This window comes from Novosphingobium resinovorum (assembly GCF_027922145.1).
GTDB lineage: Bacteria > Pseudomonadota > Alphaproteobacteria > Sphingomonadales > Sphingomonadaceae > Novosphingobium > Novosphingobium resinovorum.
Window position 1 is genome coordinate 459,726 of record NZ_BSFC01000021.1, and the last position, 57,671, is coordinate 517,396.

Sequence of the window (57,671 nt, forward strand, 5' to 3'; positions counted from 1 at the left end):
GGCCGCGCTGACCGGCGGCAAAGTCGATGCCATCGTGCTGATTCAGGCCGAACCCTACGTGCTGGAGGAAAAGGGCCTCGCCCGCGTCCTGTGGTCCACCAAGGATGCACCGGAAAGCTGGAAGATGGTCGCCGGAACGTTCGCGCGAAAGGACTTCATCGACGCGCACCCCGACATCGTCCAGATCGTCGTCAATGCCTTCGTGCGGCAGGCACGCTGGTCGAGCGAGGAGAAGCACCGCGATACCGTGCTGTCGTGGGGAACGCTGGGCGGCACACCGCTCAAAGCGGTCATCCGGGACGCCGAAAACAACCAGCTTCCGTGGCGCCAGCGCTATTCCCCGCTGCCGGGCCGCGAAATACAGGATCACTTCGACTTCGTGGCTGACTACGCCGCGCAGACCGGGCTGACGCGCAGCAAGGTGGACGTCTCGCACCTGATCGACCGTAGCTATGTCGACAAGGCGATCCGCGACCTGAAGCTCGAAGGCTGGTGGACCGAGCCGCGCTGAGGCCCCGTTCGTCATTGCGAGCGAAGCGAAGCAATCCAAGGCAGCATTAAACCGCCCTGGATTGCTTCGCTCGCAATGACGAGGGTGACACACAACAAGGCCCGGCGAAAATCGCCGGGCTCTTTTTCGCCTACTCCGCCGCCTCCAGCCGCTGCACCGCCCGGTGCCCCAGCAACGGCAGCACTTCCTCGCCCACCCGGTAAGCCTCTTCCAGATGCGGCGTGGCGGCGAGGATGAAGGAATCCGCGCCCAGCCCGATCAGTTCGTCCAGCCGCGCCGCGACGTTCTCGTAACTGCCGACGATGCCCAGCGCCGGACCGGGGCGCAGCAGGCTGAACCCGCCCCAGACATTGGGCGAGACGATAAGGTCGCGCCAGTCCCGCGCGTCGGCCACGCCCAGCCCGGCCAGGCGCTGCACGCCCACCGAGTCCCCGCGCCGCTCGCCGAACTCGTTACGGCTGGCGGCCTTTACATTGGCGAAGCCCAGTTCGATCTCGCGCCAGGCTTCCTCTTCGGTGGGCCGGGCGACGACTTCGACGCGGATCGCGCACTTGATGGCGCGGCCGAGTTCGGCGGTGCGCGCCTTCACCTGATCGAACTTCTGCGCCAGTTGCCCGAACGGCTCCAGCCACGAGAGGTAATAATCGGCGTGGCGCGCGGCCGACTGCAACGCCGCCTCGGACGAACCGGAGAAGTAGATCGTCGGCAGATCCTCCTGCGCCAGCGCCGGCGGCAGGGCGCCGTTGTCGACCTCGTAGAAGCGGCCCTTGTGCGTATAGGGGCCGTCCTTCCACACGCCCTTCATCACGTCGAGGAACTCGGTGGTGCGGCCGTAGCGATCGTCGTGGTCGAAGGGGTCGCCCCACCAGCGCTGCGCCGGACCGCCGCCACCGGTGATGATGTTGTAGACCACCCGCCCATTGGTCGCCCGTTGCAGGCTGGCGGACATGCGCGCGGCGCGCACGGGGCTGAGGAATCCCGGCTGGAACGCGATCATGAAGCGGAAGGCCTTGGTCGCCCGCGCAAGCGCGGCTGAGATCACCCAGGGGTCGTCGGTCATCGGGAACGAGGGCAGCAGCCCGCCGACGAAACCGGAAATCTCCGCCGCGCGCGCGATCTCGGCCATGTGGTCGAGGTAGCTGGTCCCGTCGGGCCCGCCGTCCACCAGCCCCGGCGTCTGGTTGCCGGGGGCCAGCGGCGACCAGTCTCCCCGGTTGAAGCTGCGCTCGCGGATCGAGCTGCTGCATCCATGCGTGGGGATGCGCCAGTAGAAATCGATGCTCATGTCGTTGCCCTTTCCTTCAGGCGGCGATCGCCGCTGCCCGCACGCGGCCGATGACCTGCTCGCCCGCGACGTGGACTTCGTGAATCTGGTTGGTGGCCGACAGCACGGCGATATCGAGGCCCGCCCGTTCGAGGTCCGCGAGCGTCGCGGCGACCTCATCGTACGTGCCGACCAGCGTATCGGCCGAGGGCGCCGTCCGCCCGCGCTCCACCGCGACGTCGGCCGCTTCAGCGCGGGCGAGCAGCGGTATCCGCGCGGCGATGCGCAAGTTCGGGTAGGCATCACGCGCGCCCGACACGAAATCGCCAAGTGCCTCGATCGACAGGCGTGTATCGAGCAGCAGCACTTCGGCATGGGCGAGCAGGTCCGCATCGGGCGCCTGCGATGCGCGCAGCCATACCGGTGGGCGCCGCCGCCCTCGTACGAGATCGCCGAAACCACCCTTCTCGACGACGAAGTGGCGGCCCTCCTGATCGAACGGGCCGTCGCCCCAGACGCCGTCCAGCAGCGTCAACAGTTCGCCGGCGCGCGCGGGCACTTCGGCCTCGTCGATGGCGTCCCCGGCTTCCGGCCCCTGGCGCGGGTCGATCAGCCAGCCCTGCCGGTCGCCCGAGAAGCGCTGCACGCTCGCCGCCATCTTGGCGTGGTAGACACCCGAGGCAGACCCCGGCGCGACGGCAGTGACCAGTTGCACCCGCCGCGTCTCCCGCAGCAGGTTGCCGGTGACGATCCACGGCTCTTCGCCCTCGGGCTCGTCGGGGATGACGATACCGTCGAAGCCGGTCAGCTCCGCCGCGCGCGCAACCTGCGTGAGATAGTCGTAGTGATTGATCTGGAGGCGGCGGCTGCCGGCATCACGGGCCGGAACCCAGGGCCGGTCACCATCGCCCCATTCGGCGCGGCGGCGGTCGGCCGCCGCAGTGCTCGACAAGTGCCAGTAGAAACGCAGTGCCATCGGTGGCTCCCTTCGATCGAGATATTGCGGTTTCTCCGAAGCATGGACCGTGCCATGCTCGGCAAACCACGGCGCTTCCCGCGCCTCGGTTCCTGCGTGCCGCCCTGCTGCGCAATTCTGCGCAGCGCAGCGTCGCGATCTGGACACGCGAGCGGCCGGAACCGCTCAATCGCGCCATGGCCCGGCGCTGGCACGGCCTTTGCTTTCAGGCCGGCGAACGAACGGAGATGCGGTGCGGTGAGCGTGACGGGGACTGGGGAACTCAATCGGATCTGGCTGGTGCGCTCGCCGGTGCCCGCCGCATCGAGCATCGCCTGGTCGCTGGGCTGGCTCGACGCCGATTTCGGACGGGACGGCATCGCCGTGAACTGGCTGCGCGAGGACCGTCTGCGCGTGGTCGAGCATGACCATCACGACATGACGCGGGCGCTGTTTCGCGAGGGCGGCAACATCCCCGCCCTCGCGGCGCGGGCGCTGGGCGCGGAAACGCGGGTGATCGGCCTGACCTGGATCGACGAGCGACAGGCGATCATGGTGCGCCCCGGCGAACAGGTGCTCGATCCCGCGCACCTCAAGGGGCTGCGTTTCGCCCTGCCGGGCTACGTCTCGACGCGGGGCGCCTCGGTCGTGCGCGGCATGTCGCTGCACGGGATCAAGAACGCGCTGCGGCTGGCCGGGCTCGAACTGGAGGACGTGACGCTGGTGGACGTGCCGACGCCGCAAGTGGACTTCTCCGAACCGCAGATGATGCAGCGCATGTGGTCGGGCCTTCAGGCGCTGGCCGAAGGGCGGGTGGACGCGGTCTACGTCAAGGGCGCCGCCGCCGCCGAAGCCGCGATGGCGCTAGGGCTCGAAGTGGGCATCGACCTCGACGCCTATCCCAGCCGCATGACGCGGGTGAACAACGGCACCCCGCGTCCGATCGTCACCCATCGCCACATGATCGAGGCGCATTTCGACCTCGTGGTGCGCTTCCTTCACCAGACGCTGCGCGCCGCCGACTGGGCCGCCGGGCATCCGGTGGAACTGAAGCACATCCTGGAGCGCGAGACTTTCGCGGGGCCGGTCGGCGTCGAGGCCGCCTATCGCGACGGCTTCCACCGCGCGCTGCACCCCGACCTTTCCGCCGAGCGGATCGACATGCTGCGCGTGCAGGAGCGCTTCCTGCGACTGCACGGCTTCCTCGAAAATTCGGTGGACGTCGATGCCTGGGTGGACGCCCGCCCGCTCGCCGCCGCACTGGCGCTGAGGGCGCTCGACCGCGCCGCCTGAAGGTAACGCTTGCCAGTCGGTCGTATTCTCTACTATTTCTATAGACAATGAGTCGATGGCACAGTGCGCGGCGAGGAGGCACGAACCATGGCGTTAGCGAAACACCGGTCGGAAGCTCCGGCAGGGCGAGGCAGCGGCAGGACGATCCTGTCGCTCGACTCCGCGAATCCTGCGATCCCGGCGATCCGCGCGCGGGCTTTCGTGTTTTCCGATCCTCGCTCGCGGGCGATGGTGCCGCTGATCGAGCGCACCGCGCCCAGCGAGGCCACCGTGCTCGTCACCGGGGAAACCGGCACCGGCAAGGAACTGGTCGCCCGCTACGTTCATGCGCTGAGCGATCGCCGCAGCGGCCCTTTCATCGCCGTCAATTGCGGCGCCTTCTCCGAAAGCCTGATCGAATCGGAACTGTTCGGGCATGAACGCGGCGCCTTCACCGGCGCCATGGACGCCCGCCCCGGCTGGTTCGAGGCGGCGAACGGCGGCACCCTGTTCCTCGACGAAGTAGGCGACCTGCCGCAGTCGCTGCAGGTCAAGCTGCTGCGCATCCTGCAGGAGCGCGAGGTGGTCCGGCTCGGCTCGCGCAAACCCGTCGCGCTCGACGTGCGGCTGATCGCGGCGACCAACCTGGACCTCGCCCGCGCCGTCTCCGAAGGGCGTTTCCGCGAAGACCTGTTCTATCGTCTCAACGTCGTCGCCCTGCCGATCCTGCCCTTGCGTGAACGGCGGGCGGACATCCTGCCACTGGCCCGGCACTTCCTCGAACTGTACGGGACAAAGATCGGCGCGGGGCGACTGGAACTGACCGCCGGGGCAGAGGAAGCACTGTTCTCCCATCCCTGGCCCGGTAACATCCGCGAGCTGGAAAACGCGATCCTGCGCGCGACCCTGACCTGCATCGACGGCCAGATCACCGCCGATGACCTCGCGCTCCATGCCCTCGATGCCCGGCCGCAGACGATCCGCGTCGCCCCTGAGGAACCGTCCGCAGAATTGCCTGCGGCGGCGGCCGACCAGGCCATCATGGAAGATCGCCTTACCCCGCTGGTCGCGCGCTTTCTCGAGGAGAAGCAGGGCGCCCTGCTCGACCGCACGATCGAGAGCGTCGTGCGCACCGCCTTCTCGCGGTACGAGGGCAACCAGATCCGCACCGCCGCCGCGCTGGGCGTGACCCGCAGCGTGCTGCGCACGCACCTGAAGAACTTCGGCCTCATCTGAAACGTGCGCCCAATGGCGCATTCCCGCATCGAAATTCGCGCAGCCGGTGCGTCGATCTGAACATCGGCTGCCGTCCGGCCGTATCAAACCCCTGACAGAACGGCATTTTGCGTCCTTGGCACGCCGTTTGCTCTGCCTGTCCGCGAACACATCGTTTCCGGTTCGCAGACAAGGACAATGCACGCCATGGCATCCAGGGGCCCCAAGACCTTCACTTCCCCGCGCGGCACCGGCAGCGCCGGTGCATCGGCCCTTGCCCTCTCGCTGGCCCTGTCGCTTTCCGGCGCGGCCCATGCCGAGGAAGCGGACGCGGGCGGATCCGGCAGCGACGTCATCCTCGTCACCGCGCAGAAGCGCAGCCAGAGCGTGCAGGACGTGCCCGCATCGGTGGTGGCACTGGGCGGCGATGCCCTGCGCGACCGGCTCATCACCCGCGCCAGCGACATCTCGCGCTTCGTGCCCAGCTTCAGTGCGGACACCTCGGTCGGCAACCTGACGCCGCGCTGGTATCTGCGCGGCATCGGCAATTCGGTGCCCGGAAACGGCCAGACCAGCCCGGTCGGTATCTATCAGGACGAAGTCTACGTCGGCATTCCCGTCGCGCAGGCCTTCCCGATCTTCGACCTCGAGCGCGTAGAGGTGCTGAGCGGCCCGCAAGGCACGCTATGGGGCAAGAACACCACGGCGGGCGCGGTCAACTTCATCTCGCGCAAGCCCGCCTTCGATGCCAGCGGCTATGCCCGCGCCGAATATGGCAGCTATGGCTCCACGCTGCTCGAAGGGGCATGGGGCGGCCCGCTCAGCGACAAGGTGGCGGTGCGTTTCGCCGGTCACTTCCGCGATGACGACGGCTTCGCGAAGAACCGGCACGACGGCACCCCGATGGGCAAGAACCGCGAGGCCGCGGCCCGTTTCTCCGTGCTCGTCAAGCCGACCGATACGTTCGAGGCCCTGCTGCGCGTGCAGTACCGCGACTACAAGAACGTCGGCGACATCATCTACCAGGGCCTCGGCACCACCGACCCTGCCGGTTTCCCGATCGCGCAGGGCTACAGGAACAACTCCTCGTTCGGGAACAGCGGGCAGGATCTGCGCCAGCGCGGCACCCAGCTCAACCTCGACTGGGACGTGGGCGATCTGCACCTGACCTCGATCACCGGCTACAACGAGTTCAAGCACCGCTCCGAACTCGGCACGCAGGTGCCGCACGAAGGCACACACACCTACAGCAGCCTGAACGCGAAGATCTTCAATCAGGAACTGCGCCTTGCTTCACCGGACGAGGGCCGCCTGAAGTGGATCGTCGGCGCGCACTACTATTACGAGAAGCTGGATTCCGAGGCGGTCACCGCAGTGCTTCCCAACACCGTTGGCCTCGCCCCAGCCTGGACGAACACGCAGTTCACCCAGAGCAATAACAGCTACGGCCTCTTCGCCAATGTCACGTACGAGCCGCTCGACAATCTCGAGATCATCCTGGGCGGGCGTTACACTTGGGAAGACAAGGCGATCGACCTCGACACCATCGGCACCGCGACCGGCGGCGCCGGCACGCTGACCTTCCTCGACACCGTGGCGTTCTGGTCGCGCAATTCGGTGACCGGCACCCGCATCGCCACCCGCGCGGTGCAGGACGAAAAGCGCAACTGGCGCGCGTTCACGTATGATGCCACCGCGAAGTACAACTTCACGCCGGGCCTCAACGTCTATGCCCGCTACGCCAAGGGCTTCCGCTCGGGCGGGTTCAACCCGGGCGCGACGCTGCAGACGCAGGTGGCGACGGTGAACCCCGAATACGTCAAGAGCTATGAGGTCGGCCTGAAGTCCGAATGGCTGGGCGGTCGCCTGACCGCCAATCTCGCGGCGTTCTACAACGACTACAGCAACATCCAGGTCACGGTGATCCAGTTGCCGCTCAGCCAGCTGTCGAACGCGGGCAAGGGCTGGTCGAAGGGCGCCGAAGCGGTCCTGACCGCGCGGCCGTTCGATGCGCTGCGCCTGTCTGGCACGCTCGGCCTGCTCGACACCAAGTACACCGAGTTCCCGAACTGCAAGGCGGGCGTCGATTGCTCGGGCAACCAGTTCGTCCGCGCGCCGCACGTGACCGCCAGCGTCAGCGGCGAATACACCTTCGATGTAGGCGGCGGCCATAGGATCGTCGCGGAGACCAACTGGTCCTATCGCTCGCACCTCTACTTCAACGCCGGCACGCAGGCCGCGCCGCTGGAGCAGGATCCCAAGTGGCTGGGAAATGCCTCGCTGGCCTGGCAGCTGCCGAGCGACATCAGGGTCTCCGTCTTCGCGCGCAACGTGACCAACAGCCACGCAGCCTCGACGATCATCCCTTCGGCGAACTTTGGCTACATCAAATACATCATCGAGCCCCGCGTGTGGGGCGGCGCCGTTTCGGTGACCTTCTGATCCCGCGCTCCCATAAAAAGGAAACCGACATGGCCACGCAGACTGCTACGCATGCATCCACCGCGCCCGATGAAATCTGGTTCACCCGCTGCCCGGTGCCGACAGCGACCGGGCTCGCCTACAAGCTGGGCTGGCTGACCGAGGAATTCGCAAGCGAAGGCATCCCGGTGCGCACGCTTCAGGAATCGACGCCCGAGATCGCGCTGCGGCACTACGACCACCGCCTGCCCACGCTGATCCGCGAGGGCGGCAACATCCTCGCTTTCGCCGCACGCGCACAGGGCGAGCCGACCAAGCTCGTCGGCCTGACCTGGATCGAGGAAAGCCAGGTCATCCTCGTCCGCCCCGATTCCGGCATCACCCAGCCCGCGCACCTCAAGGGCAAGCGCCTTGCCCTGCCCAGCTGGACCGACCACGAGATTCCCAGCCACTTGCGCGGCACCAGCATCGGGCGAGGCATGTCGCTGCTCGGCTACAAGGGCGCGCTGCACGCGGGCGGCCTGACTTTCGACGACGTCGATCTCATCGAAGTGGACGGCACCATCCGCAACATCGGCGGCGCCGGACGCGACAGTCAGCCGGGGCGCGGCACCATTAACCGGCTCTGGGCCATCGATGCGCTGGCGAACGGCGATGTGGACGCAGTCTACGTCAAGGGCGCCTCGGCTCTCGACGGCGCGCGCGAGGCTGGCGTCGTCGTCGGCATCGACCTCGATGCACTGCCGAACAAGGCCTCGCGCGTGAACAACGGCACGCCGCGTCCGATCACGGTCCACCAGAGCCTGATCGACGATCACTTCGACCATCTCGTCCGCTTCCTCGAAGTGACCCTGCGCGCCGCCGACTGGGCCGCGCAGAATATCGCGAAAGTGCACGAGATCCTGCAGTTCGAAACGCGCGGCAGCGTGGAAGCGGTGACGCAGGCTTATGGCGCGGACTTCCACAAGACGCTGCATCCCACGCTGGATGCCGAGCGCCTTGCCCTGTTCGACCAGCAGAAGAAGGCGCTGGGCCTGTTCGGCTTCCTGGAGCGCGATTTCCCGCTGGCCGACTGGGTCGATCCGCGCCCGCTCGCGGCCGCTTACGACCGGTTGGGCCGCGGCTGACCGGCTCGTCCTTGCAATTCCCGCCACCTTTTCGAGGTGGCGGGAAACCAGCCGTTACTTGCGCCCCCGCGGCAGGCTGCTGCGCGCGTAATCCAGCGGCGGCTTGCGATTGCCAACCAGCGGTTCGTACTTGAACCCCGCGCCCTGGCTGCGCTGCAGTTCGGCTTTGGCGTCCCGCAGCTTGTCGGGCTGGAGGAACAGTTGCGCGCCGGACAGCGCCAGCGTCTTGGCTGCCACTTCCGCGCCCTCGACACCGATCGAGGTGCCGCTGGCGGCCGCCGCCTGCCAGCTGTGCGGCGCGGTGCCGGGCACCCAGGTCGCGGTGCCGAGGCTGGCGGTCGGCACGACCCAGCTGATGTCGCCGACGTCCGACGACGCCGAACCCTTGCGCCCGAAATCATAGGTACCGATCGCCGAAGGCCCGCCCTTGGCAGCACCCTTGGGCAGCGTCCTGGCGATCTCGTCGGCGAAGCGCTGCTGCTCGGGCGTGTAGCTGTAACCGCCGACCTTGCGCAGGCTGGCGTCCACCACCCGGCCAAGCGTGTCGTTCGGCAGCGTGCCGAAGCTGCCGCCGATGATCTCGTATTCGAACTTGGTGTCGGTCGCGAGCGCGGCGCCCTCGCCCGCCTTGACCACACGGTCGAACACGTCGCGCACGACTTCGGGATCGTAGTGGCGCACGTAGTAGAAGCTCTCCGCATGCGCGGGCACGATGTTGGGCTGGTCGCCGCCGTCGGTGATCGTGTAATGCACCCGCGCATCGGAAGGGATATGCTCGCGCAAGTAGTTCACCGCGACGTTCTGGATCTCCACGCCATCGAGCGCCGACCGCCCCCGTTCGGGCGCCGCTGCCGCGTGCGAGGCGATGCCGGTAAAGCGGAACTTGGCCGTCACCATCGACAAAAGTTGCCCCTGGGAAGCGCCGTTGGAACTGCTCGGGTGCCAGCTCAGCACCGCGTCCACGTCCTTGAAGAACCCGTCGCGCACGAGATAGGCCTTGGCGAAGCCGCCCTCCTCGGCCGGCGTGCCGTAAAGGCGCACGGTACCCGGCGTGCCGCTCGCCTTGAGCCACTTGGCCAGCGCGATCGCCGCCTCCACCGAGGCGGTGCCGAGCAGGTTGTGGCCGCAGGCATGGCCCGCCAGCCCGCCGCGCGATTGTTCGACCGGCTGGTCCACCTGCGAGAGACCGGGCAGCGCGTCGTATTCCGAAAGGAGCGCGAGGACCGGCCCGGAATTGCCGTAAGTCGCGGTAAAGGCGGTAGGAATGCCATCCGTCCCAGCCTCGACACGGAAGCCTGCGGCCTTGAGCTGCTGCTGAAGCAGCGCCGAACTCTGGTCCTCGTGGAAGCCGACTTCGGCCCACTCCCAGATCTTGCGGGCGTTGGCGGTCAGCTGGGGTTTACGCGCGTCGATCCCCGCGAGGATCACGGCGCTGTCCTTGTCCGACAGGGTCTCGGCCCGCGCCGAGGGGGCCAGGGCGAGTGCCAGAACGCCCAGGGCGGCGTGGATCAGGTGGTCATGCTTCATGGGGAGGCCTTTCATGTCGATCAGAACGAGCCGGTCAGGTTGATGCCGTAAGTGCGCGGCGGCAGCGTGGTGACGGTCTCGGTGGTGCCGCCCAGCGTGTTGCCGGCGGACTGGCGCGCGACGGTGTTCGTCAGGTTGTTGACGTAGAAGTAGATGCCGTAGCGATCGTTCTTCACGCCGATCCGCGCATTGGCGAGCGTGTAGTCGCCCACCTTGCGATAGCCCAACGCATTGGGCCGGAAGTCCGCGCGCGATCCGCCGACGTAGCCGAGATCGCCGCGCAACAGCGCGCTCCACCCGCCCGAACCGAGCGCCCATTCGTACTGCCCCGCAATGCCGATGGTCTGCGGCGCGATGAACGGGATCTTGTCGCCCTTGCGCGCCGTCGTGGCGAGCGGGGTCACCCCGTCCGGCACCTGATCCTGGGTCAGCTTTGCATCGGTGAAGGCGGCGTTGACGGTGAAGGTCAGGCCGCGCGCCGGGTTGAGCGTGGCTTCGGCCTCCACACCCTTGATGCGCGCCGCGCCCGCATTGCCGAGATAGACGAAGCTGCCGCTGTTGATGCTGACCTGCATGTCGGACCAGTCGGTGATGTAGCCGCCCAGATTGAGGATCAACGCATCGCCGCCGAACGAGGTCTTGATGCCGCCTTCGTAAGTCGTCAGCTTGTCCGGGCTATAGGCGAGCGCCTGCGCCAGTCCGAGCACCTGATTGACGCCGCCCGGACGGTAGCCGGTCGCCACCTGCCCGTAGACGAGCACGTTGTCGGCCGCCTTCCAACTGACATTGGCCTTGTAGAGCCAGCCGGTGTTCTTCGTCTTGTACAGCGCCCAGGGCGTGACGCGCGTGCGCAGGATGTCGAGACCGATGGTGGTGTCGCCGCCCACGGTCTTGTCGTAGCTGTAGTAGCGCAGGCCACCGGTGACCGTCAGCCCCTCAACCGGGGTGACGGCGATCTCGCCGAAGGCTGCCTTCTGCTTGAGGTAATCGACCACGTGGCGCTGCAGCAGCGGCGTCGCGCCGACGACCTGCGACCCGTCGGAGGCATTGGTGCGGCGCGCTTCCGAAAGCACCTTGGCATCGCGGTCCTCGTAGAAACCGCCGACGGTCCACTGGAACCACGACGAATTGTTCGACTGCAGACGCAGTTCGCTGGTCCAGTCCGTCACCGACTGCGGCTGGTAGTAGATCACCGGCGTAAGGCTATCGACATAGCTGTTGTAGGCCGCGAACCCCGCGGGCGTGGCGCAAGTCGCTGCGGTGAAGTGCGTCGCGCAGCCGGAGGCGGTGCGGAAGCTGTTGAACAGCGGGGTCGGATCGCGCGTCACCAGCGTGTCGCGGTCCTGATAGCTGGTCGTCGCGACAAGGTCGGCAAAGCCCAGTTCGGCGTGGGCGGACAGGCTGTAGAGCCGCTGCTTGTCCTCGTAGGGCACCTGCGAGGCGTTGACGGCATTGTATTTGCCCGCGCTCGGCGACCAGGTGCTGGCTCCGCCCTCGGTGTAGAGGAAGTGCGCCGCACCATCGATGGTGAGCCACGACGCCGGGATAAAGCGCACCAGGATGCGCCCTCCGTCGCTGCGTTCGGAATTGATGCCGGTCAGCCCCAGCCCCGGATTGTCCACCCAGCCGTCGTTCTGCCGCCGGAAGTAGACGCCGCGCACGGCCAGCACGTCCTTCACGATCGGCACGTTCACGGCGGCGTTGATCTGGTAGCCCTCGCCGCCGCCCTCGGTGGTGGTGGCTCCGACGTCGATCCGGCCACCGAACTCAAAATCGGGCTTGCGGGTGACGAGGCGGATCGTGCCGCCGACCGCGCCCGCACCGTAGAGGGTGCCCTGCGGCCCGCGCAGCACCTCGACGCGCTCGAGGTCGAACAGCTTGAAGTCGGACTGGCTGCCGCCCGGATCGCTGGTGGTTCCCGGCGGCCCGGCTACCGGCGTCTCGTCATAATAGATGCCGACTTGCGCATCCCCGGCACTGCGGATGCCGCGAAGGGTAATGCGCCGCTGGCCCGGCCCGGCATCGGTGATCGTCAGGCTGGGCACCGCGCGCGCGAGGTCGTTGGCGGAATCGAGGCTCGCCGCACGCAGCGTATCGTCCGAGATCGAGGTGATGCTGGCCGGTGCATCCTGCAACCGGACTTCGCGCTTGAGCGAAGTGACGACGATCTCGGACCCGGAAGCCGTATCGGCAGCGGCATCGTCCGCCGCAAGAGCAGGCGCCGCGAAACCGGGAACGAGAAAGCTGCCCAGCGTGACAGCGGCTACGGCACTCAGAAACTTGGTCATTGATCCCCCTGCAGGTTGCTCGGGGAAATCCATTAACAAGAACCGTGCCAGTACGATTTCTTCTTGGATTTCCGTGATTTGCGGAGAAATTTTGCTTATACTCAACCATGGAACCTGCGCAAAAATCGATAGGCTGCTGCCATTGCAGCATCGGGGAAAGCACCCCCTTCATGTTGTGCCGAGGACACCGTATTCACCGCGAAGACGATCTTCACTGCCGAGCATGTTTTCTTGGACGCCGCCGCCGCGGCACACCTTGACCCCGTTTATCTACAATTTTAGTTGAGATTATCCGCGAGAGGCATCCTGCTCGCGAAAGCGTTCTTCATCCGGAGAGCGTGGCAGTTACCGGGCAAGTATCCTCATGACCACAGAGCCGACCTCTTCCACGAACCTCGCTGCAGTCGGCAATGCCGCCGACTTCTGGGATGTGGCCGGCGTGGTGCAGGAACTCGCGCAGATCCGGCACAACTGGCGGCAGACGAATACGCACCATGCCGAATACGGCGTGGAGAGCTTCCCCTCCCGGGTCCGCATGGCCAAAGTGATGGACGAATTGTGCGGCGCGCTGTTCCCCTTGCGCCTTGGCCCGGACTTCGTGCGCCTGCACAACGAGGACGTCTTCGTCACGCAGACGCTCCAGATCGCGCTGAGCCGCCTTCACGCGCAGCTGCGGCTGGAACTGACCTATACTCTCGAACCGAGTGACGGACAGGCCATCGACGACGGCGCCACCCGCATCGTCCTTGCGCTCTCGCACCAGTTGCCGGAAATCCGCCGGCTGCTGGATATCGACATCGAAGCTGCATTCAGCGGCGACCCGTCCGCGCGCAGCCTGGATGAAGTGCTGATCTGCTATCCCGGGCTGCTGGCCATTATCCATCACCGGCTGGCCCATACGCTGCATCTGGAAGGCGCCCCGCTGATCGCGCGTATCATCTCGGAAATCTCGCATAGCCGCACCGGGATCGACATCCACCCCGGTGCACAGGTCGGCCGAGGCTTCTTCATAGACCACGGCACCGGCGTCGTGATCGGCGAAACCGCGATCATCGGCGACAACGTGCGGCTCTACCAAGGCGTCACGCTCGGAGCGAAGAACTTTCCGGTGGGGGATACGGGAATGCTCATCAAGGCCATCCCGCGCCATCCGATCATCGAGAACGACGTGGTGATCTATGCAGGAGCCACGATCCTGGGCCGGGTCACGGTCGGCACGGGATCGGAAATCGGCGGCAACGTCTGGCTGACCCACGACGTGCCACCGTTCAGCCGCGTGTTCCAGGCACGCGAACAGAACCTGGTCATCAGCCCCCAGAACAATTGAACGGGAGGAAGCGCAATCGGCATTCTATGTTTGAATGCCAACATGGTCGTGGCTCGGCTCAATCACCATCCAGCCAGAGATTATTCATCAGCGAACGCCACGTTTCAGGACGGCGATTGGAGCTTTCGAGTGGCTGAAATGGGCGCGTAGCGGTTGCCGAAAGGTTCTGTCTCCCCGCTGTCACCGGGAGACAGCCAGCTTCAGGTTTCCGTGCCTTTGCCAATCTCGTCGCCAATTAACGATTGATGCCGGTTGTGGCATCGGATCGCAATCATTGACCTAAACCACTGTTTCCGCGCATCTCCAGCAGGAACACTGTGCTGACGGGGGACGTGGACTTGGATCGGTGGCAAGCCATGAGGATTTTCGTCCGGGTGGCAGAGACCGCAAGCTTCGCCGAGACGGCAAGGCAAATGCACATCAGTCCACCGGCCGTCACGCGCGCGATATCCTGTCTGGAAGACGAGATCGGCGTGCGGCTCCTTGCTCGCACCACCCGGTCGGTGAAGATGACCGAGGCCGGGCAGCGCTATTTCGACGACTGCAGGCGCATCCTGGCCGATATCGCGGAGGCCGAGGCTTCGGCGGCGGGATCGCACGGCAACCCCGCAGGCACGCTCGTCGTCACCGCGCCGGTCATGTTCGGGCAGATGCACGTGCTTCCCATCCTGCTGGAATATCTCGATCTCTACCCGCGCGTGACCGGTCGAAGCCTGTTCCTCGACCGCAGCGTGAACATCATCGAGGAAGGGATCGATGTCGCGATCAGGATCGGCAACCTGCCGCCGTCGGGCCTGACCGCCACGCGCGTGGGCTGGGTGCGCCGGATGATCTGCGGCGCGCCTTCCTATTTTGCCGAGCATGGCGTTCCCCGGTCCCCTGCCGATCTTGCGGAGCACCGCGTCATCATGCCGACCGGCGCCTGGGTTTCGCCCGAGTGGCATTTCGGCCCGGATTCGCGCAGCAGCGTCACCGTTCACCCGCGCCTGCTGTGCAACACCAACCAGGCCGCCATAGCCGCAGCCGAACAGGGCTGGGGCATCACCCGCGTGCTGTCCTACCAGATCGATCCGGCACTGGCGCAGGGCCGCCTCCAGTCCGTGCTCGACGATCATGCGGAAAGCCCGATGCCGATACACGTGGTCCATGGCGAGGGCCGACGGGCGACCGCCAAAGTACGCGCGTTCGTCGATCTCGCCGTTGAAACGCTGCGAAACAATCCCCTTCTTCAATAGCGACCATCGCGCGATAATTCCAATTATCGGAACAATGACTTTCAAAATTGCCGAATTATCGCTTCGATCGGTAAGAATTATATCTCCCTCCAGAAGCTGACGCAGATCGCTCAGCGGTTTCGACGAGGGTGGAAAAAATGACCAAGCAACTGATCCTGTCCCTGATGCTCGCGGGCGCGGCCATCGCGGCTCCTAGCGGTGCGATGGCGGCTCCTACGCAGCAGATCACCGCGTCCAGCACGGCGCCGGCGACCGTTCACTACCGCACCGCGACCATCGAGGGCGTGAAGATGGCCTACCGCGAAGCCGGCCCGGCCGATGGCCCGGTGGTGCTGTTGCTGCACGGCTTTCCCACATCCTCGCACATGTTCCGCAACCTGATCCCGCTGCTGGCAGATCGCTATCACGTGATCGCGCCGGACTATCCCGGCTTCGGCGAGAGCGATGCGCCCGATCACAAGCAGTTCGCTTACAGCTTCGCGCACTATGCCGACATGGTCGATGCGCTGATGGGCCAGATCGGTGCCCAGCGCTATGCGATGTACGTCATGGATTACGGCGCGCCCGTGGGCTACCGGCTGGCGCTCAAGCACCCCGAGCGGGTGAGCGGGCTGATCGTCCAGAACGGCAACGCCTATGACGAAGGGCTCGGCGCGTTCTGGGACCCGATCAAGACCTACTGGAAGAGCGGATCGGCCAAGGACCGGGCAGCGCAGGCTTGGCTGGTGACGCCAAAGGCGACCAAGTTCCAGTACACCGACGGCGTCCGTGACGTATCGCGGATCAGCCCGGACAACTGGGTCCACGACCAGGCGCTGCTCGACCGGCCGGGCAACAGCGAGATCCAGCTCGACCTGTTCTACGACTATCGCACCAATGTGCCGCTCTACCCGCAGTTCCAGCAGTTCTTCCGCGAGCGCAAGCCGCCGACGATCATCCTGTGGGGCAAGAACGACACGATCTTCCCCGAGCCCGGCGCGCACCCGTACCTGCGGGATCTGCCCGAGGCCGAACTCCACATCCTCGATACCGGGCATTTCGCGCTCGAGGACAAGCTGGACGAGATGGCGCCGCTGATCCGGGATTTCCTCGATCGCAAGGTCGCGCCGCGCTGAACGAGGGCGGGGGCAGTCGCGAACTGCCCCCGCCTCAAATCGGAAGATACGCTATGTCTTACGGATTTCTCGATATCGCCATGACCCCCAGCGTCCGCGCGGCGCAGGCGGAGATGGGCGCGGACAGGCAGTGGGCCCATTTCGAGGGGGACCGCGCATTCGACCGGTTCACCGCGAACGAGGCCGCCTTCATCGCCGCGCGCGACAGCTTCTACATGGGGTCCGTCTCGGAAGACGGCTGGCCTTATGTCCAGCACCGCGGCGGCCCCGCCGGGTTCCTCAAGATGGTCGACGAGCGCACGCTGGCCTTCGCCGACTATCGCGGCAACCGCCAGTACATCAGCACCGGCAATCTGGCCGCGAACGACCGGGCCTCGCTGTTCCTGATGGACTATCCGCGTCGCATGCGGCTCAAGATCTATGCCCATGTCGACAAGCTGCCGCTTGACGAGGACCCGGCACTGACCGAACGCGTCATGGACAAGGGCTACAAGGCGCGGCCCGAGCGCATCTTCCGGTTCCGGTTGAAGGCGTTCGACTGGAACTGCCCCCAGCACATCACCCCCGCTTCACCGAGCGGGAGATCGAACAGGCGGTGCGTCCGCTGCACGAACGAATGGCCGAACTGGAAGCGGAGAACGCAGCCCTGCGCCTCCGACTCGAAAAACGAGGAGAAGCATGATGGAAAGTCCGCGCCCGCCTTTGCCGCCCTTCACGCTGGAGACGGCGGCCGAGAAGGTCCGCCTTGCCGAGGATGGCTGGAACAGCCGCGATCCCGAGAAGGTCGCGCTGGCTTATACGCCGGACAGCCAGTGGCGCAATCGCGGCGAATTCCTGAACGGCCGCCCCGCCATCATCGCGTTCCTGACGCGCAAGTGGCAGCGGGAACTGGATTACCGGCTGATCAAGGAACTGTGGGCCTTTCGGGACAACCGCATCGCCGTGCGCTTCGCATACGAATGGCATGACGACAGCGGCAACTGGTTCCGCTCCTATGGCAACGAGAACTGGGAGTTCGACGAGAACGGACTGATGCAAAGGCGCCTCGCCTCGATCAACGACACGCCGATCGCGGTGGAAGACCGGCGCTTTCACTGGCCGCTCGGCCGGCGTCCCGACGAGCATACGGGCCTGGGCGACCTCGGATTCTAGGCGGCGTGGACGAATTGGTCGACGTAGGGCGTACCGGTTGATCCAAAGCTGCCCTTTGAAGGCAGGTTGGCGCCGAGGTGATCTGAGCGAAGCGGAATGACGTATTCTGATCAACCGCCGCGTAAAGATTGAACATGACCGTACGCTCTACAGGCAACGCAACTGCATCGAGCGCATGGTTAGCCGTTTAAAAATCAACCGGGCCAGCGCCGCCCGCTATGATCAGCTTGCAAGCAACTTCATGAGCATGATCCATATCGCCACCGTCAGATACCGGCTCAAATTCGTCCACGGCGCTTAGCAACCACCAGCTCCCTGCCACCGTTACACCTTGGCCAAAACGTCGGCAGAACGGAAAAGAGGCCATCATGTTGAGATCGTTCCCTTCACAGCCGGATGGAACAAAAACGCTATGGCTCGATCTATGTTCGCCCGATGACGCCGAAAAGGCAACGATCGAGAAGCGCTATGGCGTGCACATTCCCGATATCGACGCCCTGCGCGAGATTGAGACGTCAAGCCGGCTGCGCATGGATGGAAACGTGCTTTATATGAGCGCTCCCTTGATTACCGGTGCCGGCACTGATCGTTGGCGATTTTCGCCGACCGGCTTCATTCTTACGCCGGACGTGCTCCTTACGGTGCGATATACCGAAATCGCGTCCTTCGAGGCTGTCGCTGGCACCTTTACCAACCCGGCGCAAATGACACCCGTTTCCGTGCTTGCAACTTTACTTGAAGACGTCGTGGACCGCGCGGCGGATCACCTCGAGCATGCCTCGGAAATCGTTGCCGGAGCTTCCCAATCACTGTTCTTCGAAGAGACATCCCGGCCGGGACTTAATACGGAAACCCGCAAGATCCGCGAGATCATGCGGAATATGGGCCAGGCAAGCGACCGGGCGTCGCGCGTGCGCTACACGTTCCTGAGTATCGGGCGGCTGGTGAACTTCATCCTCGATCGGTGCACGCCCAAGCTGGATCAGGAGATGCAGGACAGACTGGAAGCCGTCCGCCACGACATCACGTCACTCGACGAATTCGAGACGAGCCTCGAAGGACGCATTCAACTTCTCCAGGACGCGGCAAGCGCGTTCCTCAACATCGAACAGAACGACGTGGTGAAAGTGCTCACCGTAGCGTCGGTGGTCGGCATCCCGCCTGTACTTGTGGTCGGCGTGTACGGAATGAACTTCCACGTCATGCCCGAACTGAATTGGCCTTTTGGCTACCCGCTGGCCCTTGGCCTATGCGTCTTGTCCGGGGTCCTACCCTACGTCTGGTTCAAGAAGCGAGGCTGGATCTAGGTCTCTTCGGGCACATCGCGCATCGCTGCCAGGATTGGCAGAACGCAAAGCGCCACCACAGCGATCATGATGCCGGGAGCCGTTTCCGCGCCGGTCCTCGCAATCAAGACCTGTGCCAGCCACGGGGTGAGGCCGCCAAACAGCGCTGTGGCGCTGGTGGCGCCCAACGCCAGGCCGCTGAGACGCCCCTCGGCAGGCACCTGCTCAGCAGTGGCGACGGCCCCCACTGCACTTACGCCGCCTGCCAGCACAGCCAACAGCACCGCAGCCATCATCGCCTCGCTTCGCGACGCTCCGGCGAGAAGACCGAAGAGGAAATAAGGCACCGTCGCGCCCAGTATTGCGAGCGACACCAGTACCGCGCGGCGTCCAAAGCGATCAGAGACAAGGCCAACGAAAGGAGTCACCACGATGACCGCTAGCGCGGCGATCGTCGCCAGTTGCAGCGACTGGGCTTCGCTGAGCCGTCCGGACGAAGTCAGGAATACCGGCACATAGGTTATGCCGACATAATATGTGATCGAACCCAGCGCCGAGATTGCGAAACCACGCAACACACCCGCCCGATGGTGCGTCAACGCGTGAACGAGGGGTCGGCGCGGCAAGGTTCCGGCATCGCGGTTCGCAGCGAATTCAGGCGATTCCGCCATGGCCGAGCGGGCCAGAAGGATCAGTCCGGCCAGCGCCGCGCCGACAAAGAACGGAATGCGCCAGCCCCAGCCGTCCAGCTGCGCTGCTGGTAGCAGGCTGACCGTCAGCGCCGCGACACCGGCTGCCAGCAGCCCGCCAACCTCGCTCGTCGCGGCAGCGAGCGAAGTGACCAGACCACGCCGATGCCTTGGCGCGCCCTCGAGAAGATAAGCGACGACCCCGGTATATTCGCCGCCGACAGCGAACCCCATGACGCAGCGGAGACCCAGCAGCGCCGCGCCAGCCAGCGGCCCGGCCTGCGCGGCAGTGGGCAGCATGGCGGTCAGCAGCATTGCGCCGGTCATCAGGCCCATGGAGGCGAGCAATGTCGCGCGGCGCCCATGGCGATCCCCGAAATGGCCGAATACCAGCGCACCAGCCGGCCGCATGAGATAGGCCACGGCAAAGCCCAGAAGCGCAGTAAGAATCGCCGCGTCTGGTGTCTCGCCCGGAAAGAACACGCGCGAAAGCACTGTTGCCATGTAGAGGAACAAGGTGAAATCATACCATTCGACTACGGTGGACAGCGCCGCGAGGGCGAGCGAACGACGATCCAGCGGATGCGTTCTCACGATTACTACGACGCCACCGCGCGCAGGGACTTTTCGATCTCGCCCCCGCAATAGGCATCCCCGTATCTGGTGCGGGACACTTGCGCCAATAGTGCCAGACCAGGTGTCGCCTGCATTCGCCTGACAAGCGCGTCGACTTGCGGCGCAGTCTCGGCCAAAACCGTAGCAATCACGGCAAAGCGTTCGCTTATCGTAGACCAGAGAGTGGCGGTCACGATATCTGCCAAGCCCGGATCCCGGGTGCCGAACAAGGTGCCCCCATCAGACACGAGGCCACCGGCGCGACCAGTCGCCTCCCATATTTCCATCCACCGTCTCAGACGTGGCATGAACCCGCGCCATTTTTCACCGGTCCACATTTCCCGGCCGCCGTCGAGGGTGATTTCATCGAGAACGTCGTTGGCATCGTTGACGACCTTCATAGTCTGCGCCCGCGCTTCTAGCGACTGCGGCAGAAGGTCGAGTTTTTCACCCAGATACCATGCTATCGCAGGCATCTGCGCGATGGAAAAGCCGTTGGCATTATCGACGAGTACCGGCGGCCCCATGAAGGGAATAGGCTGACCCGATGGATGTCGCCCCATGATCTCCCCGATCTCGTCACTGCCATGCTCTGCCCAATTCGCGCCCGCATAGGCAAGGATACCGCGAAGGAACTGCCCCCGGAACGGAACCGGCCAGTAATACAAATCGAAATCGGCCATCGCGCATTCCTGACAGGGATAATATCAGCATCAATGCACGCTGCAGCGCTTCGTTTCGCACTATCTTGCAATTCGGCCCGGTCGGACGCGAACCTGGCCAGCGCACCGAGATGAACTCCTGACCCGTTCGCGGGTTGTGGACAGTCAAAGGAGCCGCGCGATGACCTTTCCCGATGCCCATGCTGCCGACGCAAAGCTGGATACCGCGCGCGGGGGAGAGACCATCGATGACGAGACCGAAGAGCAGCCGGACAAAGCGCTCGACACCGCCGAAGTGCAGGAGGTGGAGGAGCGGCGGGCAGGTTCTTCCAAGATCGTGCACGAGGTCGTGCGCCTGCAGGGCGAGGAGGAACTGCGGCGCCCCGCCCTTGCCCTGATCCTGTCCGGCATCGCGGCCGGGCTGGCGATCGCGCTATCGCTGCTGTGCGAGCTGTTCCTGCGCAGTCACCTCCCCGACACAGACTGGGCACCCCTCGTCTATTTCCTGGGCTATCCCATCGGTTACCTGATCGTCGTCATGGGCCGCCTTCAGCTCTTCACCGAAAGTACGGTAACTGCAGTGCTGCCCGTCGCGACTTCTCCTTCCCTCCACAGCTTCAGGCGGCTGGCCCGCCTATGGGCATGCGTCCTTGTAGGAAACCTTGTCGGCGTCACGCTCGTCAGTGCGCTGATGGCGGGCGAGATCATCATTACGCACGAGCAACGGATGGTCGCGCTCGACATTCTGGGCAAACTAGAACTCCAGCACTGGACGCGCACGCTGACGCTCGGGATTCCAGCCGGATTCATCATGGCAGCCATCGCCTGGGTCCTCCCGAATGCACGCGGCAGCGAATTCTGGGTGATCTTCGCCCTTACCTACGTCATTGCACTGGGCGGCTTCGCGCATGTCGTCACCGGATCGTCGCAGGCGAGCTTTCTATGGCTGAGCGGCTCCATCGGTTTCGGCGAAGCCTGGATCGAATTCACGCTTCCAGCGCTGGCTGGCAACATCATAGGCGGCACCGGCCTGTTCGCGGTACTCGCGCATGGCCAGATGCGCAGCGACCTTGGCGCTGACGAACCGTAAGGCATACGCATCCCGGTTAATTGCCTGAACGACATCAGGATCATGCGCCCCGCCCATGCGTTGATCTTGCGGAGAAGGAACCTGATGATGTCGTTTGTTACTGCCGCCCGCCGCAAAGTCCTGACGCGCCCTGTGCTGTCGCTCGTGCAGTCCGCGCTGCCAGCATTATCCGCCACCGAGAACGAAGCGATCGATGCGGGTAACACCTGGTGGGATGCCGCCCTGTTCACCGGCAATCCCGATTGGGAAGCTTTGCTCGCATTCCCGCCTGCCACGCTCAATGCGGAAGAGCAGGCCTTCATGACAGGGCCGGTCGAGACGTTGTGCGAGATGATCGATGATTGGCGCATGACCTGGGAAACCCACGACCTGTCGCCCGAAGCATGGGCGTACCTCAAGTCCGAGAAATTCTTCGGCATCATCATTCCAAAGGAACATGGCGGCCTCGGCTTCTCGAATTTCGCGCATAGCGAGATCGTGAGGAAGATCGCCACCCGCTCGGTCTCCGGGGCGGTGACGGCAATGGTCCCCAACTCTTTGGGACCGGGCGAACTGATCCTGCGCTTCGGCACCGAGACGCAGCAGGAGCATTGGCTCCCCCGCCTCGCCGACGGGCGCGAGATTCCCGCCTTCGGCCTCACCAGCCCGGAGGCGGGATCGGATGCCGCCGCAATGATCGATGAAGGCGTGGTTTGCCGGGGCGATTGGCAGGGCGAAGACGTGCTCGGCATCCGGCTCAACTGGCACAAGCGGTACATTACGCTAGGCCCTGTCGCGACAATCCTCGGCCTCGCGTTCAAGCTGCGCGATCCCGAGCACCTGCTTGGAGGGCAGGACGAGATCGGCATCACCGTGGCGCTGGTGCCCACCGATCTGCCCGGCGTCACCATCGGGCGGCGACATATCCCCTCGATGCAGACCTTCCAGAACGGTCCCAACGAAGGCAAGGATGTCTTCATCCCGCTCGATAACGTAATCGGCGGCCCCGAGCGTGTCGGCCATGGCTGGAAGATGCTGATGAGCGCGCTGGCCGCCGGACGCGGCATCTCTCTGCCTTCGCTCTCTGCGGCGGCAGGCGCCTTCGCCGCGCACACGACCGGCGCCTATGCGCGGGTGCGCTCGCAGTTCAACCTGCCGATCGGCAAGTTCGAAGGCATCCAGGAACGCCTCGCCCGGATAGCGGGCAACGCCTACCTGCTCGACGGAGCGCGGCGGCTGACATGCGCGGGGCTCGACCAGGGCAACCATCCCGCCGTGATCTCCTCCATCCTCAAGCTGCACGCAACGGAGCGGATGCGCGTGGTCATCAACGATGCGATGGACGTCCACGGCGGCAAGGCGGTAATCGATGGGCCGCGCAACTACATGGCCAGCCATTATCGCGCGATCCCGGTCGGCATCACCGTCGAAGGCGCGAACATCCTGACGCGCAGCCTGATGGTCTTCGGGCAGGGCGCGATCCGCTCGCATCCCTACCTGCTCGACGAGATCCGCGCGGTGGGCGGCACCGATCGCACGCAGGCGCTGGCAGATTTCGACAAAGTGCTATGGAAGCATGTCGGCCACGCGCTCAAGACCGCGATCCGCGCCTTCGTGCGAAGTTGGAGTGGCGGCGTCTTCGCGCCTGCGCCCAAGGCGGGGAAAGCCACGCGATACTACCGCCAGATGAGCCGCTACGCCGCCGCCTTCGCGTTTTGCTCGGACATCGCGTTCCTGACGCTGGGCGGCGAACTCAAGCGGCGTGAACTGCTCTCGGCGCGGCTCGGTGACGTCCTGTCCGAACTCTACATGCTCTCGGGCGCACTCAAGCGCTGGGAGGACGAAGGCCGGCAGGACGACGATCTGCCTCTCCTCGACTGGTGCGTGCAGAGCGGTTTCGCAAGCATTGAGCAGAGTTTCGCGCAAATCATCGAGAATTTCCCTGTGCGTCCAGTCGGCTGGATGCTGCGCCTGTTCATCATGCCTTATGGTAGACGCCGCAACGGTCCCACCGATCGCACCGTCCGCCGTGCTGCCGCGATCCTGCTCGAGCCTTGCCCCGCGCGCGACCGGCTGGTCGAAAATGTCTATATCGGCGGCCAGGACGAAGCGGTTGCCCGGCTGACCGAAGCATTCCGCAAGACCGTAACCACCCAGCCGATTCATGACCGGATGAAACAGGCCCATGTCCTCAACGCCGACGAGGCGCTGACGGCGGGGCTGATCTCCGCCGAAGAACGCAAGCAGTTGCGCGAGGCCGATGCTGCCGTGGCCGAAGTAATCGCCGTGGACGACTTCGCGCCCGAAGAACTGGCAAGGAGGGCGGAAGCTCCGCTACGCGAGGCCGCCGAATGAGCGGTCAACCTTTCCGCCGGGAAGTTCTCTCCCGCTCCCCGGCTTATTCCACGCATACTTGGGCGCGGGACAAGATTCAGGTTTCTTGCTTCTCCCAATACGCAGGCGTCCCAATCTCCGCCCGCAGCCATTCCGTCAGTGCCGCCAGCTTCGCCGAGGCGCTGCGGTTGCGCGTATAGGCGATGTAGAGTTCCGCTCCCTCTGCTTGCGCCCCCACGTCGATTTGCCGCAGCGTGCCATCTTCCAGTTGTCGATACGTGAAAAACGTAGGGAGCAGTGCGATGCCGAGACCCGCGAGTGCGGCGTCGCGCATCACGATGCCGTTGTTGACGCGCAGGCAGGCGCGCGGCCGCAGGATGGTTTCGCGTTCACCGGCATTGAACCGCCAGTCTGCGGAGCGGTTGGAGTAGAGGATCGCGCGGGCCCGATCCAGTTCCTCCAGCGAGGCGGGCATACCGTGCTTTTCCAGATAGGATGGTGCGGCGACCAGGAGGCGTCTGCTTGAGGCCAGGCGCTTTGCGATCAGGCGTGTGTCCTGGATCGGACCGTGACGGATCACCGCGTCATACCCGTCGGCGGCGACGTCCACGAACTTGTCGTCGAGATCGATGCTGAGGTCGATGTCCGGATGTACGGCCAGGAATGCATTCAGCATTCGCCCGAGGTGCAGCGTACCGAACCCAATCGGCCCGGCCAGGCGCAGTGGTCCGGACAGGGAGCCTCGCCTCTCCGCTATCTCCGCCTGTGCCTCGACCGTTTCGCGGATGATCCGGCGCGCCCGTTCAAGAAACATTTCACCCTCGCCGGTGAGGGACAACTTGCGGGTCGTGCGCTGCATCAGGCTGGCCCCCAGCAGTCTTTCGAGTTCCGCGACGCGCTCGCTCACGACCGATTTGGCGAGGCCCAGGCGTCGCGCCGCCTCACTTATCGATCCTGCTTCGGCCACGGCAACGAACGCGGCCACTCCTTCAAGTTTCATCATCGTTCGGCATTCCCGAAAGCCTATTCCGGAATTTGGCGGCTAGTGCGCACGATGGCCTGAATTCATCTTGCGGTCGACAGCCCGCAGCGTGCGGGAGGAAGCAAGCGGCAGATGCCTGTTCGAACTATCGGAAGCAGGCAAGTCCGACACAAGACGGAGCAGTACAAATGACCGACTTCTCAGCCAAAACAGCACTCGTCATCGGCGGCAGCCGGGGCATCGGCGCCGCGATCGTCCGGCGCCTGGCCGCCGGCGGGGCCGCCGTGACCTTCTCCTACGCCGGAGCAGCGGAGGCCGCCCAGGCACTTGCGGCCGAAACCGGCGGAAAGGCAGTCCGGTCGGACGCGGCAGACCGCGATGCGGTGATCGATCTCGTCGCGGAGGCAGGACCGCTCGACATCCTTGTCGTCAACGCCGGCGTTCTCGTGCTCGGCGATCCGCTGGAACAGGATGCGGATGCCGTCGACCGCATGTTGGACGTGAATATCCGTGCGCCCTACCATGCCGCGGTGGAAGCAGCCCGGCGCATGCCGGACAACGGCCGGATCATCTTCATCGGATCGACCAACGGAGATCGCATTCCGTTCGCGGGCGGCGCGGCCTATGCGCTCACCAAGTCCGCGATCCAGGGGCTGACGCGCGGCCTGGCCCGTGACTTCGGCGCGAGGGGCATCACCGTCAACGCCGTCCAGCCTGGCCCGACCGATACGGACATGAACCCCGGCGACGGCCCCATGAAGGATTTCATGCACACGTTCATGGCCATCAAGCGCCACGCCCGGCCCGAAGAAATCGCCGGCATGGTCGCCTATCTGGCCGGCCCCGAAGCAGGTGTCGTCACCGGCGCGCTCCATACCATAGACGGCGGGTTCGGCGCCTGAAGGAACCCGCGGCAACGAACGATGCAGCGGCAGATACCAGGTTCATCCAAACTCCGCATAGGCGATCAATACCGTCACGCAAAGCCTGAGCTCTGGACGTGAAGCCCGGCTATCCGGGCTTTCCGGTCCATATCCGCCTTGGACCAGGGCGCTTCGGCGCCCTGATTGGCCACATTGGTCAAGTCGCGGCGGGGCTTTTGCGGCATTGAACCGGGGTTGGAAGAGACGATCCGGTCGATCACGTCGGCCTCTTCCGTGATACTTGGCAACCAAGGGCCGCAAAGGCTCGCCGGAAGGGAACGAGGATGGAGCAGGCTTTGCGCGAGATGATCGACCGGGAGGCGATCCGAACCTGCGTGGCGCGGTTGGCGCGCGGCGAGGACCGGCGCAGCGCGGAACTGATCCGTTCATGCTGGTGGCCTGACGCGCGCTTCGACTACGGCGTGCACAACGGCTCCTTCGACGCCTACCTGGCATGGGTGGTGCCCGGTGCCGACGCGATCAAGGACACCCAGCATATGCTCGGCCAGTCGCACATCGAATTGGCGGGGGCGACGGCACGGGCTGAGACCCATGTGTTCTCGTACCACCGGATCGACATGGGCGAAGGCGATCGCGACACCTGCATCGGCGGTCGTTACCTCGACACCTTCGAGAAGCGGCCCGGCGCATCGGGCGAGCCCGAGTGGCGCATTGCCGACCGCGTGATGCTCTATGACTGGGAACAGGACTGGGGCGCCGCTGCGGACTGGTCCAGGGGCGTGATGGGCTACCCCTTCACTGCCGACCATTTCCCCGGCCGCGCAAAAGCCGACTACAGCGAAAGCTGGTTCGCGGGAACTGCAGCATGAGCGCCCCGCTTGCGGGCAAGGTCGCGCTGGTCACCGGCGCCAGCCGGGGCATCGGCAAGGGCATAGCGCTCGTGCTCGCCGAGCAGGGCGCCACGGTCTACGTCACCGGCCGCACCGTCAACGAGGGTGACTACTACCTGCCCGGCACGGTCGGCGGGACCGCCGCCGAATGCGACGCGCGCGGACGCAAGAGCGGCGGCGGCGGCATAGCCGTCGCCTGCGACCATGGCGACGACGAGGCCGTGGCCGCGCTGTTCGCCCGGATCGCATCGGAACAGGGCCGCCTCGACATTCTGGTCAACAACGCCTTCACGCTTTCCGACGACCTGCTGGAGCCCAAGGGCTTCTGGGAAAAGCCGCTCTCCAATCTGGAGATGTGGGATGTCGGGGTAAAGTCGAACTACGTAGCGGCCTGGCACGCGGCGAAGATCATGACGCCGCAGAAGTCGGGGCTCATCGTCGCGATCTCGGGCTTTGCGGCAGTGACTTATACATATGGCGTGATCTTCGGCACCTCCAAGTCCGCAGTGGACCGCATGGCGCGTGACATGGCGATCGAACTGGAACCCCACGGCGTCGCCTCGCTGACCCTGTGGCAAGGGCTGACCCTGACCGAGAAGGCGCGGGACAACCTCGCAAAGATGGGGGACAGGATGACCACGTCCATCACTTCGATGCAGGGCAGTTCCGTCGAGCATCCGGGGCGCGTGGTCGCCGCGCTCGCCGCCGATCCAGAGGTCATGAAGCGCTCCGGGGGCGAATTCATCACCGCAGAGCTGGCGCAGGAATACGGCCTGACCGACGTGGACGGCAGCGTCATCGCATCGGCACGCGCGACCCGGGGATCGCCGATATGGAAGCCCATCTCGGAGGTTGACTATCGTGGCAAATGATCGTGACGGGCGCATCGCCGCGATGCTCGACAAGCACGAGATCCGCGAATGCCTGGAGCGCTTCTCCCGGGGCATGGACCGGTTCGACCGCGCCATCTACCTGTCGGCCTTCTGGGACGATGCCGAAACGGCGGCGGGGCCTTTCGTGGGCAGCGCCGCAGACTGCTGGGACTGGGCGATCCCGATGCACGAGGCTGGGCAGATCGTCACGCACCATGCGCTGCTGCAATCCAACATCGATCTCGATGGCGACATCGCCCATGCCGAGACCTACTACCAGTTCGTCGGCCGCAACCGCGATGAAAGCCTTTGGGTCGCGGGCGGGCGCTATGTCGACCGGCTGGAGCGGCGGGACGGCGAATGGAGGATCGCCCTGCGCACGAACGTGATCGAGTGGGGCTTCATGCCGCCGCCGATGCCAATCCCGTTCGCCGACGTGCCCGACATTGCGCTGAACGGCGTATCGGCCCGCAACGGCAGCGATCCGTCCTATCGCCGTCCACTCGTCAACCTGCGCCAGCCGGCCAATCCCGCCAAATCGTCATGAGCGGGCTTTCGGGCAAGGTCGCACTCGTCACCGGGGCCACGCGCGGCATCGGCAAGGGCGTGGCCTGCGCGCTCGCGGAGCAAGGGGCGACGGTCTACGTTACTGGCCGTACCCGATCCGCCGGGGGGCACGCCTTGCCCGGTTCGCTGGAGGAAACGGTCGCCGAAGTGAACGCGCGCGGCGGACGCGGCGTCGCTCTCGCGCTGGACTTGCTCGATGATGCGCAGATCCGCACGGTGTTCGAACAGGTCGCGCGCGACGAAGGGCGCCTCGACCTGCTGGTGAACAACGCCATGGCCATTCCCGAGAGCATGACCCAACGCACCGGATTCTGGGACAAGCCGCTCGATGAGGAATGGCAGATCTGGAACACCGGCCTGCGTGCCGCCTACGTCGCGGCATGGCATGCGGCACGAATCATGGTGCCGCAGGGCTCCGGGCTGATCGCCGCGCTATCCGGCTACGTAGGCGTGACCTACACGTACGACGTGGTCTTCGGGACGACCAAGACCGCGACCGACCGGATGATGCGCGACATGGCCCACGAGCTTCGCGACACGGGCGTCAGCGCGATCTCCCTCTGGCAGGGATTCACCTATACCGAGCGCGCCACCGAGAACCTCAAGTCGGTTCCGGGCATGGCGAACCAGCTCAACAGCGCGGTCGGCTCCTCCCCCGAGTTCCCGGGACGGGTGATTGCGGCACTGGCGATGGATCCGGCGAGCAGGTCGAAATCGGGCGGAACTTTCATAAATGCCGAACTCGCCGCCGAATATGGCGTGACCGATAGGAACGGGCGGACTATCCCCTCGCTGCGTGAAAGCCGCGGCGCGCCGTTGTGGAGGCCGGGCGACACATCCTGGAGCAACCGTTAACCAGCGGTGCTTCTCCAGCGCCGGTGTCCTTTGGCCCGTTCATTATAGTCAGAGATTGCCAATCGACATCGTGACTGGAGCGCGCGCGCCCGAGAGCGAGTGCTTCGCGTAACGAACGGAAAATTGCTCGAACGTCGACCTTGCTTCCCTCTACAGAGCGGCACTGCCCGCATTGGATGCTGCGACGGCGGTGGTCTACCGAGACATCGATAGCTCACGAGCGCGGGGAAGTATCTGGCCCTGACGCCCATGGATCGCTACATCCTCCACCCCGATCTTCGATTGGGAGAACCTCCCGGCGAAGATCTGCAGGGGCTGTCCTGAGTAGGAAAAGAGATGGATACCGACCACCTGACCGCACCGGAGCAGACCACTGCGCCGACTGGCATGACCTGGATCGCGGGCGGTGCCTTTACGATGGGCTCCGACCGTTTCTACCCAGAAGAAGCCCCGTCGCGCCGGGTCTCCGTGCATGGCTTCTGGATCGACACCACGCCTGTGACCAACCGCCAGTTCGCCGCCTTCATCGAGGCGACCGGATACACGACCGTCGCCGAAATCGCGCCTGACCCCAAGGACTATCCCGGAATGCTGCCGGGCATGGACCGCGCCGGATCCCTCGTGTTCCACAAGACCGCGACGCCGGTGGACACCGCCAACCCCGGCAACTGGTGGCGCTTCGAATTCGGTGCCGACTGGCGCCATCCGCTCGGCCCCGACAGTGATGTCGACAGGCTCGGCCTATGGGATCACCCTGTCGTGCAGGTCGCCTATGCGGACGTCGAGGCCTATGCGAAGTGGGCGGGCAAGGACCTCCCGACCGAAGCCGAGTTCGAGTTTGCCGCACGCGGCGGGCTGGACGACGCCGACTATGCCTGGGGCGACGAACTGGCCCCCGGCGGAGCGATGATGGCGAACTACTGGCAAGGGCTGTTTCCTTTCGCCAACCAGATGCTCGACGGGTGGGAACGCACTTCTCCGGTCCGCACTTATCCCTCCAACGGCTACGGCGTGTTCGACATGATCGGCAACACGTGGGAATGGACCTCCGACTGGTGGAGCGACAACCCCGGTGCTTCGAAGAAGAAAGCGGGCCAGTCATGCTGCACCGTCAGCAATCCTCGCGGCGGCAGATTGAAGGACAGTTTCGACCCCGATCAGCCACGGGTCCGGATCGGTCGCAAGGTTCTGAAAGGTGGATCACACCTGTGCGCGGCCAATTACTGCCAGCGCTATCGTCCAGCAGCACGTCACCCCGAGATGATAGACACCGCAACCTCGCACATCGGCTTTCGCTGCGTGCTGCGCCCAACGGTATGAACATAAGCGGGCACGACGGACCTACAAGCTGAGGTAAGCGGTTGCTCTCGCCTCAGGCTATATCACCGAACATCGCCGCGATTTTACATAAATTTCGCCGATTAAATTAGCAAACAAAATAATATATCGCACCACCATTTGTTAAATATTCACTATGAATGCAAGCTATTTCAACAATTTAGCATTAAATTACGCGAAATCTCTTGAAGTGGAATTTCCTTTTTGCAAAGGGAGCTTGAGCATAAATCCTGTCCCCCGTCCAAGCTCGCTATAGCATTCGATTTGCCCGTGATGACGAATCATCACTGTATGGACGAAGCTCAGTCCGAGACCGGCACCGTTGGTCCTCGGCCCCAAGCCGACCGGCCCACGGTGAAAGCGCTCGAAGATCGCCTGCTTCAAAGTCGGCTCGATTCCCGGTCCCTGGTCCTCGATCGCGCACACGGCCCACATCGAGCCATCACCTCGCGGCTCGCTGGAAAGCGCGCACGTAATGGTCGTCCCTTGCATGCTGTATTTGATGGCATTGCCGATCACGTTGACCAGCGCCCTGGTCAGCAAGGACCGCTCCACCATGACCAGTAGCCGCTCGTCCCCGCGGGTCACGATGTCGATGTATTTGGCCTTAGACTGCGGCCAGAGATCATCGATCGCGTCCATCAGCATGTCGCCGAGATCGACTTCCTCCAAGGCATACTCGAGATTTTCCGCGCGGGCCAGTTGGACGAACCCGTCGGCGAGTTGCAGAGTACGCTCCGCATAGTGCCGGATGATACCGGATTCCCTGGGTGAAATACGATCGGAAGGCGCGGTTTCGAGTACCGCAAGGATCGATGCCTGGGGTGAGCGCATGTCATGGGTGAGCAGTTGCACAACGTCGTCGCGTTGCTTTTGCGCGGCCCTGGCTTCGCTGACGTCGACAAAACGGATAACCCAGCCGACACATCCTCCCTCTGCCGAGGTCTGTCCGGCCATTCCGACAAGAAAGAAACGCCCCTGATCGAGTTGTACCTCGCAGGCGATCGGCTCCTCGATCGCAGGAGGAAAGCGAACCGCCTCACCGCTGCCCGCGAGGCGGCATCGGCTCATGATCGATGCCGCGCTGCTCCCCTCTTGCAGTCCCCCGACCTCGGCAGCGAAAAGCTTGCGCGCCGCCACATTCGCCAGCAGGATGGCGCCATTCAGATCTGACACGATCGTTGCGTCCGGCAACTGGTCGAGCCGGTCGGCGACGAAATGGCGCATCTCGCGGTGACGGGTGATCGCGGCGTTCAATAATGCGATCGTGTATTCGACGCCCCTCTCGGTATGAACGACGTCGCTTTGCGGAACCAGCATAGGCTGTTCCTGCAGGCGCTCGAGTTGTGCGCGCATGAACCGTTCGGTCGCCGCCAACTGCCTCCATCCCCAGATGGGATAGGCCAATGCAAGACCGGTCAGCGCTGCAGAAGGGGGCAGCCATATGCGCAGCAGCATCAGTGCACAGATCGATAGGCCCAGCACCAGTGCCGAGCACAATGCCAGGCAGGCCAGCGCCGGCATCCGCCTGAAAGGCCCCAGCCCCAACATCAAGATCCACAGCGGCAGCAATCCCGCGACGAGGCAGGAAGACAGGCTGGCCTGCATCATCATCGTGCCGGCACGCAGCCCCTGAAGCAGATAGGCCTGAATTTCGAGCCCGGACAACACGCCGCCGGCGGGCGTTGCGTATCGGCTGCCGAGCCCGGACGCAGTTACGCCGACGAGGACGATCTTGCCCTTTACGAACTCGGCGGGCACCTCCCCTGCCAGAACCGCTGCGGCCGGGATCTCGGGCCAGCGCCCTGCGCCACCGCCGAACGGGATCAGCCTGCCCTGCAAGGAGACTTTCCTGCCTCCTGCGAGGGACTGCGCCATGACGCGCATCAGCAGCTGGGACCGGCCGGGCCCTTGATCCGAACGCGGTGCCGCGCGCACGACACCGTCCGGGTCCGGCGCGATGGTGGCGCCGCCGATCCCGGCGGCGGCGTTACGAAACAGGTCGATCGGAAGGATCGCCGCGGCGCCGCTGCCCGATGAAAGGCCCGGGAGAACCGGCAGGTAGACCGGAGCACCACTTGCCATCGAGCGCGCCAGCGCATCATCGTTGCCCGCATCGGTTGGCTCGGTGAAAAGCACATCGTAGCCGATCGCCTTCGCCCCCGCCGCATTGAGCCGGTCGATTAGCGCTGCATGGGTCGCGCGGTTCCATGGCCAGCGACCGATCCTTCGCACGCTATCGTCATCGATCTCGACCAGCAGGATCGCATCGGATGACGGCGACGGAACGAGTTGCAGCAGGTGATCGTAGATGCCGTTGTCGAACCGCTCCATCGTGCGGTCCATCGTCATGAGCATGACCAGCAGGCTGGTGACGATGGCGATCAGCCACCACTGGGTACGCAGCTTGAGATGCCGCCGTACCCTCACCAGTTCCCCTCGACCCTCAACTCGCCGTAATCCGACCATTCGGTACTGACCTTACCGTCGACGAGCCGGCTGGTCTGCACGCGCCAGCGATAGCGGCCGCGCGGCAGATCGATCACCGGCTGGGACGTGTTTGAGAGTTCGGGCAGGTCGACCAGCGGTCTTGCCTCCTTGCCTGCCTTGGCAAGCTGGAAGCGGAACCGTGCGCCCGACCAATCGCGCGCGTTCCACCAGAACAGGTATTGGCGATACGGCCCCGCCCAACCCATCTCGATGCCCATGCGCAGCCCTTCGAGGCGGCGCTGGAAGGAGGATGTCGCGGGCGCGCCCTCCAACTCGTTACGGTCGATAGCGGTTGCCCGCACGAAGTAGGCGCCATCGGGCAGCGACGCGAACCGCAACTCCGGAGACTTGCTGGTCGCCTCGTCCAGAACCTCGAGGAACCTGGCGTCGGCGGCGATCTGCACATGGTAGGCCGTGGCGCCGGGCAACGGCTTCAGGATGAAATGTAGGCCTTCGCCGGTCTGGGCCGCATCCGGCTCAAGCAGTTCGGGAGCAGGCAGCAGGGCGACCGGCTCCGACAGTTCACTTGTCGTTCCGAAGCCTGCGGGCAGCGTCTGTGTCTCGTGCGCCTCGGCATCGAAACCGACCTTGCCTTCCAGCACTTCGCTCGTCGCCAGCCCGGCATCCGCATCATAGGCCATCCGGAACTTCGTGCCCCGCACCGAGGTAATGGCCCGGGGGGTCGAGAACCGGAAATCGCTTTGCGGGTCAGTCATCGGCGTGACGGTGGCGCTCGCGCCGCCCCGCTCGATGCCGAACAGGCGCTCGACGTGGCTGTCGAACACCAACCGGCGCAGGCGCTGCACGCGCACGGTCGACTGCGACGGCAGAGCGATGGTCGTCGCGTCGGGCAACGCGAGCGTGACGAACGACTTCTGCCCGGTCTCGATGAGCATCCCCTCGCCCACCGTCATGCCGACGGCAGCCGGCTTTCCGCCGATCCGCACCGCGCCGCGAACGCTGTGCACGGTTCCCCTCACCGGCTCGTGCCTCAGCAGTTCGCGCGGGATGACGAGCACCATCCCCACCGGCAACCGCAGCGGATCCGCCACCCGGTTGAGCCGTTGGACGATGCGATAGTCTTCGGTGCGGATGAAGTAGTTGGCGGCCAGCCGAAAGAGGTTGTCTCCGGGCCGGACCACGTAACGCACATCAGGGCGCGCCGGCTCCACCACCGCGGTGCCGTCGGGCCTAGCGACGGCCATCCCGCCGGGAACTGCCGCCAGCAGCAGGAGGGCGGCGCTTGTCGATACGCGGGTTCTACGATGCCAGGGCTTCAAGTCGATATCCATACGAGTATATCGGGACCAGCTTCACGCCGTTATCCGGGCGAAGATGCAGCTTGGTCCTGACGTTTGAGATGTGCACGTCGAGGGTTCTCGTGGGGAGGTTCGGGTTGCGTCCCCATACGGCTTCGAAAATGTAGGCGCGCGCCAGAGCGCGGTGCATGTTCCTGAACAGGAGCAGCGCCAGCGCGAATTCCTTCGCGGTCAGCGCAATCGGCTCTCCGGAGAGTTCGACCGTCTCGGCCCGCGTGTCGAAGCAGTAGCTGCCATAGTGTTCGAAACCCGACAGCGCTGCGGGATAGGCCCGGCGCGCCAAGGCGTTGATCCTGGCCTTGAGCACGACCGGTGCGACCGGTTTGATCACATAGTCATCGGCTCCGGCAGTCAGCCCGGCGACGATATCCTCTTCCGCGGACCTGCTGGTGAGCATCAGCGAAGGCGGTGCGATCTCCAGATTGTCTCGCACCCACGATATGACCTCAAGGCCGGACAGCCCCGGCACGTTCCAGTCGAGAATGAGGAGATCGTAGGTTGATCGGTGTAATGCCCGCACGAGAACCTGACCCTCGCCGAACACTTCGCAGGAATGGCCAGCCTCTGCGAGCGTCATCTCCACAAGCCCAGCCAGGGCCACATCGTCCTCAAGTATCGCTATCCGCACGGCCGCCCTTTTTTGCCCCTGCACAGGGCTGAGACTCCGCCATAGCAGCGCCGATGCCGATTGCGAGGCGGGGCGGCCGGGCTTTGCAATGTTTTACAGGTGGTGTCTCGAAGAAGGGCAGGTCCGATTTTGCACTCCTTTACATGACAGTCCCAAACCACGCCGCTTATGGCGCGACTCAAGCTAACTAGGGAAAGTCCCTAGAGAACAAGGCGATGGTTGACGGGAGCCTCACAGGCGGCTGCGACATTTCCATTGCGAGCGCCGTTGGAGGATCGTGGAACACCTGTTCGGATCGATGTCGCTGGCAGCCTGCATGTTCGATCGCAATCTTACAATCGGCAAGGCCAGCAAGGCGGCGGCCACGATGTTCGGCCTTCCGACGCTGTTGGGGCGGCAAGCTGACGACTTGGTCCCCGGGGCCGCGCCGGTGCTGCACCGGTGCTTTGAGCTGGCCGACTTCGGCCTGCCTCTCCCTGATCACCGGTTCATCATGGGCGGGCGTGATTATGCCGTTACATTTCATCCCTTGCGACACGCAGGCCTCGGCATCACCGCGCTGCTGGCCGTAGCCATGGACGTTACCCGCAGTCTCCGGATCGAACGTGTACTTCGCGCTTCGCGTCGACGCCTTCTGATGGCATCCCGCCAGGACCACCTCACCGGACTGCTGAACCGGCGCGGGTTCGATGCCGCGCTCCACCGTGAAGTCAGACGGGCAAGGCGATCGGCGACCCCTCTCTCGCTTCTGATCATAAATATTGACTGGTTCAAGGCCTACAATGACAATCTTGGGCACCAGGAAGGCGATCGATGCCTTGGTCTCGTCGCCGACGCTCTCGGTACATGCTTGCGGCGGGCAAGCGATCTCGCCTGTCGCTATGGCGGTGAGGAGTTCGTGCTGATCCTTCCCGAAACCGATGCCAAGGGTGCAGTGGCCGTAGCGGCCAATTGCCAGCAGGCGATACATACTCTTGCGATCGCGCATCCCGCCAGCGCATACGGGCGGCTCACGACCAGCATCGGCATCGTTGCAGCGCAAGCCTTATCGATTCCCGTCGATCCGACAGGGCTTTTCGCACAGGCCGATACTGCGTTGTACAGGGCAAAGAACAACGGTCGAAACCGCTGGGAGATCAATGACTGTTCGGCAGCAGAGCGTTCGTTGCGGTAGCTTCCTGAAAAGTCACAGTCGCTTTCGCTCTTTACCGGCCTCGCACCGAGCGATGTGCAGCCCCGCCAGCTTTCCTGCAGAAAACATAATTCCGCCCAGACCGAAGACGATACTATGCCTTGAGTATCAGTCCCTTACGGTCGAGCGTCCAGCCAACGCTCCAGCAAACCATAGTGTATGTCAAAGCGCATAGCAGCGAGCCGATCGCGCCTGGTGCGATGCGCTGGAAGATGGCGATGCCGATCCAGTCATACAGTCCGCCATAGCCGGCGACGCGCACGAGATTAAGCGTAACCACGAAGAGTTCGGAGAACAGGTAGATCGCCAGCGGATTGCGCCCGAGGATCGTGAAGAAGCGCCTGCCCCCGTGCAGCCCCTTGACCTCGAACAGCCAACTGGCGAGCGCCAACAGGATCATGGCCAGTCCCACGGTGAGGAGCACGAACGGGCCGGTCCACAGCTTCTTGGCTATCGGGAACCACGGACTCCAGGCTAGAGCAGCCACGGTAAGCACCAGCCCCCCCAGCGCAAGCGCCCGCAACGTCCTTTCGAGCGAACCCGCGTGCAGGATGGCGAGGCCGGCAAGATAGCCGGCAATCACGTTGACCGTGGCGGGAAGCGTGCCGAGGAAGCCCTCCGGGTCGAAGCCGCCGTCCTTCTTGTAGAGGTGTTCCCTGGGCAGAAGGTACAGGTCCAGCAGGGTCCCGGCGTTGCCGGTCTTGGAATAAGCCTCGCCGGGCAGGCTGAACGCGAGCAGAATCGCCCAGTAGCCCAGCAGCAGGGCGACGCAGGCAAGCACCAGCTTCTTCCAGTCCAGCCATCGCACCACCAGTCCGGTAAGAACGTAGCACAGAGCCAGACGCTGCAGCACGCCGGGGACCCGGGTAAGCGCGAAGGGCGCAAGGCTCCAGCCGTCGGCGTCATGCCGGACGAAGGGATACCAGTACATCAGGAAGCCGAGCGCAAAGATGATCATCCCGCGCCTTGCGAGGTTCGCGAGGTACGGTCCGGTGGCGATCGGCTTGCGCATGGCGAAGCTCATCGCGTTGCCCATCGCGAAGAGGAAGCTCGGGAACACGAGGTCGGCCAGCGTGAAGCCGATCCACCTGGCGTGGACCAGCTGGGCGAACGCGGGCGCGCCCGGACCCGCCGTATTGACGAGGATCATCAGGAAGATGGTGACGCCCCGGAACACATCGAGCGAGGCGAAGCGCTGCGGCTTGGCGGCGGTCACGGCCGGGTCTCGTTCAGGATGTCACGGACAAGCCTGAGCGGGTCCTTCGGGCTTTTACGCTTCCACAGGCGTCCGTCGGCGACCCATTGCTGCTCCCATGCGCGAATTGCGCCGAGGGTGGCGGGCTCGTCGAGCGGCTTTCCAGCGGCTGCCGCAGCGCGCTGGGCGGTGAGGAAGCTCTCCCAGCGCGGCAGGTAGTAGCCGGAATAGAGGCCCTGCCATGCGCGCGAGGCGTAGTCGGACAAGTGGCCTTCGCCGCCCCAGACGGTGACTATGGTCTTGGCCTCCTCCTCGAAGCGGGCCTTCTCGGCCGGCGTATCGCCATAAGCGCGCGCATCGGCGATCCATGAGCCGAGCGTTTCCTGCTGGTTGCCCGCGAGGAGGTCGATCTGCCGTGCCAGCGTGCCCATTCGGACGCGTGTCCGGTCGCCTTCGGCCAGCTTGCCGTCCCGATACGCCGCCAGCGTCGCCTTGAGCAGATGGTCGAGTTCGAGGCTGGCGTAATGCCGGGTCAGATCGACAATGTCGTATGTGAGCAGCTTTGACGGCTTGCCGGGCGCGGCGGCCAGCAGTGCGGTGATCCCCTCGCGCAGCTTGGCGGGATCGCCGGGCGCTTCGGGATAGTCCGCGCCTTCCGCCATGGGGCGCTTGAAGAACAGGTAGGCGCCAGCGTGCTGCTGCCACCAGCGCGGCTCCCAGTACCGGGTGCGATAGGCGCCCGCAGCCGCCTGTTCCCAGGCCTTCGCCAGCGCCGGGGAAACCTCGCCATAGCGGGCCTTCAGGTGCTCGCCCAGCCAGTCGGCAAGCGGGCGGTCGGGCTCGCCCCAGGCGAGGTCGTAGGCGTAGTCGTAGACCACCGAATTGCTGTGCAGGCCTTCGGGGAACAGGCCGAAGCCGGTCAGGCGGCCCTTGCGCGGATCGGCGTGAAGCGCGGCCATGTCGCGGCGGTAGAATTCGAGGTCGCCGTAGACGGGGTTGCTGCCGCCGTAATTGTGGACGTAGCCATAAGTCCACGCCTTGCCGTCGAAGGCGTCGGTCTTCTGCCAGATGCCGGGGTAGCGGTCGTTGCCGATGTCGAGGATCAGCATGCGGTCGTCGGGCACGCGGCTGAGGAAGGCGGCGATCGCCTCGGGCGTCCAGAACGCCTTGTCGGCGCCGAACAGCCAGCCCTGCATCACCCATGTGGCCTTGGGCGCGGCGGCGGTGATCGAGCCGTAAAGCCGCTCGCCATACGCAGCAAGGCGCGCATCGCGCACTGCGGGCGGCAATGCCGCCGCGCGGGTGGCGGCGGTGTTGGCGATGGAGTCCCCGTACTCGGCGGCAGCGGCGTCGCTGCCGTCCTCGGCGATCGGGGGGATCATCTCGTTGAAGGCATCGGCGAGGTAGTATTCACCCTCGCCATACGTGCGGTTGTAAAGCGTCACGAACCGCGCGGCCAACTGCGTGAACAGCGGGTCCGACGGGTCGAGCCAATAGGTCGGCGGGAAGCCCTCCCACGCCCGCATCTTGTAGATGCGGGCCCTGGGGTGGGCCTTGGCGAATGCCTCGGGCACGTATCCGGCGAAAGCGGGCAGCACCGGCTTCATGCCGAGCGCACGCATGCGCGCGAGGATGCGCAGCTGGAGCTGGTGCTTCTTCTCGATCCAGCCCGACGACAGCGGCGCGCGGTAGCCCGCAAGGTTGCCCATGCGCTGCCACGGCAGGAACGGCGCGGCGGAGAGGCCCTCGGCGATCGCGGTCTCGCTCAGGCCGCTTTCGCGCCAGAGTTCGCGCCAGACGTATTCCTGGCCTTCCATCGCCAGCGGCGTGTCGACGCCGTGCGCGGCCATCCAGTCGATCTCCTGCTCCCACCGATCCCAGCCCCACCAGGGCGTGGTGTAGCCGTACGTGCAGGTGTTCAGGTAGGCGCGCAGCGCGAAGGGTGAGGCGACTTCGCCGGTATCCATCTCCGGCAGGGCGTCCAGCGCGCCGAGGCGGCGGCCTTCCCAGCTGACGTGCAGGCGTCCCAGCTTTTCCAGCGTGGTGGCGACACCGCGCACCAGCGCGACGGGGGAGGTGCCTTCGGCCTCGATATGTCCGCCGCGGATGCGCACGCGGTAGTGCGCCGCCCCGGCATCCGGCTTCAGGCTGAGGGAGAGCCTGTCGGCCGGAATGCCGAAGCGGGCCAGCGCGGCGGCGGCGGAATCGACGCCGGGCTGTTCACCGGCCGGAGGAGAGTTGACCGATGAAGCCGGGGAAGGATTGTCTTTCGCAGCGACCGCGAAAGGCTGCGCGGCGGTGGCCAGCAGCAGGGCGGTGCCCGCCCATCGCAGGCTCCCCTTCTTGAACGGACGCGGGATGCGGATCGCGGTCATCGGGGGTAGTCCTTGCAACAGTCTTGAACAGGTTGGTACGTGCCCGGCACAGGCCCGGGCACGCACCTTGTCGTCATGGCGATGTCAGAGTTTAAGCGTCGCCGAAAGGTAGAAGCTGCGGCCGTAGAAGCTGCTCTCCTGCCAGATCGAGGAGTCGGTATAGTACGCTTCCTCGCGGCTGTTGTTGAGGTTGATGACACCGGCGGAGAAGCTCAGCCATTCGTTGGGCGAATAGCCGCCGCTGATGTCGACCTGCGTGCGCGCCTTCACGACGTGGCCGGCATAGGCGAAGAAGCTGTCGGCGCTGTTTTGCTCGTAGCCGCTGCGGTGGTTGATCGCCGCGCGGATGTTGAAGTGCTCGTTCTCCCAGTAGGGCACGAGGTTCCAGGTCACCTTCGACAGGTTGCGGATGGTGTAGCCGGTGCCGATCGCGACCTTTTGCGGGTAGACGCGCGTGAAGTTCGCCATGATGCCGAAGCCGTCCACCGGCAGGAAGCGGTCGAACGACTGCGTCCAGCTGACCTCGAAGCCCTTCACGCGGATCGTGCTGGGATCGTTGAGCGTCTGGGTGATGTCGTAGATGTTGCCCGAGGTATCGACGCACTCACCGCCCGCGTTGCTCGACAGCGCCGTGCCGTCGAACGAGGTCGGGCAGACCAGCGACGAATACGTACCGTTCTTGATCCACTTGTAGAAGCCGTTGATCGAGAGCGCGTTGCCGTGGTCATAGTACCACTCGACGCCCAGATCGAGCTGCTTGGCGGTCAGCGGCTTGAGGCCGGCCTGGCCGAGATCGACGGTGACCGTATTGGTGCCGACCGGATCGGTGTTCGCCGAAGTCGAGGTCGTCTGCGCCATCGAGGTGCGCGAGTCCATGAACGGACGCACCAGGACCTTGGCGGCGGCGAAGCGGACCTGCAGGTCGTTGGCCGGCTCGGCCACAAGGCTCAGGCTGGGCAGGAAGTTGCCGTACTTCTGGGTGAGCGTGTACTCGCCGATCTTCTGCTGGACTTCCTCGTAGCCGTCGGTGCGTGGCTCGGTGACGTTGCCGAGCACCTTCTGTTTGGTGTGCTCGTAACGCAGGCCGACGTTGCCGCGCAGCGGCATGCCCGCGATGGTCGTGTCGATGTCCGCCATCGCGTAGACCGAGGGCATGTAGCGATCGACGTTGTAGCTCGCTTCCGGCGCGAAGATGTCGGGGACGACGATCCCGGCGGCGGCGAGCGCCTTTTCGTAGGCGTTGAGATCCGGCCCGATCCACGAGGTCGGGATGCCCGAGGCGCCGTTGAGGAAGCCGGAGACCGGGTAGTAGGTCGTCGTCATGTCCGGGAAGACGCTGCTGGTCGCGCTCGGGGCATTGGCCAGAGCGACCATGTCGTGACGCGAGACGTAGCGGCTGAAGGTTTCGTGGCGGTACTTCACGCCGGTGCTGAGCTTCGAGATCGGTCCGAAGGTGACTTCGCGGCTGAGGTCGAACTGCGCGGACTTCTCCGACGAGTTCATGCGGCGGGTGGCGCCGTTGGGATACTCGTTACGCGTCAGCGTGCTGCGCTGATACAGGCTCGGATCGGTAAGGTCGGTGCCGACGGTGAAGTTCACGTCGTTCGGATCGGAGAAGTCGATCGAGGCGCTGGGGATGTTGACGCCGACGATCGCCGCCTTTTCATCCTGATAGGTCGTGCCCTTGGTGTAGTTCAGCGTAGTGCTGGCGACCCAGCCGGTGCCGTCGTTCCACTTGGCGCCAAGGGTGTAGCCCTGGCTGGTGAGGTTCCGGTCCTCGTGCTGGCGGTTGTTTTCCATGGTGAAGTTCGTGGCGGTCACGTTGGTGGCGACGCCGTTGTTCACTTCGTTCACGGTGATGCGCGAGGTGTCGAACAGGAAGACCTGCTGGTTGAGGTCGTAATCGGTCTTGTCGCGGGCGTAGATCGCCGTCGCGTTCATCTCGAAGCGGTCGGACGGCTTCCACTGCAGGCCGCCGCTGGCCATCAGCCGCTCGGTGTCGCGGTCGATGCGGCGGTAGCGCGGACGGCGCGGGAGCTGCACGGTCTCGCCATCGACGGTGGTGGTGGCCCAGCGGTCCATCCACATGTAGTCGGCGCGGTCGCGCAGCTTCTGGTAGCCGAGGTTGGCGTAGACGCCGATGGTGCCGTCGGCGAACTGGTCGACGTAGCTGCCGCTGATCTTGGGCGTGATCTTGCCGCCCGCGTATTCCGAGTTCTGGCCCTTCACCGACAGGATGATCTGGCGGTCCTTGTAGTCCAGCGGCTTGGGCGTGGAGATGTTGACGGTGCCCGAAAGACCGCCGGTGTCCATCGCAGCCGTGGGCGACTTGATGACCTCGATCGCATTGGCGAGTTCGGTCTGGATGATATCGTAGCGGAAACCGTCGGTGAAGTCGGCGCTCTTGAAGGTCTGGCCGTTGATCGTGGTCATCGCATACTGCGGGCCAAGGCCGCGGATGCTGATCGTCGCGCCGCGTCCGTTGATGTTGGACATCTGGACGCCGGAGATGCGCTGAATTGCCTCGGTAATGTTCTCGGCGGGGAACTTGCCGATGTCCTCGGCGGAGATGCCGTCGGTCACGCGCACGTCGTTGCGCTTGGCGTCGAGGGCGTTGGCAAGGCTGCTGCGGAAGCCGGTGACGACGATGTCGGCGGCATCGCCCTCTGCGGGCGCGGCGGCTTCCTGAGCCATGGCCGGGCCGCTCGGCACCAGCAGTGCCGGTGCACAGCAGGAAAGGAGCAGGGCGGCCTTGGCGAGGCGCCGTGCAATCGGATCGATAACGCGTTCTGAACTTGTCATGACTACCCCCTGAGACGTGTTTCTGGGAACGGAAAAGCCCGGTGGACCCTCCGCACCTCCTGCGAACGTTTTTTGATTTGTTATCCAATGATGTCACAAAGACCTGGAAGCAAGTCAAGTCCATTTGAAGACGAAAGTGAATATTTTGGTATTGCTTCCGCCTGCAATCATTGGCAGCCTTTGGATCGGGCGCTTGCCTGCACCGTGTCATCGCGATCAACCTTCGCAAGTTCCTGAATTACCCTGAATTCAGCTACTTTCCCCGGGTTATGCGCGGTGGAGTGCTGTGGAGATACTAGCCGGTCGCCGAAGGCAAGCGATCCATCTTATCACCTATTTAAATACCTTTAAAATACCATTGTGTTATGAATTTTACGCCATATGATGCCAATGTCCTGGTGACATTCTCTCGCAATATTCCCCGATTCGCATCAGCGCTCGCCAACGAGGAAACATCGAACGTGACAGCAGACGCCACCCTTGGTTCCCAGACGGAATCACCCGAAGTTCAGGGCGGCGAATCCTGCGTCACGCTCATGCACGCCGAGGCGGCCGAAGCGGGGGCTGCGGTGTCGCGCTTCCTTTCGCATAATCGTGTGGCGCTCGGGCTGCTGGGCGAGAGCCTGCGCGCCGCCCCGCCTGCACTGCTGGTAACGTGCGCACGCGGTTCCTCCGACCACGCCGCGACTTATGCGAAGTACCTCGTGGAGACTCTGCTCGGCGTGCCGACCGTATCGGCTGCGTTCTCCACCGTATCTCTCTATGATGCACAGGTCATGCCGTCGGCGGGACGGACACTCTGTCTCGCAATCTCGCAGTCGGGCCGCAGTCCGGACATGCTGGCGACCGTCGAGCGTCAGCAGGCGGCGGGCGCGCTCGTGGTGGCGCTGGTCAACGACAAGGATTCGCCGCTGGCGGCGATGGCGGACGTCGTCCTGCCGTTGTGCGCTGGCCCCGAGCGTTCGGTTGCGGCAACCAAGTCCTATATCACTTCGCTCGTGGGCATTGCCGCGATCGTCGCAGCCTGGCGCGGCGATACGGCGTTCGAGGCGGATCTCGCAGCGCTTCCCTCCGCGCTGGACGAGGCTTTCGCGCTGGACTGGTCCGCTTTGGGAGAAGGCCTGCGCGATGCCGCGAATCTCTTCGTGATCGGGCGCGGCTACGGCCTCGCCGTCGCGCAGGAGGCGGCGCTCAAGTTCAAGGAAACGTCCGGCCTCCACGCCGAGGCGTTCAGCTCGGCCGAAGTGCGTCACGGACCGATGGCCGTCGTGCGCGAGGGCTTCCCGGTGATCGCTTTCGCCGGCCCCGACAGCGCCGGAGATGACGTTCGCACGCTCTGCGGCGAATTCGCGGCGCGCGGCGCCCGCGTCTGGCTGGCATCTGCACGGGATGAAGGGCAGCAAGGCGTTCATCACCTTCCGGCCCTGCCGCTGCGCGCGGAGCTTGCGCCGCTCGCGACGATCGCGTCTTTCTATCGCATGGCCAATGCCTTGTCCCTCGCGCGCGGGAACGATCCCGACTGCCCGCCCTATCTTGCCAAGGTGACGCGCACGCGATGACCGTCCTTCATGTCTTCAATGGCTACATTCCCACGGCCGACGCGGTACTTTCCGAAGCACGCATCACCATGGAGGGCGAGCGCATCGTCTCAATTGCCGCCTTCGGTCAGGAGCGGGCGGACGATAGGATCGACCTTGCCAGGGGCTGGATGCTCCCCGGCTTCATCGACGTGCAAGTCAACGGCGGTGGCGGCGTTCTGTTCAACGACACACCGACGCTGGAAGGCATCGCCGCGATCGGCGCAGCGCATGCGCGCTACGGCACGACCGCGTTTCTGCCTACGCTGATCAGTGCCGACCCTTCCGTAATCGCCCGGGGCCTCGACGCGGTGGATGAGGCGATCGCAGCGGGTGTCCCCGGTGTGGTCGGCATTCATGTCGAAGGGCCCTTCATCAATCCGCGTCGCAAGGGAATCCACGCCGAAGAGCGGCTGATCCCGCTCGACGACAAAACGATGGCGCTGCTCACCCGACCTCGCCGGGGCCGGGTAATGGTGACGCTCGCCCCAGAACTGGCCGATCCCGCCGATCTGACCAAGCTTGTCGCGGCAGGGGTAATCCTCAGCGCAGGCCACTCAGACGCAACTTCGGAACAGGCGGCCGACGGTTTCGCGCACGGCATCACCGGCGTTACGCATCTGTTCAATGCGATGGCGCCGTTGCACCATCGCGCGCCGGGTTTGGTCGGCGCGGCCTTCGACAACGATGAGGTCTGGTGCGGTCTTATCGCCGATGGCGTCCATGTCGTCCCCTCCATCCTGCGTCTAACGCTGAAGGCGAAGTCGCCAGAGCGGATCATGCTTGTCACCGATGCGATGCCCGGCGTCGGCAACAATGGTGCGCCGTTCCACCTCGACGGCCACGAGATCTTCGTGCGCGACGGTATCTGCACCGACGCCGCCGGAACGCTTGCCGGTTCGGGGCTAGACATGGCGAGCGCTGTTCGCAACGTCGTTGCGATGACGGGGATCGCCGTGCCGGTAGCGGCCCGTATGGCCGCCGCGACGCCCGCCGCTTTCCTCGGCCTCGCCGGAGACTACGGCGCGTTGCAGCCGGGGTATCGTGCCGATTTTGCGCTGCTCGACAGTGAGTTGAAGCCGGTGCAGACCTGGATAGGCGGCCGTCGCTTCGCCTGAATTCCCTTTTTTCGATCGTCCAATTGCCGGGAACCGAGATGCCGTCCATTTCCCTCAGCGCACCGCTCTCCGGCTGGCTCTGCCCGCTGGACGAAGTTCCCGATCCGGTCTTCGCCGGAGGCATGCTGGGAGAAGGCGTGGCCATCGACCCGCTCGGCGAAGTGCTGCACGCACCGGCTGCGGGAGAAGTCATCGGCTTTCACGAAGCGGGGCATGCCGTCACGTTGCGTCTGCGTGAAGGCGTGGAATTACTGCTCCATTTCGGCCTGGACACGGTGCGCCTGGGCGGAGCCGGGTTCACACCGCTGGTATGCATCGGCGCGCATGTCGATGAAGGACAGCCGCTCTTGCGCGTCGCCCTCGACGAAGTCGTCGGCAAGACGCGCAGTCTCGTTACGCCTTTGCTCGTTACCGAACCGGCCGGATATGCGATCGAGTGGATTGCGCCTTTCGGCACGATCGAAGTAGGCGAGCCGCTGGCCCGTCTCGTTCGCGACGAGGCCACATCGTCGGATCAGCCCCTCGATACGGGCCGAGCGCCGGAAGCCAGGCTGCAGCGTAAGGTTCGAATTCCCCTTGCCCATGGGCTACACGCCCGTCCGTGCGCAAGACTGGCCGAAATAGTGCGTACTGCTGCTGCGGTGAAGGTTCACGTTGCTGTCGGAGGCCGCGAAGCGTCTCTGGCCAGCCCGACCGCGATGCTGCGCCTCGCTGTGCGTCATGGAGACACAGTCGCTTTGTTGGCGAGTGGTCCCGACGCAGAGCCGGTGCTCGACCAGCTTGTACAGATGATCGAGAGCGGCATGGGAGAAGGCGCACCTTTTCCTGCCGAATCTGCCGTCAGAGCACCGATCACCTCGGTATCAGGCGCCGAATTTTCCGTCCCGGCTGCAGGAGCAGCCCTGCCGGGCGTAGCGGCGTCGCCGGGGATAGCGGTCGGCCCCGTCTGGCGCCCGGTTCAAACCGAACCCGTGATCGATGAAATCAGTGCGGGTCCCGAGATCGAGACGACGCGACTGCGTGACGCGCTGATCGCGGTCCGAACCGCGCTCTGCAGTCCGGCGGGCGCGCATGCCGAAGAAGAAGCGATCCTCGGCGCCCATCTCGCACTGCTCGACGATCCGGAACTGACGGGAGCGGCGGAGGCGCTAATCGCTGATGGCGTGAGCGCGGGAGCGGCCTGGCGGCGCGTCCTCCATGCCGAGGCAGCGGGGCTGCGTGCGACCGGCGATGCCCGTTTCGCCGAGCGCGCTGCGGATTTCATCGACCTCGACCTGCGCGTGCAATGGTGCCTCGCAGGCGACGAGCCTCCGGTGATGGTGCCGCCTGCGGGTGCGATCCTGATCGCGGACGACCTGCTACCCTCGCAAGTGGCGGCGCTCTCTCCGGGAGGCGTCGCCGGGATCGCGACCGCTCGTGGCGGGCCGACGTCGCATGTCGCAATCATTGCCGCAAGTCGGGGTCTACCCGCACTGGTGGCACTGGGCAGCGCGGTGCTGGAGATCGCGGACGGCACCATGGTCGTGCTCGATACGGTGATGGGGACGCTCGAAGTCGATCCGCCAGCCGAACGGCTGAGCGCAGCGCGAGCCGCCGCCTCTATGCGCGAAACGCGCCGTGCTGCGGCGCTCGCGGCGGCGGGGCGTGACGGTGCGACTGCAGATGGCAAACGGATCGAGGTCTTCGCGAATCTCGGCAAGCTCGACGATGTCGCGCCCGCTCTGGCGCAAGGCGCAGAAGGCTGCGGGTTGCTGAGGACCGAGTTCCTGTTCCTCGACCGCGCCGAAGCACCGGATGAGGACGAGCAGATGGCGTGCTACGCCGCAATCGCACAGGCGCTGGAAGGGCGGCCGCTCATCGTGCGACTGCTGGACATCGGTGGCGACAAGCCCGCGCCTTATCTCCCGATCGCGGCAGAGGAAAACCCGGCGCTTGGCCTGCGAGGCATTCGCGTAGGGCTCGCGCGGCCAGAAGTGCTGTCAACGCAGCTGCGCGCCATCCTGCGCGCGACGCCTTCGGGCGACATACGGATCATGGCGCCGATGATCGCCCGGGTCGAGGAACTGCGCGCGGTGCGAGAGGTGTTGCTCGCCGAGGCCCGGGCGCTGGGCATCGCCGTTCCGCAACTGGGCGTAATGGTGGAGACACCGGCGGCCGCCGTGATGGCCGACCGCCTGGCTGCCGAATGTGATTTCCTGTCGGTCGGCACTAATGACCTGACACAGTACACGCTAGCGATGGATCGCGGGAACCCTGCGGTAGCCGGAGGGCTCGACGGGCTGGATCCGGCAGTGCTGCGTCTGATCGCGCAGACCTGCACGGGCGCAGAGCGCTTCGGGAAATGGGTCGGTGTATGCGGGGGCCTTGCCTCCGATCCGCTGGCGGCAGGGCTGCTAGTCGGACTGGGCGTCGGCGAACTGTCTGCGGCGCCGGGCCAGGTAGCTGAGGTCAAGGCGTCGCTCGCGGCGGTGACGGACGCGCAATGCAAGGCGCTGGCGCGCAAGGCTCTCGACGCCGCCAGCGCAACGGAAGTCCGCGCGCTTGCGACGGAAATGCTCAGAGAGGTGGGACTGTGACGGGTTGGATGAGATCGCTGGGGCAGAGGCTGCAGGGCCTTGGCCGCGCCCTGATGCTGCCGATCGCGGTGCTGCCGGTGGCAGCGCTATTGTTGCGCCTCGGCCAGCCCGACCTTCTGGGACTCGAGTTCGTCAGCGCGGCGGGCAATGCCATGTTCGCGAACCTCGGTCTGCTGTTCGCTATCGGAGTAGCCACCGGCTTTGCACGAGACGGTAACGGCGCCGCACCGCTTGCGGGAGCAGTCTGCTTCCTGGTCGCTAGCGAAGGCGCGCGGGCGTTGCTCGCAATCCCTCCGGAAGTCACGGCGAGCGTCGCAAGCGATGCCGCCAACGTCAAGGCGGCACTGGCGAGCGCATGGAGCCAGTCACAGATCGCACGGCTCTCAGTGCCGATCGGAATCGTCTCGGGGATGATTGGGGGCAGCGCCTACAACCGCTTCCACAACTTCCGCGCGCCCGAATACCTGGCGTTCTTCGGCGGGCGACGCTTCGTGCCGATCGTCAGCGGGACGGTGGGCATTGTCATCGCCGGGATCATCGGAGCAGCGTTCCCGGCCGTCAACGGCGGGATCGACGGCATGAGCCGCCTTGCTCTGGCAAGCGGCGAATGGGGCCTGTTCGTCTACGGGCTACTCAATCGGCTGCTGCTGGTCACCGGCCTGCACCACATCATCAACAATGTCGCATGGTTCGTCCTCGGCGACTACCATGGCGTGACCGGAGACCTGCGCCGCTTCTTCGCGGGCGATCCGGGCGCGGGTGCGTTCATGACAGGCTTCTTCCCGGTAATGATGTTCGGCCTGCCGGCTGCATGCCTCGCCATGTATCGCTCGGCCCTGCCGGAGCGACGCAAAGCGACCGGCGGCATGCTGCTGAGCCTCGCAGCAACCTCGTTCCTGACTGGGGTTACCGAGCCTATCGAATTCAGCTTCATGTTCCTCGCACCGGTGCTCTTCGTGGTTCATGCGGTGTTGACAGGTGTATCCATGGCGCTGATGTCGGCGCTGGACGTCCATCTCGGCTTCGGGTTCTCCGCGGGACTGTTCGACTACATCCTCAACCTGGGCAAGGCACAGAAGCCCTTGCTGTTGCTGCCGGTGGGGCTGGCCTACTTCGCTGTCTATTACGCCGTGTTCCGCTGGGCGATTCTGCGCTTCGACCTCAAGACGCCGGGCCGCGAGGATCTTGCAGATTCTTCGGACAGGCGCGAGCGACCAGCCGCCGAGCGGGGTCTTGCCTTCCTCGTTGCCCTTGGCGGAGCCGGAAATCTGCGCGAGATCGGGGCGTGCACGACGCGCCTTCGTCTGGTGGTGGCCGAACAGGGGCTTATCGACGAGGCCGAACTGCGCGCGTTGGGCGCCAAGGGAGTCATCAGGCCTTCGGCCCATGGCGTGCAGGTCGTGCTTGGCCCGATCGCGGATGCCGTGGCAGATGAAATCCGCGATGCCTCGCGCAGCGGACCAAGCGTTGCGGCGACCGCCCTGCCCCCGCCGAAAGCGCAGGCTGGCCCCTGCCCGCTCGATCCACTGCGACTGCCCGCAGGGGTGCGAAATGCGCTAGGCGAGAATGCGGCCGTCTGGATGTCGCACGGTCGCCTGCTGGTCGAAGCCATGGCAAGGCCCGACCTTGATGCACTCGCAGCTCACGGCTTACGCCGTGGCGCGCTGGTGGGATCGCGATGGCACCTCCTTTTCGAACCTGAAGCGATGAAGGCCTGGCACAGCGAAAGTTGATATGCCGATGCTAACGGGTAGCTTTTTAATACCAATGCGATACTAATCACTATCGCGTTGTCCCGATCCCATCCCGGCGTATCGCAGGCGCATAGAGGAGACCTATGGCAGCCGTGGACAAGATTGGCCCTCTTCGCGATGGCGACACCGGGCCGCGTTACATGCGGCTCCAACGTCTCATCCGCGAAGCCATCGAGAAGCACCGGATCGCGACGGGATCCGCCCTGCCGACCGAACGCGAACTCGTCGAGGAATATGGCGTGTCGCGCGTCACCGTGCGCAAAGCGATCGATGGCCTCGTCGATGAGGGCATGCTCGAAAGGAGACAGGGTGCGGGCACCTTCGTCGCGGCGCTTCGCCAGCCCGAGCAGGGCACGCGGGTGGAAAAGAGCTTTTCCATCATGACCTCCTTTTCCGAGGATATGGTGACGCGCGGACGCAAACCTAGCAACATATGGATTGACCGCCTTGAGGGCGTAGTTACGCCGGACGAGGCGATGCTGCTTGGCCTATCGCCGGGTTCGCGGATACTCCGCTTCAATCGCATCCGCTGCGCTGATGGCGAGACGATGGCGATCGAACATGCCGTTGTCCCGGGCTGGGCACTACCATCACCCGATGTCGTCGACGACTCGCTATACGCTGCGCTTGACGCAGAGGGAAACCGTCCGGTACGCGCGCTGCAGCGCTTGCGATCGGTGGGATTTAGCCCGGAACATGCCGAGATGCTTGGCATTTCCGCGGGCGATCCCTGCCTGGCCATCGAGCGCCGCGCATTTCTGCCCGACGGCCGTCTGGTCGAGGTCACGAACTGTTACTATCGCGGTGACGCCTATGATCTGGTCGTCGAGCAGGGAAGCCCCTGATTCCCCCGCCACGATCGCATCGTGATCCCCAATACGGTCGCCAACCGCGACGGCAGCACATTCAAGGCACCCGAGACGATCGATCTGGACCGCAAGATGAACAACCACGTGACTTTCGGCCTCAGCCCACACCGCTGACTCGGATCGCACTTCACCAAGTGCGAAATCATGATCTAGCTGCAGCAATGGCTGCGTCGAATTTCCGACTTCGAACTGGACGAAAAAGAGTAGCCCTCCACATCGGCGGGCCGATCATCGAGGTCGAGCCCCTGAAACCCAAGTCGCGGTCTCTCCAGAGAAAAAATGCGTTGTTCGCTGGCCACCAACTCGGCGCCGAAAACTGGGCTGCGATCGCCTCGTTGGTCGAAACCTGCAAGATGCTGGACCTCGAGCCCTACGCCTACCTCTCCGATGTGCTCGCCCGGATCATCAGCCGCTCCGACACCGATCCAATCGACGACCTGCTCCCATACAACTGGGTCAATACAAACGCCGGGCAAACCATGCTCGAAATGAGCAACATCGCCACCGCTGCTTGATCACCGAAATTACATCGCCAAACCTGCCGTGGCGGCTCCACCGCCACGTGGGGGATTTTTACCGCTTACCAGCGGGCGTGGACCTTGCACGTAAAGCCGCCTCGTGATCGACCAAAAGCCTGCGCACGAGCCCCCCTTTTTTTCCGCCCACCACCGAAACATGACCGCGAACGGTGGTGCTATCGATCATATGTTGCCAGTCGTCCGTCAGCCCCAGTTCGACCAGCGTCGCCAAGATCGCATCCCAGACGCCCTGTTCGGCCCAGCGACGGAACCGCACATAGATCGAGTTCCACAAGCCGTACCGCTCATGCATGTCACGCCATGGGCAGGCGACCCGCAACACATACAGCATACCGTTGAGAAAGCGCCGGCTATCATGCGCTGAACGGAATTTGCGGTCGCGCTCCGAGGGCAGCAGCCCCGCAATGACGTCCCATTCTTCGTCCGTCAGATCGCCACGAGCCATTACCACTCCCGCAAAGAGCAGCCTTGGATCAGAACTCAGCCCATTTGGAAATCCACTTTGTCGATTCGGAAAGGAACTTTGCGCTCATCTGACTGACCAGCTGACTTCGGTAGGATCATGAGGCGAGGCTGCAGCTATTCTCGCGGGTATGCTCGTTGAGATACTGCATGACGATGTCGTCGGCGAGGTTGCCGGAGGCCGTCGAAAAGTAGCCTGCCATAAGCGCTGTCCCAATACCTTTTGCGGATGTGCTCGAACTCCGGCCGGATTTGCGGATGGGTTTACCGCACGGCCACAGCAAGACCTCCACGTTGGTCGCTGGCCTGCGCATGACCGGCATGGTCGCGCCCATGGTGCTCGATGGGCCGATCAACGGCGACTGGTTCGAAGCCTACGTCGCTTAGGTACTCGTCCCCGAACTGCGGCCTGGCGACGTCGTCATCATGGACAACCTGTCGAGCCACAAGCGCGCATCGGTACAAGTGCTCATCGAGGCCGCAGCCACCAACCTGCGCTTTCTCCCGCCCTACAGCCCCGACTTCAACACGATCGAGAAAGCATTTTCCCGCCTCAAGGCCATGCTCCGTAAAGCGGGCCAGCGTACCGTCAATGGCCTGTCGAGCTTGATCGGCAAACTCGTCGATATTTTCCAGCCCCAGGAATGCTCCAACTACTTCAGATCATGTGGCTACGAAACAGAATAATCGAAAACTACTCTAGTGTTGCCCAAATAACACAGATATTGGAGATTGAATGTCGCATATTGCCAATAATTCGCAATAGCGGTAACGACCCCAGTTATTGAGATTTCGTTGCAAAAGGGTGGGTATGTCTTCCGTTCGTTCAATCGCGCTTTGTAGTGCCGCAGCTTTTGCGGTGATGACGGCAGGCGCTGCCCATGCAGAGGAACCGGCCGCAGAGACCCCAACCGCAGCGGCGGACGGCGACGAAATCATCGTTACTGGAGCTATCTCAGGTACCAAGACCGAGACACCTCTGATCCAAGTCCCGCAGCCGGTTACCGTCATCACCTCGGAGCAATACCTCTCGCAGGGCGCGATCAGCATCAGCGACACAGTGAAGTACGCCGCAGGCGTGCTCGCCAATGCCTATGGCCGCGACACTCGCGTTGATGGCTTCCGCGTGCGCGGCATCAACGCGCTGCAGTTCCGCGACGGCATGCGCGACGTATTCTCCTATTACGCCAGCATCACCTCGGACCCCTATAACTTCGAGCGTGTCGAGATCGTGCGCGGTCCCGCTTCGGTGCTGTTCGGCCAGGGTTCGATCGGCGGTATCGTCAACCTTGTCTCCAAGACGCCGGAATTCCGCACAGGCGGCGAATTCAATGTCGTCTACGGCAGCTACGACCGTAAGGAAGCCATGGGCGACATCAATGTCGCGCTGGCCGACAATCTTGCGATCCGAGCCGTGGCGCGCGTGCGCGACGCCGACACTTACGTCGATCACGTACCCGACGACCGCGTTATGTTCGCGCCTTCGATCCGCTGGCAGCCCACGCCCGACACCAACGTCGTGGTGACCGGGCTCTATCAGGAGGACGACACCGGCTCGACCTCGCAGTTCCTGCCGATCGTCGGCACGTTCCTGCCCAACGCTGCCAACCCGAGCGGCAAGCTCGATCCCTACACCTTCGTCGGCAAGGCAGGCTGGGACCGCTACGCTGGTCGCTCCCTGCAGGGCGGGGCCGCGATCACTCACAATTTCTCGGACAGCGTCCGCGTCAGTCTCAAGGCCCGCTACATCGACAGCGACCTTGAATACAACACCCACTACGCCGACAGCTATTCCAACCCGACCGATCCGTTCCTGCCCTATGCCCAGTACGGCACGTATGGCCGCACCATCGGCCTTTATGCCGATGCCAGCGACGCGCGGATGAACGTCTTCTCGACGGACAACAACGTCCAGTTCAAGTTCAACACCAGTGCCAATATCGAGCACACCATGCTGGTCGGCATCGACTATAGCTGGAACAAGGTGGGCAAGCGCTATGCGGCGACGCCCGGCATCACCTACGACGCAAACGGCACCCCCAATTTCGACGCCATCGAAAAGATCGACATCTACGACATCGATTACGATGCGCTTCAGACTTACGATCCCACCGGCCCGTACGCCTATGAATCGCAGAAGCAGCTTGGCATTTACGTGCAGGACCAGATCCGCGCATTCGACCGCGTCTCGGTCGTCGTCGGCGCCCGCCGCGACCGCGTGACCGGCTCCTCGGGCCAGAAGGACAATGCCACCACCTTCCGCGCGGGCATCATCGGCGAACTGGGTGCAGGCTTCTCGCCTTTCTTCAGCTACACCGAGAGCTTCCTGCCGCAGGCCGGCACCATCATGCTGCCCGGCGGCATCCCCAGCGATCCGTACAAGCCGCTGACCGGCACCCAGTACGAAGCGGGCGTCAAGTGGCAGCCCGAGCCGCACACGCTCGTCACCGTCACCGCCTTCAAGATCAAGGAGCAGAACCGCGTGCTCTATCTGGCGGAAAACGCGACCACCCAATCGGGCGTGCTGAACACCAAGGGCATTGAAGTCGACGCAAGTCACACACTGCCTGGGGACTTCCAGTTGCTGCTCAACTACGGCTACAACAAGCTGAAGTCCGAAACCGACACCAGTCTGGACTATATGCCCCGCCATGTCGCATCGGCGTGGACGACCAAGACCTTCGGCATCCCGGGTGACGCGCAGCTGCGCCTTGGCGCAGGCGTGACCTATAACGGCAAGAGCCGCTCGACCAGCCCGACCTGGTCCATAGTCACGCCCTCGCGCACGAACGTCGATGCCCTGGCCGAAGTCACCTGGGAGAACTGGCGCTTCTCGGTTAACGCGACGAATCTGCTCAACGAAATTCAGTACGCCTCCTGCCTGGCGCGCGGCGACTGCTTCGTGGCGGCTCCGCGCAACGTGATGGGTTCGATCGGATATCGCTTCTGATCCTGCTACGCTTAGCCATCGTGCGCCGCCACTGCGCACGATGGCGAGGCTGCATGCTTCGACCTCGCATGGCAGGCGCAGGAAGGCAGAGCTCAGTTGACTCGTCAGCGATGATCGAGAACCGATCGAAAAACTGCTAGGCTTGATAAATCCACCGATGTCCGGGCGCCGATCTTCGGATCGGCTGGGTCGAGTGCCAGATGGTCGCGGCCAATCATGGGATCCGCCAAAGCCCTCAAAGCTGCCCGCAAACCGTTTGCTTCCGAAAAAGCGAGCGTCACCGCACGGGCTTACTCATAGAAGATCATGCGCGATCTTGGGAGCGCCGTCGAGCGACGGCACCGCGCGCCAATCGACGAAGGCCAACCGCTGGGCGCCATAGAAATCGTCGTGAAAGGCGAATACGACGGTAGCGATGATGTGGAACGGCCGGCTCATCTGCTGGTATAGCACGTCGATGAAGCTGGCGGCTTCGGCGTCTCCACCTGCAGCGAACCGTCGGGCGCCAACTGATGCGGCCCGGATGCGCGGCGTCGATGACGAGGTTCACTTCGTAGCCGCGCGCGCCATCCGGGTAAGCAACCGTCACCTTCGACGAGTTTGGGGGTGCATTTCAGCGGAGGACCCGGAGCCAGTGTCGAGGGCGACAAGCGCCAAGCTCGAACGCACGCTGTTAGCCGCCAACGACAATTCGCTGGTCGTCGGCGTGCCGGACCTGCGCATCGCGGGCGTGACAATCTCCGAGGACTTCTGACACAACCGAAGAGACCTTGACGATGGCCCGTGCGTGACACCGCAAGGGCTATTTTTTCTGACGGGATCAAGCGTATGATCATCGGCCTTCCGGGCGATGGCTAGGCAGCCCGCATTCTCGGCCCACCAAGGAAAAGGTCGGGCAGCCGGCATCTGTCATGTGCCCCCGCGCCCATCGAGGAACATTGCTTCTTCCCAATGTTCCGCCAACTCTCTGTCAAATCGAATGCATGTGCCGCAAAGCGGCCGGGTTCCACCGCCTCGCGCCGCCGAATTCTGACGATAGCCAGGATCCGGGCTCTGCCAGGGAGAAACCTTTACGATGCGCTCGCTGATCGCGGCCCTGTCCCTGCTCGTCCTCACCATGTCGGTTTGTCCGGCACATGCGGGCGATTATCCTGACGTTCCCGAACCCATGGTTTTCGACATGGTCCGCCCACTGGGCGCGCGGGCCGGAGAGCTCGAGGTCAATACCCTTGCCCAGACACGCCTTTCCGGCCCGGACCAGGTCGTCGAATGGGCGCCCGAGATCGAACTGGCGGTTGCAGACGGCTTCGCAGTTGAACTGGAGCTGCCCTTCGAGGGCACGCGCGTCACCGACTACAAGATCGGGCTACAGGGAACCTTCGGTACGCTTGCCAACGGCAGGGGCGTGCACGGCCTCCAGTATCTCGGCCTCTATAATCGCGAGAACACGCGTTGGGAAAGCAGCGCGCTCTATCTCTTGGGCTTCCGCTTTGACGAGCACTGGAGCATGATGGCGATAGTCGGTCTTGGTGACGTCAGCTCCGGTCGCGACGGTGGCGGACGCCTGCTGCTCAATCAATCTACGTTCTACGACCTCTCGAAAGCGAGCCGCGTGGGCCTCGAGATCAATTTCAAATCAGGACGTGCCCAGGAGGCTCTCATCATGCCACAGTTGCACCACAAGCTGGGCGGCGATCTCTCCCTGCAGGCGGGTCTCGGCGCCGCGCACGATGCAGAGCTGGGGTGGCGCCCGCAAGCCGGCTTGCGGATCATACGCGAGCTGTGACGGCCTGCCATGCCGGCCCCATCCTGCTCCCCTCGCATCCATCCGCAGGAATGCGGACGCACTTGCCGCCAAGCTCGAACGATCAGACATTTGCATCAACGCAATGAGGGGCGTCGCACAGTGGAGCTGGCGGGAAGCGCTCCGATCGTTACGGTTTGCGGAGCCGGATCACGCTTCGCAGGTGATCGCAGCGCTGCGCGTCAGTGTCCGGTAGCGGCGGGTATCTCAATGTCGACCTGAAGGCCGGGCCTTGCGTCGGCAAGGCTAAGGTGCCCGCCGTGCACTTCGGCCACCGCCCGGGCAAGGTTGAGGCCAAGTCCGTAACCCGGGCTTGCCCGCGACCGGTCACCTCGCGTGAAGCGCTGCGTCAGTACGTCGCGCTGTCCGGCCGGAATACCGGGGCCATCGTCCGTCACGGTCAGCACCGCCCGCCCATGTCCACGGCCCAGCGTCACTCGGATGGACGATCCGGGCGCGGTGTAACGTATGGCGTTCTCAAGCAGGTTGACGAGCGCTTGCGAGACGAGTTCATCGTCACCCAGTACCTGTATTCCCCCGGCGAGATCGCAAGCCAGCGACTTCTTGCTGTCTTCGGCCACGGCCATGTAGCTTTCGCATACGTTGGCAACGACCGCACCCAGGTCGAACACCCGGAAGTATTGCCTGAGCGCACCCGCTTCCACTTCGGCGATCCGCAGTAGCGCGCTGAATAGAGAAAGAGCGGCATCGATCTCCACGATTGAGCGTTCAACCTCATCGCTCAAGGCACCTTCGCGCGGCACCAGCCCGGTCATGCGCTCCAACCGCTGCCGGATTTTGGCGAGCGGTGTGCGCAGGTCATGCGCTATGCCGCTCGAAACCTCTCGCAAGTTCTCGATCAGCGCGCTGTTGCGATCCAGCATCGTATTGAGCGTTGCGGAAAGCTGGCCAAGCTCGTCATCTGGTTGCGAAACAGGCATGCGCAGGCTCATGTCGCCCGAGATGATGCCCTGCGCGGTCGTGTTCATTGCCTTGAGCTGCGCGCGGATCGCCCGTGTCAGCCAAACCCCGCCGGCGATTCCGCCCACCAGCGTCGTGCCAAGCCCCGCCAGAAGGAGCAGCCCCGTGGTGCGGCGCAAGGCGCGTTCCGGGGCCAGTTCCATCGCCACCGTCAGGTTGCTGCCATCCCTCAGATCGACCGTCAGCGAACGGGCTACGTTGCGCTTTCCGTCCTGATCGCGAAACTCGATCTGCGCCCAGCCGTTCGGTGGTTGATCGGTCGTCAGCTCTCCGCCAAGCCGCTGTCCCGAGCGATCCGTCAGCAGGTATCCCAATGCGTTGACGCCGCGGTCATCACGGCGCTGCAGCGTGTCGCGAAGGCTTCCCATGCCCCGATGATGGTGAACCTGCACGAGGTAATCACTCTCGGCCAGGATGCGATCGTCCAGTTGTTCGCGCAACGCGCTTTCGCCGATCACGTAGATGCCCGCGCCAAGCCCCAGCGTCGCAATCGTGTAGAAGACGACGAACCAACCCGCGATGCGCGTGATCGTCCCCAGGCGTCCAGATCGCAGGTCAGGCATCACTGCACAGCTTGTATCCGACACC

43 protein-coding genes and 4 pseudogenes (2 of these 47 cut by a window edge) are annotated in these 57,671 nt (G+C 64.4%); 29 read left to right on the forward strand and 18 right to left on the reverse strand.

All coding sequences use genetic code 11. From position 1 onward, the window contains the following. On the forward strand, positions 1-511 hold the final stretch of the coding sequence (locus PKE80_RS14460; RefSeq protein WP_271183096.1) for an ABC transporter substrate-binding protein. The gene continues 554 nt to the left of window position 1, outside the view; only the last 511 of its 1,065 coding nucleotides appear in the window; its start codon lies off the left edge, out of view; the stop codon is at positions 509-511. A 130-nt stretch (positions 512-641) separates the two neighbouring features. Here PKE80_RS14460 and PKE80_RS14465 read toward each other — a convergent pair whose 3' ends face one another. Both PKE80_RS14465 and PKE80_RS14470 read right to left on the reverse strand, forming a co-directional pair. After that, positions 642-1,796, reverse strand: coding sequence for an LLM class flavin-dependent oxidoreductase (locus PKE80_RS14465; protein WP_271183097.1), 1,155 nt, complete (start codon positions 1,794-1,796; stop codon positions 642-644). 16 nt (positions 1,797-1,812) lie between these two features. Continuing rightward, positions 1,813-2,751 (reverse strand): LLM class flavin-dependent oxidoreductase, encoded by a 939-nt coding sequence (locus PKE80_RS14470; RefSeq protein ID WP_271183098.1) that lies wholly within the window; start codon positions 2,749-2,751, stop codon positions 1,813-1,815. 243 nt (positions 2,752-2,994) lie between these two features. Between PKE80_RS14470 and PKE80_RS14475 the strand changes: the two genes are divergently transcribed. The 4 genes from PKE80_RS14475 (at position 2,995) to PKE80_RS14490 (ending at position 8,765) form a co-directional block, all read left to right on the forward strand. Continuing rightward, entirely contained in the window at positions 2,995-4,023 is a 1,029-nt protein-coding gene (locus PKE80_RS14475) for an ABC transporter substrate-binding protein (protein ID WP_271183099.1), read from the forward strand. An 87-nt stretch (positions 4,024-4,110) separates the two neighbouring features. Next, positions 4,111-5,238 (forward strand): sigma-54 interaction domain-containing protein, encoded by a 1,128-nt coding sequence (locus PKE80_RS14480; RefSeq protein ID WP_271183100.1) that lies wholly within the window; start codon positions 4,111-4,113, stop codon positions 5,236-5,238. Positions 5,239-5,424: 186 nt separating this feature from the next. Further along, positions 5,425-7,659: a TonB-dependent receptor gene (locus tag PKE80_RS14485; RefSeq protein WP_271183101.1), complete on the forward strand. Its 2,235-nt coding sequence runs from the start codon at positions 5,425-5,427 to the stop codon at positions 7,657-7,659. Between the two features lie 29 nt (positions 7,660-7,688). Next, positions 7,689-8,765: an ABC transporter substrate-binding protein gene (locus PKE80_RS14490; protein ID WP_271183102.1), complete on the forward strand. Its 1,077-nt coding sequence runs from the start codon at positions 7,689-7,691 to the stop codon at positions 8,763-8,765. 54 nt (positions 8,766-8,819) lie between these two features. Here the strand turns inward: PKE80_RS14490 and PKE80_RS14495 are convergent, their stop codons facing one another. Next, the gene (locus PKE80_RS14495; protein ID WP_271183103.1) at positions 8,820-10,292 is read right to left on the reverse strand and encodes an amidohydrolase; all 1,473 of its coding nucleotides are present in this window, start codon (positions 10,290-10,292) and stop codon (positions 8,820-8,822) included. A 20-nt stretch (positions 10,293-10,312) separates the two neighbouring features. Continuing rightward, positions 10,313-12,580, reverse strand: a complete 2,268-nt coding sequence (locus PKE80_RS14500) for a TonB-dependent receptor (protein ID WP_271183104.1) — start codon at positions 12,578-12,580, stop codon at positions 10,313-10,315. A 364-nt stretch (positions 12,581-12,944) separates the two neighbouring features. On the opposite strand from PKE80_RS14500, the gene epsC reads away from it, so the two are divergent. From epsC to PKE80_RS14535, 6 genes and pseudogenes are all read left to right on the forward strand, one after another. Beyond that, positions 12,945-13,907: a serine O-acetyltransferase EpsC gene (gene epsC / locus PKE80_RS14505; RefSeq protein WP_271183105.1), complete on the forward strand. Its 963-nt coding sequence runs from the start codon at positions 12,945-12,947 to the stop codon at positions 13,905-13,907. Positions 13,908-14,263: 356 nt separating this feature from the next. Then, positions 14,264-15,142 carry a LysR family transcriptional regulator gene (locus tag PKE80_RS14510; RefSeq protein WP_309298988.1) on the forward strand — a complete coding sequence of 293 codons (879 nt, stop codon included), beginning with the start codon at positions 14,264-14,266 and terminating at the stop codon, positions 15,140-15,142. Between the two features lie 137 nt (positions 15,143-15,279). Then, entirely contained in the window at positions 15,280-16,257 is a 978-nt protein-coding gene (locus PKE80_RS14515) for an alpha/beta fold hydrolase (protein WP_271183107.1), read from the forward strand. Positions 16,258-16,310: 53 nt separating this feature from the next. Then, positions 16,311-16,939: pseudogene (locus tag PKE80_RS14520) on the forward strand (pyridoxamine 5'-phosphate oxidase family protein). Beyond that, positions 16,939-17,409, forward strand: coding sequence for a nuclear transport factor 2 family protein (locus tag PKE80_RS14525; protein WP_271183108.1), 471 nt, complete (start codon positions 16,939-16,941; stop codon positions 17,407-17,409). Before PKE80_RS14520 ends, PKE80_RS14525 begins: the two are co-directional and overlap by 1 nt. Before the next feature lie 368 nt (positions 17,410-17,777). Next, positions 17,778-18,716, forward strand: a complete 939-nt coding sequence (locus PKE80_RS14535; RefSeq protein ID WP_271183109.1) for a magnesium transporter CorA family protein — start codon at positions 17,778-17,780, stop codon at positions 18,714-18,716. Here PKE80_RS14535 and PKE80_RS14540 read toward each other — a convergent pair. After that, entirely contained in the window at positions 18,713-19,900 is a 1,188-nt protein-coding gene (locus PKE80_RS14540; RefSeq protein ID WP_370424456.1) for an MFS transporter, read from the reverse strand. The genes PKE80_RS14535 and PKE80_RS14540 overlap by 4 nt on opposite strands. Positions 19,901-19,983: 83 nt before the next feature. Continuing rightward, complete coding sequence (gene gst, locus PKE80_RS14545) at positions 19,984-20,682, reverse strand: glutathione transferase, Atu5508 family (protein WP_271183110.1); 699 nt, start codon at positions 20,680-20,682, stop codon at positions 19,984-19,986. A gap of 160 nt (positions 20,683-20,842) precedes the next feature. On the opposite strand from gst, the gene PKE80_RS14550 reads away from it, so the two are divergent. Continuing rightward, positions 20,843-21,751, forward strand: coding sequence for a formate/nitrite transporter family protein (locus PKE80_RS14550; protein WP_271183111.1), 909 nt, complete (start codon positions 20,843-20,845; stop codon positions 21,749-21,751). 87 nt (positions 21,752-21,838) lie between these two features. Further along, positions 21,839-24,085: an acyl-CoA dehydrogenase gene (locus PKE80_RS14555; protein ID WP_271183112.1), complete on the forward strand. Its 2,247-nt coding sequence runs from the start codon at positions 21,839-21,841 to the stop codon at positions 24,083-24,085. Positions 24,086-24,161: 76 nt separating this feature from the next. Here PKE80_RS14555 and PKE80_RS14560 read toward each other — a convergent pair whose 3' ends face one another. Beyond that, on the reverse strand, positions 24,162-25,067 hold the full coding sequence (locus PKE80_RS14560; protein ID WP_271183113.1) for a LysR family transcriptional regulator: 906 nt from the start codon (positions 25,065-25,067) through the stop codon (positions 24,162-24,164). A gap of 167 nt (positions 25,068-25,234) precedes the next feature. Between PKE80_RS14560 and bdcA the strand changes: the two genes are divergently transcribed. Next, positions 25,235-25,948 (forward strand): SDR family oxidoreductase, encoded by a 714-nt coding sequence (bdcA, locus tag PKE80_RS14565; protein WP_271183114.1) that lies wholly within the window; start codon positions 25,235-25,237, stop codon positions 25,946-25,948. 74 nt (positions 25,949-26,022) lie between these two features. Here bdcA and PKE80_RS14570 read toward each other — a convergent pair whose 3' ends face one another. Further along, positions 26,023-26,190 carry a hypothetical protein gene (locus PKE80_RS14570; RefSeq protein ID WP_271183115.1) on the reverse strand — a complete coding sequence of 56 codons (168 nt, stop codon included), beginning with the start codon at positions 26,188-26,190 and terminating at the stop codon, positions 26,023-26,025. A gap of 63 nt (positions 26,191-26,253) precedes the next feature. Between PKE80_RS14570 and PKE80_RS14575 the strand changes: the two genes are divergently transcribed. The 5 genes from PKE80_RS14575 (at position 26,254) to PKE80_RS14595 (ending at position 30,434) form a co-directional block, all read left to right on the forward strand. Then, entirely contained in the window at positions 26,254-26,799 is a 546-nt protein-coding gene (locus tag PKE80_RS14575; protein ID WP_271183116.1) for a nuclear transport factor 2 family protein, read from the forward strand. Next, positions 26,796-27,692, forward strand: a complete 897-nt coding sequence (locus PKE80_RS14580) for an SDR family NAD(P)-dependent oxidoreductase (RefSeq protein ID WP_271183117.1) — start codon at positions 26,796-26,798, stop codon at positions 27,690-27,692. Before PKE80_RS14575 ends, PKE80_RS14580 begins: the two co-directional genes overlap by 4 nt. Continuing rightward, positions 27,682-28,239 (forward strand): nuclear transport factor 2 family protein, encoded by a 558-nt coding sequence (locus PKE80_RS14585; protein ID WP_271183118.1) that lies wholly within the window; start codon positions 27,682-27,684, stop codon positions 28,237-28,239. The genes PKE80_RS14580 and PKE80_RS14585 overlap by 11 nt, the downstream gene beginning before the upstream one ends. Next, the gene (locus PKE80_RS14590; RefSeq protein WP_271183119.1) at positions 28,236-29,114 is read left to right on the forward strand and encodes an SDR family NAD(P)-dependent oxidoreductase; all 879 of its coding nucleotides are present in this window, start codon (positions 28,236-28,238) and stop codon (positions 29,112-29,114) included. Before PKE80_RS14585 ends, PKE80_RS14590 begins: the two co-directional genes overlap by 4 nt. A gap of 336 nt (positions 29,115-29,450) precedes the next feature. Continuing rightward, positions 29,451-30,434, forward strand: a complete 984-nt coding sequence (locus PKE80_RS14595) for a formylglycine-generating enzyme family protein (protein ID WP_488168478.1) — start codon at positions 29,451-29,453, stop codon at positions 30,432-30,434. 189 nt (positions 30,435-30,623) lie between these two features. Here the strand turns inward: PKE80_RS14595 and PKE80_RS14600 are convergent, their stop codons facing one another. Genes PKE80_RS14600 through PKE80_RS14610 form a run of 3 tightly spaced genes read right to left on the reverse strand, consistent with a single transcriptional unit; the run spans position 30,624 to position 34,913 of the window. After that, a complete protein-coding gene (locus PKE80_RS14600) occupies positions 30,624-32,882 on the reverse strand; it encodes a CHASE2 domain-containing protein (protein ID WP_271183120.1) in 2,259 nt (752 codons plus the stop codon). Beyond that, a complete protein-coding gene (locus tag PKE80_RS14605; RefSeq protein WP_271183121.1) occupies positions 32,879-34,222 on the reverse strand; it encodes a FecR family protein in 1,344 nt (447 codons plus the stop codon). The genes PKE80_RS14600 and PKE80_RS14605 overlap by 4 nt, the downstream gene beginning before the upstream one ends. Then, positions 34,203-34,913: a response regulator transcription factor gene (locus PKE80_RS14610; protein ID WP_309298989.1), complete on the reverse strand. Its 711-nt coding sequence runs from the start codon at positions 34,911-34,913 to the stop codon at positions 34,203-34,205. The genes PKE80_RS14605 and PKE80_RS14610 overlap by 20 nt, the downstream gene beginning before the upstream one ends. Before the next feature lie 253 nt (positions 34,914-35,166). Here PKE80_RS14610 and PKE80_RS14615 point away from each other — a divergent pair, with 253 nt between their 5' ends. Continuing rightward, positions 35,167-36,063 carry a GGDEF domain-containing protein gene (locus PKE80_RS14615; protein ID WP_271183123.1) on the forward strand — a complete coding sequence of 299 codons (897 nt, stop codon included), beginning with the start codon at positions 35,167-35,169 and terminating at the stop codon, positions 36,061-36,063. Positions 36,064-36,175: 112 nt separating this feature from the next. Here PKE80_RS14615 and PKE80_RS14620 read toward each other — a convergent pair whose 3' ends face one another. The 3 genes from PKE80_RS14620 to PKE80_RS14630 form a co-directional block, all read right to left on the reverse strand. Then, on the reverse strand, positions 36,176-37,297 hold the full coding sequence (locus PKE80_RS14620) for an acyltransferase family protein (RefSeq protein WP_271183124.1): 1,122 nt from the start codon (positions 37,295-37,297) through the stop codon (positions 36,176-36,178). Then, positions 37,294-39,651 (reverse strand): alpha-N-acetylglucosaminidase, encoded by a 2,358-nt coding sequence (locus PKE80_RS14625; protein WP_271183125.1) that lies wholly within the window; start codon positions 39,649-39,651, stop codon positions 37,294-37,296. Before PKE80_RS14625 ends, PKE80_RS14620 begins: the two co-directional genes overlap by 4 nt. An 84-nt stretch (positions 39,652-39,735) precedes the next feature. Continuing rightward, entirely contained in the window at positions 39,736-42,453 is a 2,718-nt protein-coding gene (locus PKE80_RS14630; protein WP_271183126.1) for a TonB-dependent receptor, read from the reverse strand. Positions 42,454-42,989: 536 nt separating this feature from the next. Here PKE80_RS14630 and PKE80_RS14635 point away from each other — a divergent pair. The 6 genes and pseudogenes from PKE80_RS14635 to PKE80_RS25395 form a co-directional block, all read left to right on the forward strand. After that, positions 42,990-44,012 carry an SIS domain-containing protein gene (locus PKE80_RS14635; RefSeq protein WP_271183157.1) on the forward strand — a complete coding sequence of 341 codons (1,023 nt, stop codon included), beginning with the start codon at positions 42,990-42,992 and terminating at the stop codon, positions 44,010-44,012. After that, positions 44,009-45,148: an N-acetylglucosamine-6-phosphate deacetylase gene (gene nagA / locus PKE80_RS14640; RefSeq protein ID WP_271183127.1), complete on the forward strand. Its 1,140-nt coding sequence runs from the start codon at positions 44,009-44,011 to the stop codon at positions 45,146-45,148. Before PKE80_RS14635 ends, nagA begins: the two co-directional genes overlap by 4 nt. Before the next feature lie 38 nt (positions 45,149-45,186). Then, on the forward strand, positions 45,187-47,724 hold the full coding sequence (ptsP, locus tag PKE80_RS14645; RefSeq protein ID WP_271183128.1) for a phosphoenolpyruvate--protein phosphotransferase: 2,538 nt from the start codon (positions 45,187-45,189) through the stop codon (positions 47,722-47,724). 8 nt (positions 47,725-47,732) lie between these two features. Continuing rightward, positions 47,733-49,457, forward strand: coding sequence for an N-acetylglucosamine-specific PTS transporter subunit IIBC (gene nagE / locus PKE80_RS14650; protein WP_271183129.1), 1,725 nt, complete (start codon positions 47,733-47,735; stop codon positions 49,455-49,457). Between the two features lie 104 nt (positions 49,458-49,561). Further along, entirely contained in the window at positions 49,562-50,323 is a 762-nt protein-coding gene (locus PKE80_RS14655) for a GntR family transcriptional regulator (RefSeq protein WP_271183130.1), read from the forward strand. 287 nt (positions 50,324-50,610) lie between these two features. Next, positions 50,611-50,862: pseudogene (locus PKE80_RS25395) on the forward strand (transposase domain-containing protein); the annotation flags it as partial. A 71-nt stretch (positions 50,863-50,933) separates the two neighbouring features. On the opposite strand, the pseudogene PKE80_RS14665 reads toward PKE80_RS25395, so the two are convergent. After that, positions 50,934-51,331, reverse strand: a pseudogene (locus tag PKE80_RS14665) (IS5 family transposase); the annotation flags it as partial. 269 nt (positions 51,332-51,600) lie between these two features. On the opposite strand from PKE80_RS14665, the pseudogene PKE80_RS14670 reads away from it, so the two are divergent. Together PKE80_RS14670 and PKE80_RS14675 are read left to right on the forward strand one after the other, a co-directional pair. Beyond that, positions 51,601-52,035, forward strand: a pseudogene (locus PKE80_RS14670) (transposase); the annotation flags it as partial. Positions 52,036-52,159: 124 nt separating this feature from the next. Then, on the forward strand, positions 52,160-54,298 hold the full coding sequence (locus tag PKE80_RS14675; protein ID WP_271183133.1) for a TonB-dependent siderophore receptor: 2,139 nt from the start codon (positions 52,160-52,162) through the stop codon (positions 54,296-54,298). A gap of 294 nt (positions 54,299-54,592) precedes the next feature. On the opposite strand, the gene PKE80_RS14680 is transcribed toward PKE80_RS14675, so the two are convergent. Further along, complete coding sequence (locus tag PKE80_RS14680; RefSeq protein WP_271183134.1) at positions 54,593-54,736, reverse strand: hypothetical protein; 144 nt, start codon at positions 54,734-54,736, stop codon at positions 54,593-54,595. Between the two features lie 637 nt (positions 54,737-55,373). On the opposite strand from PKE80_RS14680, the gene PKE80_RS14685 reads away from it, so the two are divergent. After that, entirely contained in the window at positions 55,374-56,084 is a 711-nt protein-coding gene (locus PKE80_RS14685; RefSeq protein WP_271183135.1) for a hypothetical protein, read from the forward strand. A 200-nt stretch (positions 56,085-56,284) separates the two neighbouring features. Here PKE80_RS14685 and PKE80_RS14690 read toward each other — a convergent pair whose 3' ends face one another. Together PKE80_RS14690 and PKE80_RS14695 are read right to left on the reverse strand one after the other, a co-directional pair. Beyond that, positions 56,285-57,646, reverse strand: coding sequence for a sensor histidine kinase (locus tag PKE80_RS14690; RefSeq protein WP_271183136.1), 1,362 nt, complete (start codon positions 57,644-57,646; stop codon positions 56,285-56,287). After that, positions 57,639-57,671, reverse strand: the final stretch of a protein-coding gene (locus PKE80_RS14695) for a response regulator transcription factor (protein ID WP_271183137.1). It continues 642 nt past the right edge of the window; only the last 33 of its 675 coding nucleotides appear in the window; the start codon falls outside the window, past its right edge; its stop codon occupies positions 57,639-57,641. The genes PKE80_RS14690 and PKE80_RS14695 overlap by 8 nt, the downstream gene beginning before the upstream one ends.

Bases quoted from the DNA above. Each gene is read 5' to 3' on its own strand.
- PKE80_RS14525 (WP_271183108.1), top strand. From the start codon at position 16,939: ATGGAAAGTCCGCGCCCGCCTTTGCCGCCCTTCACGCTGGAGACGGCG.
- PKE80_RS14675 (WP_271183133.1), top strand. From the start codon at position 52,160: ATGTCTTCCGTTCGTTCAATCGCGCTTTGTAGTGCCGCAGCTTTTGCG.
- PKE80_RS14590 (WP_271183119.1), top strand. From the start codon at position 28,236: ATGAGCGGGCTTTCGGGCAAGGTCGCACTCGTCACCGGGGCCACGCGC.
- PKE80_RS14535 (WP_271183109.1), top strand. From the start codon at position 17,778: ATGTTGAGATCGTTCCCTTCACAGCCGGATGGAACAAAAACGCTATGG.
- PKE80_RS14485 (WP_271183101.1), top strand. From the start codon at position 5,425: ATGGCATCCAGGGGCCCCAAGACCTTCACTTCCCCGCGCGGCACCGGC.
- PKE80_RS14515 (WP_271183107.1), top strand. From the start codon at position 15,280: ATGACCAAGCAACTGATCCTGTCCCTGATGCTCGCGGGCGCGGCCATC.
- PKE80_RS14495 (WP_271183103.1), bottom strand. From the start codon at position 10,292: ATGAAGCATGACCACCTGATCCACGCCGCCCTGGGCGTTCTGGCACTC.
- nagA (WP_271183127.1), top strand. From the start codon at position 44,009: ATGACCGTCCTTCATGTCTTCAATGGCTACATTCCCACGGCCGACGCG.
- PKE80_RS14510 (WP_309298988.1), top strand. From the start codon at position 14,264: ATGAGGATTTTCGTCCGGGTGGCAGAGACCGCAAGCTTCGCCGAGACG.
- PKE80_RS14470 (WP_271183098.1), bottom strand. From the start codon at position 2,751: ATGGCACTGCGTTTCTACTGGCACTTGTCGAGCACTGCGGCGGCCGAC.
- PKE80_RS14465 (WP_271183097.1), bottom strand. From the start codon at position 1,796: ATGAGCATCGATTTCTACTGGCGCATCCCCACGCATGGATGCAGCAGC.
- PKE80_RS14595 (WP_488168478.1), top strand. From the start codon at position 29,451: ATGGATACCGACCACCTGACCGCACCGGAGCAGACCACTGCGCCGACT.
- nagE (WP_271183129.1), top strand. From the start codon at position 47,733: ATGAGATCGCTGGGGCAGAGGCTGCAGGGCCTTGGCCGCGCCCTGATG.
- PKE80_RS14630 (WP_271183126.1), bottom strand. From the start codon at position 42,453: ATGACAAGTTCAGAACGCGTTATCGATCCGATTGCACGGCGCCTCGCC.
- epsC (WP_271183105.1), top strand. From the start codon at position 12,945: ATGACCACAGAGCCGACCTCTTCCACGAACCTCGCTGCAGTCGGCAAT.
- PKE80_RS14655 (WP_271183130.1), top strand. From the start codon at position 49,562: ATGGCAGCCGTGGACAAGATTGGCCCTCTTCGCGATGGCGACACCGGG.
- PKE80_RS14490 (WP_271183102.1), top strand. From the start codon at position 7,689: ATGGCCACGCAGACTGCTACGCATGCATCCACCGCGCCCGATGAAATC.
- PKE80_RS14685 (WP_271183135.1), top strand. From the start codon at position 55,374: ATGCGCTCGCTGATCGCGGCCCTGTCCCTGCTCGTCCTCACCATGTCG.
- PKE80_RS14500 (WP_271183104.1), bottom strand. From the start codon at position 12,580: ATGACCAAGTTTCTGAGTGCCGTAGCCGCTGTCACGCTGGGCAGCTTT.
- bdcA (WP_271183114.1), top strand. From the start codon at position 25,235: ATGACCGACTTCTCAGCCAAAACAGCACTCGTCATCGGCGGCAGCCGG.
- PKE80_RS14555 (WP_271183112.1), top strand. From the start codon at position 21,839: ATGTCGTTTGTTACTGCCGCCCGCCGCAAAGTCCTGACGCGCCCTGTG.
- PKE80_RS14625 (WP_271183125.1), bottom strand. From the start codon at position 39,651: ATGACCGCGATCCGCATCCCGCGTCCGTTCAAGAAGGGGAGCCTGCGA.
- PKE80_RS14560 (WP_271183113.1), bottom strand. From the start codon at position 25,067: ATGATGAAACTTGAAGGAGTGGCCGCGTTCGTTGCCGTGGCCGAAGCA.
- PKE80_RS14690 (WP_271183136.1), bottom strand. From the start codon at position 57,646: ATGCCTGACCTGCGATCTGGACGCCTGGGGACGATCACGCGCATCGCG.
- PKE80_RS14575 (WP_271183116.1), top strand. From the start codon at position 26,254: ATGGAGCAGGCTTTGCGCGAGATGATCGACCGGGAGGCGATCCGAACC.
- gst (WP_271183110.1), bottom strand. From the start codon at position 20,682: ATGGCCGATTTCGATTTGTATTACTGGCCGGTTCCGTTCCGGGGGCAG.
- PKE80_RS14550 (WP_271183111.1), top strand. From the start codon at position 20,843: ATGACCTTTCCCGATGCCCATGCTGCCGACGCAAAGCTGGATACCGCG.
- PKE80_RS14580 (WP_271183117.1), top strand. From the start codon at position 26,796: ATGAGCGCCCCGCTTGCGGGCAAGGTCGCGCTGGTCACCGGCGCCAGC.
- PKE80_RS14480 (WP_271183100.1), top strand. From the start codon at position 4,111: ATGGCGTTAGCGAAACACCGGTCGGAAGCTCCGGCAGGGCGAGGCAGC.
- PKE80_RS14680 (WP_271183134.1), bottom strand. From the start codon at position 54,736: ATGAGCCGGCCGTTCCACATCATCGCTACCGTCGTATTCGCCTTTCAC.
- PKE80_RS14635 (WP_271183157.1), top strand. From the start codon at position 42,990: ATGCACGCCGAGGCGGCCGAAGCGGGGGCTGCGGTGTCGCGCTTCCTT.
- ptsP (WP_271183128.1), top strand. From the start codon at position 45,187: ATGCCGTCCATTTCCCTCAGCGCACCGCTCTCCGGCTGGCTCTGCCCG.